The sequence below is a fragment of the Pseudomonas sp. zfem001 genome (genome assembly GCF_032621725.1).
GTDB classification, from domain to species: Bacteria; Pseudomonadota; Gammaproteobacteria; order Pseudomonadales; family Pseudomonadaceae; genus Aquipseudomonas; species Aquipseudomonas sediminis.
In genome coordinates this window covers 57,672-115,342 of sequence record NZ_JAVYJI010000009.1, presented here as the reverse complement: position 1 = coordinate 115,342, position 57,671 = coordinate 57,672, and the positions used below count along the sequence as shown (strand labels likewise).

45 protein-coding genes and 1 pseudogene (2 of these 46 cut by a window edge) are annotated in these 57,671 nt (G+C 62.6%); 17 read left to right on the top strand and 29 right to left on the bottom strand.

Going from position 1 to position 57,671, the window contains the following annotated elements:
- From RTH74_RS23305 to RTH74_RS23270, 8 genes are all read right to left on the bottom strand, one after another.
- Positions 1 to 520, bottom strand: partial view of a 5-guanidino-2-oxopentanoate decarboxylase gene (locus RTH74_RS23305; RefSeq protein WP_316916217.1) — the beginning only. The gene continues 1,082 nt to the left of window position 1, outside the view; the window shows 520 of its 1,602 coding nt (coding positions 1-520); it begins with the start codon at positions 518 to 520; the stop codon falls past the left edge of the window.
- A 21-nt stretch (positions 521 to 541) separates the two neighbouring features.
- Complete coding sequence (locus tag RTH74_RS23300) at positions 542 to 1,948, bottom strand: YjiH family protein (protein WP_316916216.1); 1,407 nt, start codon at positions 1,946 to 1,948, stop codon at positions 542 to 544.
- A gap of 76 nt (positions 1,949 to 2,024) precedes the next feature.
- The gene (gene speB / locus RTH74_RS23295; RefSeq protein ID WP_099525319.1) at positions 2,025 to 2,984 is read right to left on the bottom strand and encodes an agmatinase; all 960 of its coding nucleotides are present in this window, start codon (positions 2,982 to 2,984) and stop codon (positions 2,025 to 2,027) included.
- A 143-nt stretch (positions 2,985 to 3,127) separates the two neighbouring features.
- Positions 3,128 to 3,853 (bottom strand): class II aldolase/adducin family protein, encoded by a 726-nt coding sequence (locus RTH74_RS23290; protein WP_316916215.1) that lies wholly within the window; start codon positions 3,851 to 3,853, stop codon positions 3,128 to 3,130.
- Positions 3,850 to 5,364: an amino acid ABC transporter permease/ATP-binding protein gene (locus tag RTH74_RS23285; protein ID WP_316916214.1), complete on the bottom strand. Its 1,515-nt coding sequence runs from the start codon at positions 5,362 to 5,364 to the stop codon at positions 3,850 to 3,852. The genes RTH74_RS23290 and RTH74_RS23285 overlap by 4 nt, the downstream gene beginning before the upstream one ends.
- Before the next feature lie 124 nt (positions 5,365 to 5,488).
- A complete protein-coding gene (locus RTH74_RS23280; RefSeq protein WP_316916213.1) occupies positions 5,489 to 6,295 on the bottom strand; it encodes an ABC transporter substrate-binding protein in 807 nt (268 codons plus the stop codon).
- Between the two features lie 45 nt (positions 6,296 to 6,340).
- Positions 6,341 to 7,381: a 2-oxoglutarate and iron-dependent oxygenase domain-containing protein gene (locus tag RTH74_RS23275; protein ID WP_316916212.1), complete on the bottom strand. Its 1,041-nt coding sequence runs from the start codon at positions 7,379 to 7,381 to the stop codon at positions 6,341 to 6,343.
- Between the two features lie 9 nt (positions 7,382 to 7,390).
- Positions 7,391 to 8,233 carry a TIM barrel protein gene (locus tag RTH74_RS23270; RefSeq protein ID WP_316916211.1) on the bottom strand — a complete coding sequence of 281 codons (843 nt, stop codon included), beginning with the start codon at positions 8,231 to 8,233 and terminating at the stop codon, positions 7,391 to 7,393.
- A 312-nt stretch (positions 8,234 to 8,545) separates the two neighbouring features.
- Here RTH74_RS23270 and RTH74_RS23265 point away from each other — a divergent pair, with 312 nt between their 5' ends.
- From RTH74_RS23265 to RTH74_RS23255, 4 genes and pseudogenes are all read left to right on the top strand, one after another.
- Complete coding sequence (locus RTH74_RS23265) at positions 8,546 to 9,439, top strand: LysR family transcriptional regulator (protein WP_099525325.1); 894 nt, start codon at positions 8,546 to 8,548, stop codon at positions 9,437 to 9,439.
- A gap of 117 nt (positions 9,440 to 9,556) precedes the next feature.
- Positions 9,557 to 9,838, top strand: a pseudogene (locus RTH74_RS24300) (PAS domain-containing protein); the annotation flags it as partial.
- 243 nt (positions 9,839 to 10,081) lie between these two features.
- Positions 10,082 to 11,122: a methyl-accepting chemotaxis protein gene (locus tag RTH74_RS23260; protein ID WP_420713178.1), complete on the top strand. Its 1,041-nt coding sequence runs from the start codon at positions 10,082 to 10,084 to the stop codon at positions 11,120 to 11,122.
- 92 nt (positions 11,123 to 11,214) lie between these two features.
- Positions 11,215 to 11,808, top strand: coding sequence for a DTW domain-containing protein (locus RTH74_RS23255; RefSeq protein WP_316916209.1), 594 nt, complete (start codon positions 11,215 to 11,217; stop codon positions 11,806 to 11,808).
- 186 nt (positions 11,809 to 11,994) lie between these two features.
- Here RTH74_RS23255 and RTH74_RS23250 read toward each other — a convergent pair whose 3' ends face one another.
- The 3 genes from RTH74_RS23250 to RTH74_RS23240 all read right to left on the bottom strand — a co-directional run bounded on the left by RTH74_RS23250 (position 11,995) and on the right by RTH74_RS23240 (position 16,959).
- Positions 11,995 to 13,353: an HlyD family type I secretion periplasmic adaptor subunit gene (locus tag RTH74_RS23250; protein WP_106733954.1), complete on the bottom strand. Its 1,359-nt coding sequence runs from the start codon at positions 13,351 to 13,353 to the stop codon at positions 11,995 to 11,997.
- 12 nt (positions 13,354 to 13,365) lie between these two features.
- The gene (locus RTH74_RS23245) at positions 13,366 to 15,525 is read right to left on the bottom strand and encodes a type I secretion system permease/ATPase (RefSeq protein WP_179545159.1); all 2,160 of its coding nucleotides are present in this window, start codon (positions 15,523 to 15,525) and stop codon (positions 13,366 to 13,368) included.
- Between the two features lie 78 nt (positions 15,526 to 15,603).
- Complete coding sequence (locus RTH74_RS23240; protein WP_106733956.1) at positions 15,604 to 16,959, bottom strand: TolC family outer membrane protein; 1,356 nt, start codon at positions 16,957 to 16,959, stop codon at positions 15,604 to 15,606.
- 446 nt (positions 16,960 to 17,405) lie between these two features.
- On the opposite strand from RTH74_RS23240, the gene RTH74_RS23235 reads away from it, so the two are divergent.
- Together RTH74_RS23235 and RTH74_RS23230 are read left to right on the top strand one after the other, a co-directional pair.
- A complete protein-coding gene (locus tag RTH74_RS23235) occupies positions 17,406 to 28,472 on the top strand; it encodes a retention module-containing protein (RefSeq protein ID WP_316916208.1) in 11,067 nt (3,688 codons plus the stop codon).
- A 151-nt stretch (positions 28,473 to 28,623) separates the two neighbouring features.
- A complete protein-coding gene (locus RTH74_RS23230; protein ID WP_099525332.1) occupies positions 28,624 to 28,965 on the top strand; it encodes a tryptophan synthase subunit beta in 342 nt (113 codons plus the stop codon).
- 93 nt (positions 28,966 to 29,058) lie between these two features.
- Here RTH74_RS23230 and lapD read toward each other — a convergent pair whose 3' ends face one another.
- From lapD to RTH74_RS23210, 4 genes are all read right to left on the bottom strand, one after another.
- On the bottom strand, positions 29,059 to 31,005 hold the full coding sequence (gene lapD / locus RTH74_RS23225; RefSeq protein WP_316916207.1) for a cyclic di-GMP receptor LapD: 1,947 nt from the start codon (positions 31,003 to 31,005) through the stop codon (positions 29,059 to 29,061).
- A gap of 9 nt (positions 31,006 to 31,014) precedes the next feature.
- Positions 31,015 to 31,695, bottom strand: coding sequence for a cysteine protease LapG (gene lapG, locus RTH74_RS23220; RefSeq protein WP_316916206.1), 681 nt, complete (start codon positions 31,693 to 31,695; stop codon positions 31,015 to 31,017).
- A 152-nt stretch (positions 31,696 to 31,847) separates the two neighbouring features.
- Positions 31,848 to 32,246: a YbaN family protein gene (locus RTH74_RS23215; RefSeq protein ID WP_099525335.1), complete on the bottom strand. Its 399-nt coding sequence runs from the start codon at positions 32,244 to 32,246 to the stop codon at positions 31,848 to 31,850.
- Positions 32,247 to 32,290: 44 nt separating this feature from the next.
- Positions 32,291 to 32,875, bottom strand: a complete 585-nt coding sequence (locus tag RTH74_RS23210) for a YecA family protein (RefSeq protein ID WP_099525336.1) — start codon at positions 32,873 to 32,875, stop codon at positions 32,291 to 32,293.
- Between the two features lie 171 nt (positions 32,876 to 33,046).
- Here RTH74_RS23210 and recQ point away from each other — a divergent pair, with 171 nt between their 5' ends.
- From recQ to RTH74_RS23190, 4 genes are all read left to right on the top strand, one after another.
- A complete protein-coding gene (gene recQ / locus RTH74_RS23205; RefSeq protein ID WP_316916205.1) occupies positions 33,047 to 35,179 on the top strand; it encodes a DNA helicase RecQ in 2,133 nt (710 codons plus the stop codon).
- Between the two features lie 90 nt (positions 35,180 to 35,269).
- Positions 35,270 to 36,430, top strand: coding sequence for a GGDEF domain-containing protein (locus RTH74_RS23200; RefSeq protein WP_316916204.1), 1,161 nt, complete (start codon positions 35,270 to 35,272; stop codon positions 36,428 to 36,430).
- 131 nt (positions 36,431 to 36,561) lie between these two features.
- Positions 36,562 to 36,993, top strand: a complete 432-nt coding sequence (locus RTH74_RS23195) for a MarR family transcriptional regulator (protein ID WP_106733964.1) — start codon at positions 36,562 to 36,564, stop codon at positions 36,991 to 36,993.
- Positions 36,994 to 37,330: 337 nt separating this feature from the next.
- Positions 37,331 to 39,364, top strand: a complete 2,034-nt coding sequence (locus RTH74_RS23190) for a FimV/HubP family polar landmark protein (protein ID WP_316916203.1) — start codon at positions 37,331 to 37,333, stop codon at positions 39,362 to 39,364.
- Between the two features lie 55 nt (positions 39,365 to 39,419).
- Here RTH74_RS23190 and RTH74_RS23185 read toward each other — a convergent pair whose 3' ends face one another.
- Entirely contained in the window at positions 39,420 to 41,606 is a 2,187-nt protein-coding gene (locus RTH74_RS23185) for a patatin-like phospholipase family protein (RefSeq protein WP_316916202.1), read from the bottom strand.
- A gap of 71 nt (positions 41,607 to 41,677) precedes the next feature.
- Here RTH74_RS23185 and RTH74_RS23180 point away from each other — a divergent pair, with 71 nt between their 5' ends.
- Positions 41,678 to 41,959 (top strand): SelT/SelW/SelH family protein, encoded by a 282-nt coding sequence (locus RTH74_RS23180; RefSeq protein ID WP_316916201.1) that lies wholly within the window; start codon positions 41,678 to 41,680, stop codon positions 41,957 to 41,959.
- A 10-nt stretch (positions 41,960 to 41,969) separates the two neighbouring features.
- Here the strand turns inward: RTH74_RS23180 and RTH74_RS23175 are convergent, their stop codons facing one another.
- The 3 genes from RTH74_RS23175 to RTH74_RS23165 form a co-directional block, all read right to left on the bottom strand.
- A complete protein-coding gene (locus RTH74_RS23175; protein WP_316916200.1) occupies positions 41,970 to 42,821 on the bottom strand; it encodes a DMT family transporter in 852 nt (283 codons plus the stop codon).
- Positions 42,818 to 43,153 carry a tRNA-binding protein gene (locus RTH74_RS23170; RefSeq protein ID WP_316916199.1) on the bottom strand — a complete coding sequence of 112 codons (336 nt, stop codon included), beginning with the start codon at positions 43,151 to 43,153 and terminating at the stop codon, positions 42,818 to 42,820. Before RTH74_RS23170 ends, RTH74_RS23175 begins: the two co-directional genes overlap by 4 nt.
- Positions 43,154 to 43,305: 152 nt before the next feature.
- Positions 43,306 to 44,052: an AraC family transcriptional regulator gene (locus RTH74_RS23165; protein ID WP_316916198.1), complete on the bottom strand. Its 747-nt coding sequence runs from the start codon at positions 44,050 to 44,052 to the stop codon at positions 43,306 to 43,308.
- Between the two features lie 134 nt (positions 44,053 to 44,186).
- On the opposite strand from RTH74_RS23165, the gene RTH74_RS23160 reads away from it, so the two are divergent.
- Complete coding sequence (locus RTH74_RS23160) at positions 44,187 to 44,999, top strand: UDP-2,3-diacylglucosamine diphosphatase (RefSeq protein ID WP_316916197.1); 813 nt, start codon at positions 44,187 to 44,189, stop codon at positions 44,997 to 44,999.
- Entirely contained in the window at positions 44,996 to 46,036 is a 1,041-nt protein-coding gene (locus RTH74_RS23155; RefSeq protein ID WP_316916196.1) for a glycosyltransferase family 1 protein, read from the top strand. Before RTH74_RS23160 ends, RTH74_RS23155 begins: the two co-directional genes overlap by 4 nt.
- 63 nt (positions 46,037 to 46,099) lie before the next feature.
- Here the strand turns inward: RTH74_RS23155 and RTH74_RS23150 are convergent, their stop codons facing one another.
- The 3 genes from RTH74_RS23150 to RTH74_RS23140 all read right to left on the bottom strand — a co-directional run bounded on the left by RTH74_RS23150 (position 46,100) and on the right by RTH74_RS23140 (position 48,619).
- The gene (locus RTH74_RS23150; protein WP_099525348.1) at positions 46,100 to 47,488 is read right to left on the bottom strand and encodes an adenylate/guanylate cyclase domain-containing protein; all 1,389 of its coding nucleotides are present in this window, start codon (positions 47,486 to 47,488) and stop codon (positions 46,100 to 46,102) included.
- Positions 47,489 to 47,646: 158 nt separating this feature from the next.
- A complete protein-coding gene (locus RTH74_RS23145) occupies positions 47,647 to 48,234 on the bottom strand; it encodes an HD domain-containing protein (RefSeq protein ID WP_125835430.1) in 588 nt (195 codons plus the stop codon).
- 67 nt (positions 48,235 to 48,301) lie between these two features.
- Positions 48,302 to 48,619, bottom strand: a complete 318-nt coding sequence (locus RTH74_RS23140; RefSeq protein ID WP_106733975.1) for an Mpo1-like protein — start codon at positions 48,617 to 48,619, stop codon at positions 48,302 to 48,304.
- Positions 48,620 to 48,749: 130 nt separating this feature from the next.
- Between RTH74_RS23140 and RTH74_RS23135 the strand changes: the two genes are divergently transcribed.
- Positions 48,750 to 49,763: an AraC family transcriptional regulator gene (locus RTH74_RS23135; RefSeq protein WP_125835432.1), complete on the top strand. Its 1,014-nt coding sequence runs from the start codon at positions 48,750 to 48,752 to the stop codon at positions 49,761 to 49,763.
- A gap of 14 nt (positions 49,764 to 49,777) precedes the next feature.
- On the opposite strand, the gene RTH74_RS23130 is transcribed toward RTH74_RS23135, so the two are convergent.
- Positions 49,778 to 51,232, bottom strand: coding sequence for a TrkH family potassium uptake protein (locus RTH74_RS23130; RefSeq protein ID WP_106733976.1), 1,455 nt, complete (start codon positions 51,230 to 51,232; stop codon positions 49,778 to 49,780).
- A gap of 3 nt (positions 51,233 to 51,235) precedes the next feature.
- Positions 51,236 to 52,690, bottom strand: coding sequence for a TrkH family potassium uptake protein (locus RTH74_RS23125; protein ID WP_125835433.1), 1,455 nt, complete (start codon positions 52,688 to 52,690; stop codon positions 51,236 to 51,238).
- 150 nt (positions 52,691 to 52,840) lie between these two features.
- Between RTH74_RS23125 and RTH74_RS23120 the strand changes: the two genes are divergently transcribed.
- Entirely contained in the window at positions 52,841 to 53,212 is a 372-nt protein-coding gene (locus RTH74_RS23120; RefSeq protein ID WP_037002400.1) for a YkgJ family cysteine cluster protein, read from the top strand.
- Between the two features lie 171 nt (positions 53,213 to 53,383).
- Entirely contained in the window at positions 53,384 to 53,944 is a 561-nt protein-coding gene (locus RTH74_RS23115) for a nitroreductase family protein (RefSeq protein ID WP_143507250.1), read from the top strand.
- A 12-nt stretch (positions 53,945 to 53,956) separates the two neighbouring features.
- Here RTH74_RS23115 and RTH74_RS23110 read toward each other — a convergent pair whose 3' ends face one another.
- From RTH74_RS23110 to RTH74_RS23090, 5 genes are all read right to left on the bottom strand, one after another.
- On the bottom strand, positions 53,957 to 55,285 hold the full coding sequence (locus RTH74_RS23110; RefSeq protein WP_316916195.1) for a HAMP domain-containing sensor histidine kinase: 1,329 nt from the start codon (positions 55,283 to 55,285) through the stop codon (positions 53,957 to 53,959).
- Positions 55,286 to 55,348: 63 nt separating this feature from the next.
- Positions 55,349 to 55,762, bottom strand: a complete 414-nt coding sequence (locus tag RTH74_RS23105; RefSeq protein ID WP_316916194.1) for a Spy/CpxP family protein refolding chaperone — start codon at positions 55,760 to 55,762, stop codon at positions 55,349 to 55,351.
- Between the two features lie 277 nt (positions 55,763 to 56,039).
- Positions 56,040 to 56,717 (bottom strand): response regulator transcription factor, encoded by a 678-nt coding sequence (locus RTH74_RS23100; RefSeq protein WP_099525356.1) that lies wholly within the window; start codon positions 56,715 to 56,717, stop codon positions 56,040 to 56,042.
- A 3-nt stretch (positions 56,718 to 56,720) separates the two neighbouring features.
- A complete protein-coding gene (locus tag RTH74_RS23095) occupies positions 56,721 to 57,095 on the bottom strand; it encodes a translation initiation factor 2 (IF-2, GTPase) (protein ID WP_316916193.1) in 375 nt (124 codons plus the stop codon).
- A gap of 41 nt (positions 57,096 to 57,136) precedes the next feature.
- Complete coding sequence (locus RTH74_RS23090; RefSeq protein ID WP_074940120.1) at positions 57,137 to 57,436, bottom strand: YciI family protein; 300 nt, start codon at positions 57,434 to 57,436, stop codon at positions 57,137 to 57,139.
- Between the two features lie 120 nt (positions 57,437 to 57,556).
- Here RTH74_RS23090 and RTH74_RS23085 point away from each other — a divergent pair, with 120 nt between their 5' ends.
- On the top strand, positions 57,557 to 57,671 hold the start of the coding sequence (locus tag RTH74_RS23085) for a PHP domain-containing protein (protein ID WP_316916192.1). It continues 752 nt past the right edge of the window; only the first 115 of its 867 coding nucleotides appear in the window; it begins with the start codon at positions 57,557 to 57,559; its stop codon lies beyond the right edge, outside the window.

Here is a 57,671-nt window from a genome sequence, read left to right as displayed (position 1 = left end):
ACATGTGCGAGGCATCGGCGGTGATGATGTCCAGCGGCAGTTCGATGTGCACCGGGCGTGGCCGCTCGCCTTCGAACACGGTGAAGGCGCGAGACAGGATGGCAGGCAGCTCCTCGACGCTCATCAGGGTGTGGCTGAAGGCGGTGACGCCTGCGGTCATCGCCCGCTGGTTGGGCAGCTCGTGCAGATAGCCCTTGCCCAGGCCCAGGCGTTCGCGCTCGTTGACGCTGGAGATCACCAGCATCGGGATCGAGTCGGCGTAGGCCTGGCCCATGGCGGTGAGGATGTTGGTCATCCCCGGCCCGGTGATGATGAAGCACACTCCAGGCTTGCCCGAGACGCGCGCGTAGCCGTCGGCCATGAAGCCGGCGCCCTGTTCGTGGCGCGGGGTGACATGGCGGACGCCGCTGTGCGGCAGGCCACGGTAGAGCTCGACGGTGTGCACGCCGGGAATGCCGAACACGGTGTCGACGCCCCAGGCTTCGAGTTGCTTGACGAGAAATTCGCCGCAGGTGGTCATGGTCAGGTCCTTGTGTCGACGTCAGCCGACGATCCAGTGCGCCATCAGCGCGATGATCGGCAGGGTGATCAGGGTGCGGATGATGAAAATGACGAACAGCTCCAGCAGGTTCAGCGGCAGCTTGGCCTTGAGGATCAGCACGCCCACTTCGGACATGTAGATCAGCTGGGTCAGCGACACGCAGGCCACCACGAAACGGGTCAGCTCACTTTCGATGCCCTTGCCCAGTACTGCCGGCAGGAACATGTCGGCGAAACCCACCAGCATGGCCGGTGCCGCCTTGGCCGCTTCTGGCAACTGCAGGGCTTCGAGCAGTGGCACGAAGGGGTAGGACAGCCAGTTGAAGATCGGAGTGAACTCGGCAATCGCCAGGGACACGGTGCCGATAGCCATCACCAGCGGCAACAAACCGAGCCAGATATCGACCACGTTGTGTACGCCGATCTTCACCATCTGCACGGGAGAGGGATTGGCATTGGCGCGCTGGATCGCTTGGGTCAGGCCCCAGCGCAGCAGCGAGGTGCCAGCCGGCACGTCTTCCTGAATCTGCTTGCCGACGCCAGCGACGTACTCGTCCTTCTTCCACGACAACGGTGGGATGCGTGGGGTGATGATGGCGGCAGCGAGGCCAGCGACCACCACGGTCAGGTAGAAGGGCACGAACAGGTGGTCGAGCTTCATGAAGCTGGTGATCAGCAGGCTGAAGGCGATCGAGGCGATGGAGAAGTTGGTGGCGATCACCGCCGCCTCACGGGCGCTGTAGAAACCCTTCTGGTACTGCTGGGCGGTGATCAGCACGCCAACGGTGCCGGAGCCAAGCCAACTGGCGATGGCGTCGATGGCCGAGCGGCCCGGCAAGCCGAAGATCTTGCGGAATACGTTGCGCACCAGGGTGCCGCAGAACTCCATCAGACCGTAGTCGGTGAGCAGTGGCAGAATCAGGCCGGCGACCAGGAAGAAGGTGATCAGTACTGGCGCCAGGTCTTTCAGTACCACTCCGCCAGTGTTGGCGCTCCAGACCCATTCAGGGCCGAACTGCCAGAAGGTCATGGCTGCGAACAGCGCGCCGACCACACGCAGGCCGAGCCAGAGTGGATGCAGGTTGAACAGATCGTCCAGCGCGCGGCGCTCGGTGACCCAGCGCGGCTTGAGCAGGCTGCCGAATACGCCCAGCACTGCGGAGATGATCAGCAGCCCGGTGGCGATGGCTGGCAACTGTTCGCTTACAGCGGCCTTGAGTGCATCGGCCATGACGCCGAGGCCGATGGTCACCTTCTCTTCATAGACGATGGGGGTGAGAAACAGCAGCACGCCAAGCAGGGAAGGGATCAGGAAGATCAGAAACTGGCGCAGGTCGTAAGGTCGCGCGGCAGGGTCGTTGCTTGGCGGCTGCTTGTCCAGCGCCGGGGCAGTGTCTTCGCGATTCATCAGGTCACCTTGATTATTTTTGTTTGAATGTATCGGGTGTCGTCTAGGACACCCGAACGGGCATAAAAGCCATGGATCAGCGGCGCTGAACTCCCGGAAGCACGCAAAGCATTTCGTACAGCAGGTTGGCGCCGAGCAGCGAGGTGTTGCCGGTGGTGTCGTACGGAGGGGAGACCTCGACCAGGTCGCCGCCGATCAGGTCCAGGCCCTGGCAGCCGCGAATGATCTCGATGGCCTGAATAGTCGTCAGACCGCCGATCTCCGGGGTGCCGGTGCCGGGCGCCCAGGCCGGGTCGATGCCGTCGATATCGAAGGACAGGTACACCGGGCCGCCACCGACCTTCTCGCGCACTTCGGCCATCAGCGGCTCCAGAGACTTGTGCCAGCACTCCTCGGCCTGCACCACGCGAAAGCCCTGCTTACGGCTCCAGTTGAAGTCCTCGGCGGTATAACCCTGGGCGCGCAGGCCGATTTGCACCACGCGTTCGCTGTCGAGCAGACCTTCTTCCTGGGCGCGGCGGAAGGTGGTGCCGTGGGCGATCTTCTCGCCGAACATGTGGTCGTTCACATCCGCATGGGCGTCGATATGCACCAGGCCGATTTTGCCGTGTTTCTTGTGCAGGGCGCGCAGGATCGGCAGGGTAATGGTGTGGTCGCCGCCCAGGGTCAGCGGCTTGATGCCAAGTTCGACGATCTCGTCGTAGGCCTCTTCGATGATGCGCACGGCGTCAAGCAGGTTGAAGGTGTTGATCGCTACATCGCCGATGTCGGCCACGTTCAGTGAGTCGAACGGCGCGGCGCCCGTGGCCATGTTGTACGGGCGGATCATCACCGACTGGGCGCGAATCTCGCGCGGGCCGAAGCGGGTGCCGGAGCGCAGCGAGGTACCGATGTCCAGCGGCACGCCGACGAAGGCGGCGTCGAGCTGGCGTTTTTCCTCGGTGCTCTGGATGTGGGGCAGGCGCATCATGGTGGCGATGCCGCCGAAGCGGGGCATTTCATTGCCGCCCAGGGGCTGGTGGAAGGTCTTGTCCATGGGTAGGCCTCAGGCTCGTTCTGGTTGTGGCCGGAGTCTTGACCGGCCAGGCGCTGGGAAAAATCGGCTGGGGCAAAAACTTACTTCAGGATTGTTTGAAGTAAGGCTGTAAGCCCCGGTTCATAAGGGTTGGCGGCGTGTGCTCATAAGTCGCGGTAGCTGGAATCGAGGCGATCGAGCTTGCGTAGCCAGGCCTGCCAGATCAGCTGACGTTGCCATTCGGCGCCCTGTAACTGCTCGCAAGCGTGCTGCGCCAGGTGCGCGGGTATCTCGCTGCAGGGCTGGCCACCGCCGGTGGCGGCAAGCTGGATCTCGCAGGCGCGATTCAGGTAATGCATGACGTAGAAGGCGTCGGCGACGCTGGCGCCGACGCTGAGCAGGCCGTGGTGGCGCAGCAGCAGGGCGATGTTGTCGCCCAGCGAAGCCTGGATGCGCACGCGTTCGTCCAGATCCAGTGCCACACCCTCGTAGGCGTGGTAGCCCAGGCGCTGGTGGAACTCGGTGCTGATCTGGTTGAGCGGCAGCAGGCCGGCGTCCTGGGCTGCCACCGCCATGCCGGCCAGGGTATGGGTGTGGATCACGCAGTGAGCGTCGTCGCGGGCCATGTGCACGGCGCTGTGGATGGTGAAGCCGGCAACGTTGTAGTCGGCGTTGCCCTCGACCACCTTGCCGTGCATGTCCACCACGATCAGGTCGCTGGCGCGAATCTCCTCGAAGAACAGGCCGAACGGGTTGATCAGAAAGCGTGGCTCGCCATCGCTGGGCAGGCGCACGGAAAAGTGCGTGTAGAGGGTGTCGTCCCAGCCAAACAGAGCAGCCAGACGGTAGGCCGCGGCCAGGTCGCGGCGCAGGGTGGCGATGTCGTTCATGCGTTCTCCAGGCCGATGAAGCGGCGTACGCGTTCGTGATTGCCGGTGCGGATGGCGTCGGGTGAGGCGTCGAGCTGGACGTGACCGTTTTCCATGAACAGAACGCGGTCGGAAATCGACAGGGCGAAGTCCATCTCGTGGGTGACGATCAGCATGGTCATGCCTTCGCGGGCCAGGTCGCGGATCACCGCGAGCACGTCGCCGACCAGTTCCGGGTCAAGCGCGGAGGTGGGTTCATCGAACAGCATGATGTCCGGCTTCATCGCCAGGGCGCGGGCGATGGCCACGCGCTGCTGCTGGCCACCGGAGAGCTGATGCGGGTATTTGTCGGCATGGGCCAGCAGGCCGACCTTGTCCAGCAGCGCCAGAGCCTGCCGGCGCAGGTCGACGGTATCGCCCAGGCCGTGGTAGCGCGGCGCGAGCAGCACGTTGTCTGCGATGGTGCGGTGCGGGAACAGGTTGAAGCTCTGGAATACCATGCCGATGCGCCGCACGCCTTCGCGCTGGCGGCGGTTCTCGGGGCGGTCGCCGGCCTGGATGAAGCTCTCACCGAACAGTACGATTTCGCCCTGGTCGATGCTTTCCAGGCCGTTGATGGTGCGGATCAGCGAGGTCTTGCCGGAGCCGGACGGGCCGATGATGGAAATCACCTCGCCAGGCTGCACGCTCAGGTCGATGCCCTTGAGTACGTGGTGATCGCCGTAGTGCTTGTGGATATTGCTCAGGTACAGCGCCGCCGGAGTGCCTGGCTCACGAACCCGGGCGTTGCCGGTCGCGACCTGTGGCAGGTCGCTGCGCAGCTTGGTCACCTGGGCATCGCCGAGGGTGCTCGGCTTACGGCGGCTGAGGTCGAGATGACGCTCCAGATACTGCAGGCCCCAGCCGAACAGGCTGACGATCAGCACGTAGTACACCGCCACCGCGCCGAGGGTTTCCAGTACCAGAAAGTTCTGCGCGTAGAGGCGCTGGCCGACCAGCAGCAGCTCGCTGAGGGAGATCACCGAGACCAGCGAGGTCAGCTTGACGATGGTGACGTACTCGTTGGTCAGCGTTGGCAGGGCGATGCGAAACGCCTGCGGCACCACGATCAGCCGCTGCGCGCCGAGGCGGCCTATACCCAGGGCACGGGCGGCCTCGCGCTGACCTTTGGCCACCGAGAGCAGGCCGCCGCGGTGAATCTCCGCCATGTACGCCGCTTCGGTCAGCACCAGGGCGAACAGGCCGGCATAGAAGGGGTTGGACAACACCTTGCCGCTGGCCGGGATGAGTTGTGGCAGGTTGTAGACGAAGATCAGCAGTACCAGCAGCGGCACGCTGCGAAAGAACCACACGTAGATCGCGGCGGGCGCCCTGACCCAGCGGCTGCTGGCCTGTTTGGCGCTGGCCAGGCCGAAGCCCAGCATCAGGCCGAGCAGCCAGGCCAGGCTGCTGAGTTTGACCACCGTCCAGCACGCGGCCCAGAAGGCCGGCATGGAAAACAGGGAGAAGAAATAGCTCCATTCGAACGGCATATGGGGCACCTGTGACTCAAGCCGAAAAAGGCCGCTGATCGGAGGGAGTACCGGCCAGCGGGGTGAAGCTGTCCTGCCATGCAGTACCCGTGGGTGAGCCATAGGGCTCATCCACGGATTGGTTTCAGGCTTCTTCCAGGTTGTATTTCTTCAGCAGCTCGCTGTACTCGCCGCTGGCCTTGAACTCGTCCAGCGCGGCTTTCAGGGCGTCGAGCAACTGCTTGTTGCCCTTCTTCACGTAGATGCCCAGCACCTGCGGGTAGATCGAGCCCTTGGAACTGATGGCAATGCGGCCCCGGGATTTTTCGACGATCAGCAGCGAGGCAGCGTCTATCTCCAGGTGCGCCTGGATATGGCCGGAGAGCAGCGCCTGGGAGGTTTCCGAGGTGGTCGGGTACTGGTTGATGGTGATGGTGCCGGCGCCTTTTTCCTTGCAGTAGCCGTCGGAAACCTTCTGCAGCGCCGGAATCCACGAGGTGCCCTGTTGCAGGCCGACGGTCAGGCCGCAAAGCTCTTCGGGCGTCGCCGGTTTCTGCTCGGCGTCGCTGCGCACCATGATCGCCGCACCGGTTTTGGCGTAGGGAATGGCATCGGCTTTCTCCAGGCGCTCGGGGAGGATGTACATGCCGGAGATGATGGTGTCGAAACGGCCCGCGTCGAGGCCGAGGATCAGGTTCGGAAAGGTGATGTCGCTGAAGCTCGCCTCCAGGCCCAGACGCTTGGCCAGCGCCGCTGACACTTCCGGGTCGAAGCCTTTCACTTGGTCGCCTTCGTAGTATTCGAACGGTGGGTAGGTGATTTCCATGCCCACCTTCAGCTCGCCGCTGGAGAGGGTCTTAGGCGTTTCGGCGGCGTGGGCGGTGGCGAACAAGCCAGCGAGGGTGCAGGCGAGGGCCAGGGCGGTGGTGCGTAGCGGGGTACGGGTTGCCATTGTGCTTATCTCCGGATCAGTTTTTTGTGTTGGCAGTGGGGAAAGTCATAGCGCGCTTGGCTGGTGCTTCAGGTGGCCGAAGCTGGACGGTGCGCGGGCGCGTTCGGGCAGATGCAACTGGCCGTCCTCGACGCGCTTCTTGAGGTATTGATAGGTCTGCAGCGCCTGACTCCACATGTGCTCGCCGATGCTGATGGTTTCGTAGTTCTGGCCGGTGGCCTCGAACTGCGGCAGCGGGCGGATCTGCGTGTGGTAGTCGCAGGCATAGAAGAAGGGGAAGGAGTAGCGCTCCTGGCTGACCTTGCGCACGCGGTGCGAGGTGGCGACGAAGGTGCCGGCGCTCATCACCTCGAGCATGTCCCCGATGTTGACGACGAAGGTGCCTTCGCGCGGCGGTGCGTCGATCCACTGGCCGAGGTCGTTCATCACCTCCAGCCCCGGACGGTCGGCGAGCAGGATGGTGAAGCACTCATAGTCGGTGTGGGCGCCGATGCCGGGGGCATCCTGGGCTGCGCCGTCGAATGGGTAGTGGATCAGGCGCAGCTTCGATGGCGGGAAGTTGGCCATCTCGTCGAAGGTGTTTTCCGGCACGCCGAGGGCCAGGGCGAAGCCACGGAACAGCGTGCGACCAAGCTGGAAGATGCGAGCGTAGTAGGCCTGCACCGCTTCCTTGAAGTTGGGCAGAGTGGGCCAGTCGTTGGGCCCCAGCAGCGGCGTGCCGGCCAGCACCAGCGGGTTGTCGGCGGGGACTTCGAAACCGATGTCGAAGGCTTCCTTGTGGTCCGGTTTGCCGGCGCCGTAGCGCTCTTCGCCTTCGGGCACGAAGCCCTTGTGGCTGGCCGAGGTGCCGATGTAGTGGCGCATCTTGGCGTCCAGGGGCTGGGCGAAATAGTCCTCGGCGGCGCGGTGCAGGCCATCGATCAGCGTCTGCTCGATGCCATGGCCGCTGATGTAGAGAAAGCCCACCTCACGGGCGGCGCGGCCCAGGTTCTCGGCCACGGCCAGGCGCTCGGCCGGGTCGCTGCTGAACAGGCCGGCGATGTCGACCACGGGGATTTCGGTGAAATGCTTGGCGTTGTTGTTCATCACGGCTCCTCAGCGACTGGTGAAACGGTGGAAGTGCTGGCGCTCGCAGCGCGCCATCCACTGGTTGAGCTGCCACAGGTCGGCCACCGGCATGTCGGTGAAGGGCAGGTGGTGCAGGTAGCCGTCCGGGCCGAATTCGGGGGTCAGGGTGGTGGTCTGCAGGCCGCGTTTTTCCTGGCTGCTCCAGATGCTTTCCCAGTGGCGCTGATGGAAGGCCAGTACCTCGGCGTATTCCGGGGCGCCGGGGTGCGGCACCTGCGGGCCTTGGTCGTAGCCGACGCGGGCCTGGATGTGGTCGACCCGCTCGATGAAGGCGGAAAGGTCGTCGGCGGGATCGTCGAGCAGGCGCTCGCAGGTCACCAGCCAGTGGCTGATGTCGCTGGTGAAGCGCAGTTCGGGCACCTGGCGGATCACGTCGAGAGTGACCCAGGGGCTGTACAGCGAGCGGCCGCGGTGAATTTCGAAGCACACCTTCAGCCCACAGGCGGCGGCCAGTTCGACGGCACGGGCGAAGAAATCGACCTGCTCGCTCAGCGACCAGCGATCGTTGCCGGGCAGCACGTTGACCAGCCGTGGGCTGAGCTCGGCCGCCCAGTCGAGCTTGATGCGCAGGTCTTCGAGGTGCACCTGCGGGCTGTCGCTCTGGCGCGGCAGTACCGGTGTGGAGGTGAACAGGGTGGCGATATAGGGGACGTTCTGCTCGCGTAGCAGACGGGCATTGATGGCGCGCTGCGCGGCGGTCTCGGGGATGCGCGCTTCGAGGCCGTCGAAGCCGGCACCGAGCGCTTCGTCGAGCGCTTGCTGCCAACTGCCGCGATAACCCCAGAGGGTGCGGAAGATTTCCAGTCGCATGGCCGTCTCCTGGAGAGGGCGAAGGTCAGCGGCAGATTGGCAATGGGGCTAGTGCCCGATGGCGTCCGGTTCGAGCCGGCGCCTGGTTATGGCTGCATTGTTGGCGCAGCGTGTGAGCAGGTTAAATCGCGTTGAACAAATACTTAGTTCAGTGATTACTGAACTATTGTGGATGGGGGTAGTAGGAGCGGCTTTAGCCGCGATAATCGCGGATAAATCCGCTCCTACAAGAGCCCGAACTCCGTTTCCCTGGATGTCTGCGGGGCCTGCATGGCGCTACACTGGCGCTCTGTTAATCCGCCGTGCGCCCTCATGTCCTTCGCCTTGCCCGATCTGAAACTGCTGAAGATCTTCGTCGCCGTGGTGCGTCATCAGGGTTTCGCTGCTGCGCAGCAGGAACTGAACTTATCCACCTCGGCCATCAGCACCTACATGAGTCAACTGGAGAGCCAGCTCGGCATCGTGCTCTGCCATCGCGGCCGTGGCGGCTTCAGCCTGACCAGCAAGGGCGAGCTTTTCCACCAGGAAACCCTGCGTCTGCTCGGCGAGCTGGAAGGCTTCGAGCGTTACTCGGCGGCGCTCAAGGGCGAGCTGCGTGGCACGCTCAACCTCGGTGTGCTGGACTCCACCGTCAGCGACCCGGCCCTGCCTTTGGCCGAGGTGATCGGTGCCTACAGCCAGGAACACCCAGGCGTGCACATGCACCTGTCGGTGATGAGCCCCTATGAACTGCAACTGGCAGTGCTCGACAACCGCCTGGATCTGGCCATCGGTGCGTTCTCCACACGTATGAACGGCCTGGTCTATCAGCCGCTCTACCGTGAGCAGCACTGGCTGTATTGCAGCGAGCGACACCCCTTGTTCGAGCAGCGGCGGATACCTGAGGAGTTGATCACCCAGCAGCGCATGGTTGGCCGTGGCTACTGGAGCCAGGCCGAGCTGGCGCGCCATGGCTTCAAGCACAGCGCGGCCACCGTGGAGTCGATGGAGGCACAGCTGATTCTGGTGCTTTCCGGCGCCTACATAGGCTATCTGCCCGAGCATTACGCTCAGCCCTGGGTCGATCAGGGCAAGCTGCGTGTGCTGTTGCCCGCCACCTTCGGCTACCAGGCCCCGTTCTCGCTGATCCTGCGTCGCGGACGTACCCGCGAGCCGCTGATTCAGACCTTTCGCGACCTGCTCAAGGCGCAACTGAATCAGATCTGAAACAGGGTCGCCTTTCTCCTCCGAAAGGCTTAGAGCCTACGACTGGCGCCGTTATTAGGCTGTGCTAGTACTTATTCATACGTCTGTACCAACTTCAATTCGAACAGGGAAGCCTCGATGCGCCAGAACCTGCCCGTGACTCAGCGGGAAAGAACCTTCCCCGCTGATGAACGCCTGATTTCCACCACCGACCTCAACAGCAAGATCACCTACTGCAACGATGCCTTCGTCGAGATCAGCGGCTTCACCCGCGAGGAACTGATCGGCCAGCCGCACAACCTGGTGCGCCACCCGGACATGCCGCCTGCCGTATTCGGGCATATGTGGGACACCATCAAGCAGGGCAAGCCCTGGATGGGCATCGTCAAGAACCGCTCGAAGAACGGCGACTTCTACTGGGTCAGCGCCTACGTCACGCCCATCTATGAGAACGGCAGAATTTCCGGCTACGAGTCGGTGCGCTCATTGCCCACCGAGGCCCAGAAGCGTCGTGCCGAAGCACTCTATGCCCGGCTGCGGGCCGGAAAATCACCCGTGCCGAAGTTGGAATACTGGACCTATGACCTGGTGCGCTCCTGGCCGCTGATCGCCGCGTCGCTGCTGATTGTTGCGGCGCACTGGGTGGTTTCTGGCTGGGCGCTGATGGCTTTTATCGTGCTGACGCTGTTCGCGCTGGGCTCCTACCAGCTGTATCGGACCCGGCAACTGATTCGCCGCACGCTGGCGGAGCATCCGAAAGCCTTTACCAGCGGCCTGGTGGCGCTGACCTACAGCGATAATCGCGGTGCCCAGGCCTTGCTGGACATGGCAATGATCAGCGAAGAGGCGCGACTGCAGACGGCACTGACGCGGCTGGAAGATGCAGGCGAGAACGTCAAGAAGCGTGCGACGCAATCGGCCGAACTGTCGCAATCCAGCGCACAGATGCTCGATCAACAGCGCGCCGAGACAGACCAGTCGGCCACCGCCATCAACGAGATGGCGGCGACCATTCAGGAAGTCGCACACAACGTACAGAACACCTCGCATGCCGCCGAAGAGGCGGATCGCCTGGCGCGTGAGGGACGCGATCTGGCTGTCGGCAGCTTGGATTCGATGCGACAGATGGCCAAGGCGGTCAACGATATTGGTCAGGCGGTCAACGAACTGGCCAACTCCACGCAGTCGATCGGCAGCGTTGCCGACGTGATCACGTCGATTGCCGAGCAGACCAACCTGCTGGCGCTCAACGCTGCCATCGAGGCGGCCAGGGCAGGGGAGCAGGGGCGCGGTTTCGCTGTGGTCGCCGATGAAGTGCGCTCGCTGGCATCGCGTACCCGTCAGTCCACCGAGCAGATTCACCAGATCATCGCTGACCTGCGTGCTGGAGCCGAGCGCGCCGTGGTGACGGCGGGCAAGGGCGAGGAAATTTCCCGTGGCAGCGTGCAGAGCGTGGAGTCGGTGCGCGATGCACTGGAGGGCATCAGCTCGGCGGTAACGCGTATCACCGGTATGAGCCAGCAGATGGCGGCCGCCTCCGAGGAGCAGAGCCACGTGGCCGAGGACATCAGCCGGCAGATCACCCGTATCGCCCAGCTTTCCGATCACAGTGCCGGCCAGGCGCATCAGGGCGCGGCGATCAGCCGCGAGCTGGAGGAAATGGCCGATTACCTGCACAGCCTGGCGGAGCGTTTCAATCGCTGACCCGTAGCCGGATGTAATCCGAGGACTGCTTCGATGTGCCCGGAGTGCATCCGGGCTACGCGAGTTCGAGGTGTTCTGGCACACTGCGCGGCATGCCTCGTCCGACCTGCTCCCGCTGCCAGCGCCCGCTCAGCCATTGCCTCTGCCCGCTGATTCCCGACCTCGAGAGTCGCACTCGGTTGCTCATCCTGCAGCATCCGAGCGAGGTCGGTCATGCCCTCAATACCGCTCGCCTGGCTGCGCTGGGTTTGCGCAACGCCGAGTTGCGCGTGGGGGAGGTGTTCGATGATCTGCCGCAATTGCTCGCGCAGCCTGACTATCGAGCCTGTCTGCTGTTTCCCGGCGAAGAGTCCGTCGCCTTGAGCGCTTATGCGCCCGACGAGAAGCCATTGTTGCTGGTGGTGCCCGATGGCACCTGGCGCAAGGCGCGCAAGCTGCTGCATCTCAACCCGTCGCTGGCGGCACTGCCGCGTGTGAGCCTGGGGGCAGTGGCTCCGTCGCGTTACCGTCTGCGCAAGGCACCGGAAGAGGGGGCGCTGTCGACCATCGAGGCGGTTGTTGCGGCCCTGGATACGCTCGAGGCGCCAAAGGGCTTCGAGGCGTTGTTGCGGCCATTCGATGCCTTGATCGAGGGGCAGATTGCGGCGATGGGCGAAGCAGTGTTTGTCCGCAACCACCAGCGTTGAAGCGGTGCGCACGGCGCACCCTACGAGCGTAGCCGTGGCAGATCTATAAGGGCGAAGGCATGTAGGGTGCGCCGCGCGCACCGGCTTTTGATGAATGCTACGGTTCGGGCTCGGTACGTATGGCGCATCTGGCGATGTCGCGTAGCCCGGATGAAATCCGGGCTACGCAGCATGCACGGCAGGTATTCAGCGTTCGCGCATGGCTTCCGAGCGGGCCTTGAGCACGGGCTTGAGCAGGTAGGCCAGCACGCTCTTTTCACCAGTAATGATGTCAACCGTGGCGACCATGCCGGGGATGATCAGCAACGGGTGTTCGTCGCTGCCGAGATGGCTTTTATCCGTGCGTACCTGGATCAGGTAGAAGCTGTTGCCTTCCTCGTCGGTGATGGTGTCGGCGCTGATCAGCTCGAGGTTGGCCTTGAGGCCGCCGTAGATGGTGTAGTCGTAGGCGGTGAACTTGACCATGGCTTTCTGCCCTGGATGTAGGAAGGCCACATCCTGCGGGCGCACTTTGGCCTCGATCAACAGACTGTCGTCCAGCGGTACGATCTCCAGCATGTCGCTACCCGGCTGCACCACGCCACCGATGGTATTGACCTTAAGCTGCTTGATCACCCCACGCACCGGCGAGGTCACGGTGGTACGGGTTACCTTGTCCTGGATGGCGACACTGGTGGCGGTGATCTTCTGCAGTTCGGTACGTAATTCGTTGAGCTCCTTGAAGGCCTCGGCGCGGAAGGCCAGCTCGGATTCGTCCATCTTGCTCTTGATCTCGCTCATCGCCGCTTCTGCGCGGGGAATGGCCAGGTTGGTGGCTTCCAGTGATCCTCGAACTTCCACCACGCTACGGCGCAGGCGTAGCACTTCGACTTGGGAAATCGCCCCCGAGGCCACCAGCGGTTGCGACATGTTCAGCTCTTGCTGCAAAAGGCCGAGGCTGGAACGGTATTGCTGGGACTTGGAGCGAAATTCGGCAAGCTCTTGCTCCTTCTGCCGCAGTTGTTCGCCCAGGGTGCGTTGCTCACTGCGCAGGCGTTGTTGGCGTGAGCGGTACAGTGCCAATTGGTCTTCTGCCAGTTGTGGCGCGTCGCGGGTGATTTCTTCGGGCAGTTGCGGTTCTCGTCCTTCGGCCTCGGCGCTCAGTCGTTCGAGACGGGCGATCAGTGCCAGTCGATCCGCTTCGGTTTCCCCACGATTGGATAGAAAGCGCGTGTCATCAAGCCGCAGCAAGGTGTCACCCTTTTCCACCACCTGGCCTTCACGCACGAATATCTCGCTGACGATGCCGCCTTCGAGGTTCTGGATCACCTGCACCTTGCTCGACGGGATGGCCTTGCCTTCACCCGTGGTCACCTCCTCGAGCACAGCGAAATGCGCCCAGACCAGTGCGCTGAGCAGGCAGGCACTGACCGCCCACACGGTGATGCGGCTCAGCCAGGGCGAGTCTTCCAGAATGGCGCCTTCGACTTCCGGCATGAACTCGGTGTCCTGGCGTTTCTCGCGCAAGCTTCCGAAGTAGTTGCCGAGGTTCTGGGTCGCTTGCATCGCTCGTCGCTCCTACAGGCTGGCTGGGCCGACGCGGCCCTTGCGCAAGGCTTCGATCACCGCTTCCTTCGGCCCGTCTGCCACCACACGACCGTTGTCCAGCACGGCCAGGCGATCTACCAGGCTGAGCATGGAGGCGCGGTGGGTGATGAGGATCAGGGTCTTGCCCTGCACCCAGCTGTGCAGACGCTGGCGCAGCAGGTCTTCGCTGGTGTTGTCCATGGCGCTGGTGGGCTCGTCGAGCACCAGGATCGGTGGGTCGAGCAGTAGCGCCCGGGCCAGCAGCACGGCTTGGCGCTGGCCGCCGGAAAGCAGTTGGCCGCGCTCGCCCACCGGACGGTCGAAGCCCTGCGGGTGCTGTCGCGCCAGATCGACGACGCCAGTCAGCTCGGCCACTTCGAGCATGCGCGCATCGCTGATGTAACGCGCACCGAGGGTGAGGTTGTCGCGCAAGCTGCCGGCCAGCAGCGGCAGGTCGTGGGCAACGTAGCCGATCTGGTGGCGCAGGTCGGCAACATCGAGCTGACGCAGGTCGAGGTTGTCGAGCAGGATCTGCCCTTCGTCGGCGCTGTAGAACGCCATCATCAGACGCGCCAGGGTGCTTTTGCCCGAGCCGCTGCGACCGATGATGCCGAGCCGCTCACCGGCGCCGAGGCGCAGGCTGACGTTGTGCAGCGCCGGGGCGTTCTGGCCGGGGTAGGTGAAGCTGATCTGGCGGATGTCCAGTGCCCCCTTGAGCTGGGTGCGATCCAGCGGGCGCTGCTTGTCCTGACGCTCCTGTGGCAATGCCATCAGTGCGTCGGTGCTGGTCATGGTCAGACGCGCCTGTTGGTAGCGGGTGATCAGTCCGGCGATCTGGCCCAGTGGCGCAAGAATCCGGCTGCCCAGCATGTAGCAGGCCACCAGCGCGCCGACGCTAAGGTGGCCGGCGATGATCAGGTAGACCCCAGCGACGATGGTGGCCATGCCGGCGAATTGCTGCAGGAACAGGGTGCCGTTGGTGGCCAGTGAGGCGAGGAATTTTGCATGGCCGTCCAGGCGGGTGAGGGCACCGTGGGTTTGCTCCCACTGATGTTGGCGCTCGCTTTCCGCGCCGCATGCTTTGAGGGTTTCCAGGCCTCCAAGGGTTTCGATCAACAATGCCTGGCGCTGCGAGCCAAGTTGCAGGCTCTTCTGCACTGTGTCGCGCAGGCGCACCTGGATGATGTAGGCAAACAGTGCGGTAATAGGGAAGGCCAGCAGGGGGATGAACACCAGCGGGCCACCGATCAGGCCGATCACCAGCAGCATCAGCAGGGAGAAGGGCAGGTCGATCAGGCTGGTCAGGGTCACGGCCGTGAGAAAATCGCGCAGTCCCTGGAAGTCGTGAATGCTCTGTGCGAAACCGCCGATGGTGGCCGGTCGCGCTTTCATCGACATGCCAGTGATGCGTTCGAACAAGGTGGCTGACAGCACCACATCGGTCTTCTTGCCGGCGGTGTCCAGCAGGTGCGCGCGCAATACCTTGAGCAGCAGTTCGAAACCGGTGCCGACAAACAGGCCAATCGCCAACACCCAGAGCGTCGAGGTCGCCTGATTGGGCACCACGCGATCGTAGGTTTGCATCACGAACAGCGGCACCATCAAACCCAGCAGGTTGATCAGCAAGCTGGCCAGCACGGCATCGGTATAGAGCCAGCGCGACAGCTTCAAGGTGTCGCGAAACCAGGCTTCGATGCGCGGCACCAGCGGTGTGCGGGCTTCTTCAAGCTCATGCCGCGGGCGAGCGAAGAAGGCCCGGCCGCTGTACTCGGTGGCCAGTTGTTCGCGGCTGACCCATTGCTCGCCGCCATCCGTTTCGCAGGGCAGAATCTGCGCCTGCTGCTTTGGTCCCCACTGGCGCAGCACGGCGCTGCGGCCGTCCTTGAGCAGCAGCAGTACCGGTAGGTTGAGTGCTGAGATACTGGCTAGGTCGCGTTGCAGCAAGCGTCCTTGCAACCCCGCTCGTGCTGCGGCGCGGGCCAGCAGGTCGGGGCTCAGGCGCTGCTCTGGCAGAGGCAGCCCAGCGCTCAGGCTGCCGCGACTGGCGGAACAGCCGTGCAGCCTGCACAGGATCAACAGACCATCCAACAACGGATCGTCGTGACTGAGCCGCGGATCACTGGTCGGCCCTGGCCGTTCCATGGTGGTCAATTTCTACTACTCCTCAGGCCCGTTCAGACCTTTGCCGCACGTTGGCCCCGTGTGTTCACACAGGGTCTCGAGTCGGTACTACTTCATCTCCGGCAAGCGTGCTTCGCTCTTCACTTCGGTGAGGGCTACAGCTTCCGCCGGGACTACGACCTGTTGCTGGCGCAGCAGATCACCCATGGCCGCGACGACGCGGTACATCGAGAACTCTTCGCCGTAGCGAACCTCGGTATAGCGGCGGTTGGCAGTGAACAGTTCGTTTTCGCTGTCGAGCAGGTCGAGCAGGGTGCGTTGCCCCAGGCTGAACTGCTGCTGGTAGGCCTCGCGAACCCGTGAGGTGTAGTCCGCGTAGTCACGGGCTTTGGGGGTTTGCAGGCGCGCGTTCTCCATGGCGTTCCAGGCCAGCGAGAGGTTTTCGTTAAGCACGCGCAGCGCGTTGTTGCGGATGTCCATCGACTCGTTGATCTGGTGCGCGGCCGATTGCAGGCGGGCCTTGTCGCGCATGCCGTTGAACAGGTTGTAGTTCATCACCACGGCGGCTCGCCAGGTGTTGTAGTGCCCCTCGTCACCCTGCACGTTGTCGTTGGCATTGGTGGCCAACTCCAGGTCGAAGCGCGGGTAGAAGGGCGACTTGGCCACTTCGTACTGTTTCTCGGCGGCATTGACGTCCGACTGTGCCGACTTCAGGAACGGGTTGTTGTCCATCACGGTCTGGCGGGCGGCGAGCAAATCGGCCGGCATATTGCCCTTGACCGAGGAGGGTGTCTCCAGCTGATCCGGCAAACGCCCCACGGCGCTGAAGAAGTTGGCTTCGGCATCGGCCAGGTTGACCTCTTCGGTGTAGAGGTTGTTCTGCGCCAGGGCCAGACGGGCCTCGGATTGGTCGAGGTCGGCGGTGCTGCCAACGCCCTGGCGGCTGCGCAAGCCGATCTGATCGTTGATGCGTTGGTGTGCCTGCAGGTTGTTGCGCGCCAGAGTGACCATCTCGCGACGCATCAGCACATCGAGGTACACCTCTACGGTGCGTAGCGCCAGGCTTTCAGAGGTGCCGAGCAGACGGTAGGCGCGGGAGTTGACCACGGCCTGGGTGCGCGCCACTTCGTTGGGGGTGTTGAAACCATCGAACAGCATCTGCCGCAAACGCAGCTCGGCATCGCGGTAGTTCAGGGTCTCTGTGTTGTGATTGCCCAGCGCCCTCGTGCTGGGGCTGTCCGTACGTTCCCGGCCGTAACCGACCAGCAGATCGACGGTGGGCAGGTAGCCGCCCTTGGCGAATTTCACATCCTCATCCGATGAGAGTCGGCTATTGGCGGCAGCGTGGATTTCCGGGTGATTGTCCAGCGTGCTCTGAATCGCTTCCGACAGATTCATGGCTTGCGCCTGACTGCAAACAGTCGCCAAAAGCATGGCGCTCCACAGCGGGGTTAAGGTGCGCATTGGCGTTTCTCCTGACTGAAGTTCTTATCCTGTCGCCATAAAAATGGCGTTTTTGCCTGTAAAACCGTTTCAGGCTTGTAACATCACAGCTAAGAACAACTTTTGGAGAACCTAAGATGTTTTTTTCACAACCTATATTCAGAAAAAATCTTATGAACTCTGAGAAAAGCAGCACATTGTTTGAACCTGTGAGCTGTGCAAGTCCTCGTTTTTCGTGGGCTGCACAGCTGAAATGGGTTGTCAGGCATCAAAGGGCGGGGATTCAACTGATGGAGTAGTTCGACGCATGCTGTGGTGACATTTTTTTGTCGGTAGCGTTTTTTGGATTTTGCGCCGTTCCATTTCAGTCAGCTGTCTAGGTTCTTTCCTCGGCTTCGAAAAGGTGTTCTGACCCTTTCGGTAGGTACGTGTCGGCGGTGGTCGGCAGCTGTAGTGAGGATGGAATCATGGCTACTCTTATTGGTGTCGTCAGTCAGGTTGTCGGCGAAGTGTTCGCGGTAGCGAGCGACGGATCGCGCCGGCCAATCAGCGAAGGTGATCGGGTCTACGCGGGCGAGCAGCTAGTCACCGGTGTTTCCGGTGCGGTTGCGGTGGCCATGACCAACGGGCAGCAACTGACCCTGGGTCGGGACAGCAGCATCACCCTCGATACGCAAATGATCGCGGATCGCGGCGAGTCCCAGGCTCCGGTCGTCGAAACTCCACCGACTACCCCCAGCGATGACGACCTCACCGATGTCGAGCGCCTGCAGGCTGCCATCGAAGCGGGTGACGACCCGACCCAGCAAGGTGAGGCTACGGCGGCTGGCCCCGGTGCTGGTACGGGTGGCGCCGGCGGCGTAGGCGGTGGCCACTCGTTCGTGTTGCTCAGTGAAGTAGGTGGAGCACTCGACCCGGTGATCGGCTTCCCCACTGCCGGGTTGCCAGGTGGGCCGGAATTCCCAGACGCTCTGCCAATCGCTACCGCCGACCCTGAAGTGGATGGCATTCCCACGGGCGGCACCGCCTCGAACGCGGTCGACGAAGATGGCCTGCCCGACGGTATCGTCGGTGGGGTGAACGATCTGGATGGCGAGGCGACGCTGGTCACCGGCGTTCTGGGCTACAGCTTCGGGCCAGACGGTCCGGGCACTTTTACCTGGTCGACCGCCGGGCTGGCGGAAATGGGCGTCAGCTCGAGTGGGACGCCCCTGACCTATCAGGTGAGCCCGAATGGGCTGACCCTGACCGCCTATGCCGGGGAAACGGTAGTGTTCGTCGCTCAGGTCACCAATCTGGCGACCGGCGCCTATCAGTTCGAGCTGTTCGCGCCGCTCGATCATGCCGCTCCACCGCTAGGTGGCAGCGACGAAAACGACATTCTCTACCTGTTCAACTACACCATCACCGACGGCAACGGTACGCCAGCCAGTGGCAGCCTGAGCATTCTGGTGGACGATGACAGCCCTGCACTGGCAGGTGGTGAGGAGCGTCCGCTCATCAGGGAAGTGGTCAACGAGGATGCCCTGGGCAGTGGCAATGCCGAGCCTGGCAGCATTCCTGGGCAGAAGACCCAGATCATCGGCGATCCCAGCACTCTGGACGCGCTAGTCAACTTCGGTGCTGACGGCCGTGGTGGTTTCCAACTGAGCACGAGTCCTGACGCGTTGGCAGATTTGCAGGCGCTGGGGCTGACCTCGGGTAAGGAGCCGTTGCTCTATTCCGTCGAGGTCTCGGACGACGGCAGCACCAGCACCCTGACAGCGACTGCAGGTGGCGTGCAGGTATTCACGCTGGTAGTGACCAGCGATGGTGGGTATGTCTTCACCCTGCTGGGGCCGATTGATCATCCTCGTGCCGACGGCGATGATTCCGAGCGCCTGGGCGACGCTAGCCTGGCGCTGGACTTCTCCAAACTGCTGATCGCTACTGACTACGATGGTGACGCGGTGCCGGGCGGTTTCAACGCCGGCAGTTTCGTGATCGACGTCGAGGATGACGTGCCGGTACTGGTCGACGATGGCATCGACAATTGTCTGACCCTGACCTACCAGGGCGGTGATGCCGGCTACAGCAACAGCTATGGCTACTACATCAAGGGTGCAGATGGTGAGCCCGTCAGTGGTCAGATCATCTGGAGCAATACCAGCGCCCTGAGTAACGGGGATTCGGTGACCTTGCACGGGCTCGACCCCAGCGAAGTCGGTTTCTTCATCATTCCCAATGGCGCCGCCAATGAGATTGCCAGCGGCGCCGAAGTGACCTTTCAACTGGTCGATGGCCAGTGGCAAGCGTTCATTGGTGACACGGCGTTGGTGGGCGATGGCGGTGCCAACATCGTGTTCGACAACCCGGCGCTCAACCCCGGAAGCAAGTCCCATGTCGAGGACAACGCCGCGCCCGGCAACCAGAATTGGGAGGACGTCAACGTTGGTGGTGACAACGACTACAACGACGTCAACATTCAAGCCACTTGGACGACCAAGGCACCGGTCGGCGGCACCGTGCATGAAGACCAACTGGAAGCGCCGCATCAAGGCAATCCGGAGGCTGGTCAGCGTTTGGTGATCAGTACCGATGGTGGTGCCGGCAGCCTTATGGCGCTGGTGAAGTTCGGCGCTGATGGCCCCGGCGCCTTCGGCCTGGCAAGCAGCGCAGCTGTGAGCACTGAGCTTGCCGCGCAGGGCGTCAAGTCGGGTGGCCAGGCGCTGGTCTATACGGTCAGCGAAAGTTTCGATGGCGACGGCAACCTTGTAAGTACCACTCTTACTGCTACGGCTGCCGAAGGGGTGGGCGGCTACCCGGTATTCACTCTGGTGGTGAATGCCGATGGCAGTTTCAGTTTCACGTTGCAGGGGCCGATCGATCATCCGCGCGCCGATGGCGACGACAGCGAGCTGTGGGCGTCGAAGGGCGGTATCGGAATCGATTTCACCCAGCTGTTCACCGCGACCGATGGCGACGGCGATCCGCTGCAACTGCCCGAAGGCGCGAAAGGCCTGTTCGTCATCAATATTCAGGATGACGTCCCGCTGCCGGCTCAGCCCACCCCGCAGCAGCCGGTGGTCGGTGGCCTAGTGCACGAAGATGCGTTGGGTAGCGGCAATGCCGAGCCCGGCAGCGAACCACAGCAAATCTTGACCGCCGAAGGCGGGCCGCGCACGCTGGATGTGCTGGTCAACTTCGGTGCAGATGGTCGCGGTGGTTTCCACCTGAGCCAGGAGCCCGGCGCGCTGTCCGGTTTGCAGGCGCTCGGCTTGACCTCCGGTGGCGTGGCGCTGTTCTACGCCGTGTCGGCGGACGGCACGACATTGACTGCTACTGCGGGTGACGGTGGTAGTCCGGTATTCACTCTGCAAGTAGGTACCGATGGTAGCTACCTGTTCACGCTCAATGGTGCGTTGGATCATCAGGAGGCGGATGGTGTCGACTCGGAAACCTTGGGTGACAACAGCCAGGCGTTGGATTTCTCTGAAGTGCTGGTAGCCACTGATGGCGATGGCGACCCCATCGCCGCAGGTTTCCCGTCTGGCAGCTTCGTCATCGACGTAGAAGATGATGTGCCGATTCTCAAGACCCTAGACCCGCAGCAGCCTGCTCTGGGCGGTACGGTACACGAGGATCTGTTGACCAGCCCGAACACGGGCAACCCGGATGGCGGTACGCAAACGCTGGTTGTCAGCACCGAGGGTGGTGCCGGCAATCTGAGCTCGCTGGTTTCCTTCGGCGCCGACGGTCCGGGGGCCTTTGGGCTGGTCGACAGCGGTACCGCGACGGGACTGCTCGATGCTCAGGGGCTTACCTCGGGCGGGGAAAGCTTGGTTTATGAGGTGGTTGAAACCCGCGTCGACGGCAAGCTGGTCAGCACCACGCTGACTGCGGTTTCCGCTGACAGTCTGGGCAATTACCCAGTGTTCACCCTGACGGTCAATGCCGATGGCAGCTTCCGCTTCGAGCTGCAGGGGCCGATCGACCATCCGGTTGCCGATGGCAATGATGGTGAACTGTGGGCCAACGATGGGGCGTTCGGCATCGACTTCACCCAGCTATTCACCGCCACCGATGGCGATGGCGACCACCTGCAGTTGCCGGAGGGCACCACGGGGCTATTCGTCATCAATATCGAAGATGATGTGCCGGAGCTAGTAGTGAGCGAGCCGGAGTATTGCCTGACCCTGACCTACGAGGGCGGTGATGCGTCTTATGCCAACAGCTATGGCTACTACATCAAGGGTGCCGATGGCGTGCCGGTCAGCGGTGCGCTGATCTGGGCTGATACCACGTCGCTCAGCATCGGTAGCAGTGCCACGCTGGAAGGTCTTGATCCGTCCAGTGTCGGCTTCTTCATCATTCCCAATGGCGGTGCCAATGGTGTCGCCAATGGCGCCGAAGTCACCTTCGAACTGGTCGATGGCCAGTGGCAGGCCTTTGTCGGCGGTAGCGCACTCAATGGTGGCGGTGGTGCTGCGGTTGTCTTCGACAACCCGGTGCTGAACCCCAATGGAAAATCCCATGTTGAGGACAACGCCGCGCCCGGCAACCAGAACTGGGAAGACGTCAACAACGGCAACAGCGACAACGACTACAACGACGTCAATATCCAGGCCACCTGGACGGCCAAGACGCCGCCTGCCATCGGTGGCACGGTGCATGAAGACAAGCTGACGACCCCCAATGTCGGGAATCAGGAGGCTGGACAGACGCTTGTTGTAAGCACGGCTGGCGGTGCTGGCACGCTGGCCTCGCTAGTGGCCTTCGGTGCCGACGGCCCTGGCAGCTTCGGCCTGGTGGACAGCGCCACGGCCACTTCGCAGCTGAACGAGCAAGGGCTGACTTCCGGCGATAAGCCGCTGGTCTATACGGTCAGCGAAAGCTTCGATGACGACGGCAATCTGCTCAGCGCCACGCTGACCGCTACGGCTGCCGCGGACGTTGGTGGCTATCCGGTGTTCACCCTGGTGATCAATGCCGATGGCAGCTTCACCTTCACCCTGCAAGGGCCGATCGACCATCCGCAGGCCGATGGCAACGACAGTGAGCTGTGGTCGAGCGCTGGCCAGATCGGCATCGACTTCACCCATCTGTTGGCCATCACCGACGGTGATGGCGATCCGCTGAACATCCCCGAAGGGGTTGGCGGCCTGTTCGTGATCAATATCGAGGACGATGTGCCGACCCTGAGCCTCGGGGTCAACGCTCAGGCATTGGCTCAGCTGGAAGTGGCGTTGGACGAAACCCGTGGCAATCAGGATCGTTACGCCGCGAACGACGACCAGAGCCAGGGCTACGTGAACGACGACAATGGCGCGTTGGCCAAGGTCACCACCCAACTTGCCGGTGGCCTGACCTCGCTGTTCACCATCGGTGGGGCAGCCGGGGCTGATGGCCAGGCTTCGCTGAGCGGCACGCTGAGCTTCTCCGGGGTGCCGGCCCAGGGGCTGGCCACCACACTTTCGGCCACCAATGGCGGTGCCATCCGCCTGTTCGTCGACCCGGCCAACAGCCAGGTCATCAAGGGTGTCGATGCCACTGGCGATACGGTCTTCACCATTGCCATCGTCACTGTCGATGGTCAGCCGCAACTGCAGACCACGCTGTTCGAAGCGATCCGCCATCCGCACAACGATCAGCGTTTCGACGAGGCGGTCGATCTGCTGATCAAACACCAGGGCTCGTTGCAGCTGCAGTATCAGGTCACCCGTGTCGACGGTGATGGTGACGCGGTGACCCGTACCGCGAAGGTCGAGCTTGCTGGCGGCAATTCGTCCTATTTCTCCTTCCAGGACGACGGCCCGAAAATCATCAAGTTCGAACTGGGCCACAGCGTCAAGCTATACGTCGACGAATCCGTTGGCAAAGGTGGTTCCAGCCAGAACGAACCCGGTCAGGCTGCGCCGAATGACGAGCAGGGCCACGGCAATGTGCTGGGTTACGCCCGGATCGACGGCGACAAACTGTTCAAGTTGACCGCCGATGGTGGTTCGGATGGCCTGGACAGCGGCCGTACCCGCTTCTCCCTGAGCCTTGCCAGTAATGGCGTGGACTCCGGGCTGAATGCCACGGCCGGCGGCGACATCCTGCTGTACAAGGAAGCCGATGGCAGCATCCTGGGTAAAGCCAATGGCGTTACGGTATTCAAGATCAGCGTCAATGCCGCTGACGGTAGCGTGACCCTGGTGCAGTACAAGGCCATCGCCCATGGCGACACCAGCAGCCATGACGAGTTGGCGCTGCTCAAGGATGGCGTGCTGAAACTGAACGTTACGGTCTATGACAAGGACGGCGACTCGCAGAGCGCCAGCCTGGATCTGGGCAAGGTGGTCGGCTTTGAGGACGACGGCCCGAAAATCACCAAGTTCGAGCTGCAGCATGGCACCAAGCTGTACGTCGACGAATCGGTGGGCACCACAGGTTCCAGCCAGAACGAGAACGGCCATGTCGCGCCGAACGACGAGCAAGGCCATGGCGATGTGCTTGGCTATGCCAGCATCGACGGCAAGGATCTGTTCAAGCTCACGGTGGATGCCGGTTCGGATGGCCAAGACACGTCGCGTACCCGCTTCGAGTTGAACCTGAGCCAGGACGGCGTGGACTCCGAGCTGGATGCTACCGCAGGCGGCGATATTCGCCTGTACAAGGATGCAGACGGCAACGTGCTGGGTGTGGCCAATGGCGTCACGGTATTCAAGGTCAGCGTCAATGCCGGCAGTGGCAGCGTGACCCTCGTGCAGTACGAGGCCATCGCCCATGGCAATACCAGCAATCATGACGAGCTGGCGCTGATTCGCGCTGGCGTGCTGAAGCTCGGCGTGACCGTCTATGACAAGGATGGCGACTCTCACAGTGCCAGTCTGGATCTGGGCAAGGTAGTCGGCTTCGAGGACGATGGCCCCTCCGCGGGCATCACCAATGCCGCCTACGCGCTGGACGATGAAGGTCTGCCCAATGGCATCAACGGTGGTGAGGGCGACGTGACAGGGGCGAACACCACGGTCTCTGGCACGCTGGTATTCGACGCCGGCTCTGATGGTCTGCGTGGCATCTCCCTGTCCGGGCCGAGCGTGTTGGGCACCGAGAACGTCACCTCGACCTGGAACGACGGCAGCAAAACGCTGACCATCAGCAGTGCCGAGCGCGGCACGCTGGTGACCGTGGTGCTGACCGATCCGGCGCTCGGCAAGTACGAGCTGGAGTTGCATCAGCCCCTGATGCATCCGGCTGGCCAGGATGAAAACGACATCAAACTGCAGATCGGCTACACCGTGACCGACGGTGATGGTGATACCGCCGTGGGCAAGCTGGTGGTCACGGTCAACGACGATACCCCGACCATCCAGGCCATGCAGCCGGGCTTCGAGTCGCAGGCCACCTTCCTCGGCACCGATGCCGGCTATCACAACAGCTACGGCTATTACTCGCGAGATGCCGAGGGCAATCCATCCGTGGGCAAGGTGATCTGGGCTGATGTGAAAGCGCAGGCGGCGGGAACCACCTTCGATCTGGATGGGCTCGACCCGAGTGAGGTGGGTTTCTTCATCATCCCCAATGGTGCGGCCAACGTCGCGCTCAGCAATGGCGCCGAACTGACCTTCCAGCAGGATGCTGATGGCAACTGGCAGGCCTTGCTGGGTGGCGTGCCACTGACCGGCGCTGGCGGTGCCAACGTGCTGTTCGATCGCGCCGAGTTCAACCCAGGCGGCTCGCACCTGCAGGACAACGCCGAACCAGGCAACCAGAATTGGGAGGATCTCACCGACGCTCCTGATTATGACTACAACGACGTCAACACCAACGTGACCTGGGGCATGCCGCTGCAGGTGGACGAGACTTATCTGGGTACGCCGGATGCGACGGTCAGCCGCAACTTCAGCTCGGCCTTCAACGCCGAATATGGTGCCGACGGCCCTGGTTCTCTGGTCTACGAACTGGTGATCAAATCGCCGAACTCCGGGCTGGTCGATACCGCGAGCGATGAAGCGGTCAAGCTGGTGTTCAACGGCTCGGTGCTCGAAGGTCGCACCGAAACCAGTAACGAGCTGGTCTTTACCCTGAGCGTCGACGCCGCAGGGCTGGTGAGCCTGACGCAACTGCGGGCTGTGGTTCATCCCACTGCCCAGCCGGATGAGTTGCACTTGCTGGGCAGTGACAAGGTCGGCCTGCAGGCCACCATCACCGACGCCGACGGCGATCAGGCTTCGGCCAGCATCGACCTGGGCCAGGTACTGGGCTTCCGTGATGACGCACCGATGGCGGTCAGCGATGAGATTGTCGGTGAAGTCTCACGCACAGCAGTTGATCAGGTCGTCGGCAACATCAACGACCTCACCGGCAATGACAGCTTTGGCAACGATGGCAAGGCAAGCGTCTCGCCGGTGCAGATCATCGGCCAGGGCAGTCAGGGCGGTACGCTGGTCATCGATCCCAGCGGTAATCTGGTTTACAGCGCCGGCAGTGGGGCCAGCGCCGGTACGGAGGTGTTCACCTATCAGATCACCGACGGCGATGGCGACGTTTCCACGGCCACCGTGACCCTCACGCTCGGTGGCAATGACCCGGTCGGTGGTCAGGCCTCTGGCAGCGTCGACGAGGATGGCTTGACCCATGGTCTGGCCGGAGGCCCCAACGACCAGGCTGGTGAAGCCACTACGGCTGGTGGGCCACTGGGTTATCAGGTAGACAACTTCGGTGGTTTTGCCTGGGATGCCAGTGGTCTTGGCAGCCTGTCTTCAGGCGGCTCGCCACTCAACTATCAGCTCAGTGCTGATGGCAAGACGCTGAGCGCGTTCGATGCTGGTGGCAATCCGGTCTTCACTCTCAGTCTGACCAACTCGGATACCGGGCAATACAGCTTCAAGCTGTTCAAACCGCTCGATCATCCGGCGCCGGACGTTGCCGGTACGGCAGACGAGAATGACCTGAACCTGGCCTTCTCCTACAAGGTTTGGGACTCCGCTGCGCCTTCGGCTCCGGCCACGGGTAGCTTGACGATCACGGTAGATGACGACTCGCCGGCCACGCCCGACGACATCGCCAAGTCTGCCAGCGAACCGCAAGGCATCCAAACCAACCTCATGGTGGTGCTGGATCTGTCCGGCAGCATGGATGACGCCCCGTCGGGTGTCAGCGGTTTCAGCAGCAAGCTGGCGCTGGCCAAGGATGCCGTGCAACGTCTGATCGACAGCTACGACAACCTCGGTGACGTGATGGTACGCATCGTCACCTTCGCCAATACGGCCAGTGCTGTGGGCAATGTCTGGATGAGCGCCGTCGATGCCAAGGCCTGGCTCACCGACCTGGCCAACAATGCCGGCAACGGTTCGACCAACTATGACGATGCGCTGATCAAGGCGATGAATGCCTACGATTCGTCCGGCAAGCTCACCGGCGCAGGGGTACAGAACGTTTCCTACTTCCTCTCCGACGGCCAGCCGACGCTGTCCAACGCCAACCCGGGCAGCAACAACAGTGGCAGCCAGTACAACCCGGAACTGGGCGATGGCATCGGCGCCAGCGAGGAGGCGGACTGGATCGCCTTCCTCACGGCCAAGGACATCAAGTCCTATGCGCTGGGTATGGGGCTGGGCAGCGACCTCGACAAGACCCTGCTCAACCCCATCGCCTATGACGGCCAGACGGGCGTCAACACCGATGGCATCCTGGTTTCCAACCTCAACCAGCTCAACGACACCCTGCAGGGTACGGTGACGGGTACGGTGATCTCCGGCAACCTGATCAGCGAAGGCAGTAATGGTTTCGGTGCCGATGGCCCGGGTCTGCAGCCGATCGCCGCGATCATCCACAACGGTGTCACGTATACCAGCGAGTCGGCTGCCTACGATCCCGCGAGTCATACGCTGACCTTCACCACCGTGGGTGGCGGCTCGTTCAGCGTCAACCTGGTCACCGGTGCTTACACCTACAACTTCAACGGCGATGTCGCCGAGGATGTGACGGACACCATCCGCTACACCCTGATCGATCGCGATGGCGATGCGGTGTCTGCCGACCTGAAGTTGACCATCACCGACAGCAGCGAGGTCTATGCCTACGACAACTACAACCAGGCCATCGTCGGGCAGAAATGGGTCACGCCCGACCCGGTAACCAAGGTGCTGGCGGACTTTTCCAGTACCAGCAATCCAGCCTCGTCTGGGCCCAACTACAACCCCTGGATATTCGATACCACCGACAACGGCAACGTGAGTGGCAATGAAACCACGGTGATCACGCAAGCCAGTGTTCTGGATGTGTCGGGTAGCAAATGGGGCGTCACCGCGATCAGTTCGTCCAATGGCGTCAGTGTGCAGAGTGGTGCGCTTCAGCTCATCGATAGCGATCGTAACGCTGGAGTCAGTACCAAGGCTGCAACACCGACCTTCGAGGTGACCGAGGGCAGCACGGCCAAGGTCTCCTTCGACCTGGGCAGCATCAGCAACTTCAGCAGCAGCGGCTCGGGCGATCAGTTCACCTGGACCTTGTACAAGCAGAACGGCAGCGCCTGGACGCTGGTGCAGAGTGGCACCCACGCGTCCAGTAATTCGACTACCGTCACCAGCAACAGCGTGGGCGAGGGTATTTATCGCCTCTACTTCGAGGTCAATGATCGTACCAACAACAGCAACAGCTTCCGTGTCCGGGTGGACAACATCACCCTGATCACCGTGGCTGCCGCGATGCTGGTCGACACGGCCACGGCGGTGGCGGGCAATGTGCTGACCGATGCCAACAACTATCTCTACAGCGACCATCCATGGGGCGCGGTGGACAGTAAGGGCAGTGAAGGGGCGACGCTCAGCGTGCTGGACAACGGCAGCTTCGTGACCGTGGGTACCTCGAAGACCATCGCGGGGCAGTGGGGCAGCCTGGTGCTGCACAGCGACGGGGCCTACACCTACACGCCGGACCCCGACTACGCCAACCTGGGCAAGGAAGATGTCTTCACCTACCAGTTGACTCAGCCGGACGGCGACGTCAGCACGGCGCGCCTGGTGGTCGGTATCGGCTCCAGCGCTGCAGTGCAGCCCAACGTGGTAATGGGGAATGAGGCGCTCAACGACACCCTGCTAGGTAGCGACGGCAGTGATGTGCTGCTGGGCTTGGGCGGCAACGATACGCTCCATGGGCTGGGTGGTAATGATCGTCTGGAGGGCGGTGATGGCAACGACACCCTGATCGGCGGCAAGGGCAACGACATCCTCATTGGCGGTGCCGGCAACGACACCTTCGTGTGGAACGCCGATGATCGTGGTGGCAACTATCACGACATCGTCAAGGACTTCGGCAATGGCGAGGACAAGCTGGATCTGTCGCAACTGTTGCAGGGCGTCACTGACCCAGGGAGCGCCGATGTGTTGACCCAGTACCTCAGCTTCGACTTCGTCAGCGAGCCGGGCAGTACGGTGATCAACATCGCCAGTGCAGGCAGTGGTGCACCGGTGGATCAGACCATCACCCTGGAAAACACCATTCTGTCCGGAGGTAATGCTGCGGAGGTCATCCAGGGCATGCTGGATCATAATCAGCTGGTCGCTTGAGGCGCGTACAGGGGGCGTTGCGCCGCTGCGGCGGCCCCTCAGGCAAAAGGAAATGCTTATCAGAGTTTCCTTAGCTGAAGCACTCAACTAGAGTAAGCCCGCTACCCGTTTCGGGTGGTGGGCTTTTTTATGGCGTTTGCTGGAGGCATCGATGGTTTACGTACAGCGCGACGCTGCCGGGCGTTTGTTGCGGGTTGAACATGAACCCTTCGAAGGGATGACGGAAAACCTGGCAGTCGAAAGCGAGGAGTTGCATACCTGGCTGGCTGCCAAGGAAGAGGTCAAGGCGCGCCTGGACAGCCTGAAGCAATCCGACCTGGAGCTGGTGCGCGTGTTGGAAGACGTGGTCAGCGTGCTTGTAGAGCGCGGTGTGATCCGCTACACCGACCTGCCCGAGGCCGCTCGGCAGAAGCTCGACCAGCGTGCCATCGCCCGCGCCGAAATCGAGGGCCTCAGCGGCCTGCTTGGCGACGACGAGCACGATCTGGTTTAAAGCCACGCCTTTGTAGGCTATGCGCCGCGTGGCGAAGCGGCCGGTGCGCCATCCGTAATTTTCAGAAACTACCCCCGGTAGGGGCTCCTGCAGCTATTGCTTGCCCCACGGCGCCGGTGCGCCGATCAGACGGCCCATGGCGCCGTGGATGCCCAGTTCGGTCAGCACTGCGAGTTCCTCTTCGGTTTCCACCATCTCGGCGATCAACGGCAGGTCGATGCTGTTGGTGGCGCGGAAGATCGCTTCGATGAACATCCGCTTGTCGCCCTCCTGGTCGATGGCGCGGATGTAGGTACCGTCGATCTTCAGGTACGCCAGGCCCAGGTGGGTGAGGTTGCCAATCAGGCTGAAGCGCCCACCGAAATGCTGCAGGCCCAGGTTGAAACCTGCCTCACGAATCGCCTGGCTCAGCGCTTCCAGCTCGGCGGGTGGCGGTAGGTGGCGTTCATCGATTTCCAGCGTCATCAGATGCGCTACGTCTATATGCGTGTTCAGCGCATCCAGCAGGCGCGCTTTGTCCTGTTGATTACGCAGGGTCGCGGCAGACAGGCTCAATGCCAGGGGGCGAGGATGTTGCGTCAGGTGCTCCAGGCTATGTTCGAGCATCGCCAGATCGAAGCGCGCGGCCCAGCCCAGGCGCTCGATCCAGGGCAGGAAGCGCCCGGCCGTGATGGCTTCTCCAGCTGGATCAAGCAGGCGTGCCAGGACCTTGTGCTGCATGAGCCTGCCCGTCGCGCATTCGGCGACAGGCTGGAAATACAACTGCAGTTTGCCCTGGGTCAGCGCATCGTCGATCCAGCTGCGCCAGTCATGCAAGCCCTGAGTGGTCCGGGCGGTGAAGTCGTCGAGGCGTTCCCAACACTTGTCGGTGTTGCTCTGTGCCTGAGCTAACGCCTGGTCCGCGCGACTCAGCACCACCTCGCTCTGTTCGCCGGGACGAAAGGCGGCAATCCCGATGTGGGCAACGGGATCGCAGTCGCTGGCTCCGGTCTGTTTCAGGCTGTTCAGCGCTTCGCTGAGCTCACTGGCCAGGCGCTCTGCGTCCTCGCTATTGAGACCGGGCGCCAGCAGCGTGAACTCGCCGCCGCGGTTGCGCGATGCCAGCCATTGGCTGCGCCCTGGTAGCGCCAGCAGTTGTCTGAGTTGGTCGCCCAATGCGGCGATCAACGCGTCGGTGCGCTGGCCACCGAGACGCTGGTTGAGGCCGCCCAGGTCGTTGAGGCGCAGCAGCAACAGATAGCCATCTGGATGCTGCTCGTTGATCACCAACTGGTTGCTCAGGCGTATGTCGAACTGACGGCGGTTGGCCAGGCCAGTGAGACTGTCCTGATAGGCTTCTTCGCGCAATTTCTCGCTGCGCGTGGCCTCTTCGGCGAACAGCGCCTTTAGCTTGTCGACCATCTGGTTCATCGCCAGCACCACACGTTTGAGTTCCGGTGTGCGTGGCACGCGGGGCAGGGTGAGAAATTCACGGCGGGTAATGGCCTGCGCCTGCTGCACCATGTTGTCCAATGGTCGCAGTTGGGTACGCAGCAGCCAGCCGCCGAGCACGGCACTGACCAGGCCGCAGAGCAATAGCCAGAGCAAGCTGCCGATGGCGCTTTCCCACAGGCGGGCGAGGGCGAACTGCGGGTGGCTTAACACTTCGACCCGTGCTGCCTGCTCCCAGCCGCGCATGATCAACGCATCGCCACCCTGGGGCCGCAGATCGACCAGGTCAACGAACCAGCCGGGTACGTTCTCAGGTTTGATCTCGGTGCTGCGCTCGACGATCACGCTGTCTTCGGCGATGCGCACCACGCGAATGCTGGCGAAGTAGCCACTGTCGAAGATCGAACTGACCATCAGCTCGATCATCGCCGGATCGTCCACGTGCGGGGTCAGCGACAGGCCCAGTGCCGTGGCGGCATCCTGAGCATGCGAGCGCAGTTGACTGATCGACTGTTCGCGCGAGCTTTCGACACTGGCGATGAAACTGCCGGTGAAGGCAACCACTAGGAACAGGCAGATGGCGAGGAACAGTTGTTTGAGCAGGGACATGGTTTCCTCCTAGCCTTCGCCCACGGCGAAACCTTCGGCATGCATTTTTTTCAGGATGTCCTGCCAGCGCGAGAGCTTCTTGGAGTCGCTTTTGCGCGTGTTCGAACCTGGCAGGTAGAGGCCTTCGGCATTGAAGGCGTATACCGGCAGCAGGTCCTTGCGTTGTGAGGCAGGGCGGATGTCGTTGATCAGGTTGTCCAGTACCAACGGCTCGGCAGTGGGGCTGGCGTAGTAGGTCAGCACCATGTGCGCCTGGTTGTAATTCAGCGCCTTGACGTAGGTGATGCGCAGCTTCTCGCTGGGGATGCCGAGGCGGCGCAGGGTGAAGTACTTGGCGATGGAGTAGTCCTCGCAATCGCCTGCGCCCTTGACCAGCATTTCTACTGGCGTGGCCCAGTAGTCGTTCTCGCGCCAGAGCTGGATGTCATCGACGAAGCGGATGGTGCGGTTGAAGAAGCGATTGACCTCGTTGAGCTTGTCCGCCTCGTTCAGGCTGGCGCTGCTCTTGATCAACTCTTCCCAGTCGAGAATACGTTTGCGAGCCGGGCCGAGGTTGCCGTAGCGGGTTTCCGCGTTCTTCACGATCACGGCAAAGTCCCAGTCGGCGACTGCCAACGCGGCCAGCAGCGCGCCGCCAATCCACAGGATCAGCAGCCGCCACCGCCATCCCTGAACGTGCAGCCGTCGCATGGTGTCGTCGTCTCCAGGCTCGATTGACAGAGTCTAGGCGAGGTGTCGGCTTTTTGCCGGCCGCTTCGTTAGAACAAGGAAGTAGCGTCAAAAGCTTGTCGAATAGGTGACTGGTAGCCTTAGCCGAATGCAATCCGGGGTGCGTTTAGCGCTCAGGGATTGGGCAGGGTTTTCTGCTTGAGGATGTACAGGCTGACCAGCACCGCACTGCTCAGCATGAACACGCGCGCCCAGGGCATGGGCACCAGATAGCAGGAAAAGCTGATGCTGGCCCACATCAGCACCAGGGCGTAGATCTTGCCCTTGAGCGGGATGCCCTGGCCTTCCAGGTAATCGCGAATCCATGGACCCAGGTGCGGGTGGGTGACCAGCCAGAGGTAGAAACGCCGTGAGCTGCGTACGAAGCAGGCCGCCGCCAGCAGCAGGAACGGCGTGGTCGGCAGTACGGGCAGGAAGATGCCGATGACCCCGAGGGCCACGCTCAGCCAGCCGATGCTCAGCAGCAGGTAGCGGACACTGCGGTGGCGGCTTGGCTGGATATCACGCGGCATGTGTGGGTCTTGGCGGCAGCCGGGCCTGGGCCCGGCTGGCACTGTCAGTGGCGGGGTTTGAGCAGCGCAGGTTTTTCTTCCGGAGCCTGGCACAGCAGGAAGAGGGCGGTCAGCAGCTCGGGAATCTGGTCGATCATGCTGTCCACCAGGTCGCGGTCGCGAGCGATCTCGGCAAATTCCTGCTGCTCGTCGAACAGACCCGAGCCGACCATGATCGGCAGCAGCAGCTCGCTGACTTCGTCTTCGGCATCTTCGAACCACACGGCTTCACGCAGGAACACGCCTTCCATGAAACCGATGCACCAGCCGCGCAGGTCGGAGTCGTCGGGCTCTTCGCCGAGGTCCAGGTCGCAGGGCAGTTCAGGCTCTTCTTCGCCAGCCAGCTGACGGGAGATATGCGCCTTCAGGTGGATCAGCGTGCTTTCGATCTCTTCGCGTTCGGCGTCGCTGCGGTAGTGCGGCGGCTCAGCGAACAGCGCGTCGATCCACTCGCGGTCTGGCACCTGATCGGGGCAGATCGCCAGGGCTGTCAGGTAGCCATGGGCGGCCACGTAGTCCAACGCCTCTTCGTGCAGCTCATCGGCATCGAGAAAGGCTTGCAGGCGGGACAGTTGCTCAGCGAAGGACATCGTGGGGTTACCTTGAGGCTTAGGGGATAAACGAGGAAGGATTCTAGTTCACCGCTGCCTCTGCGACCAGCGCGGGTGCTCTACTGACGGCGATTCAACGGCTTCGGACGGGTAGGCGCCCTGTTACCTGCGATCCTGCGGCATAATGCGCGGCTAGATTTGGAGGCCTTCATGCTCGACCACGCCATGCGCATTCTCAAAGACGTTTTCGGCTACGACGCCTTTCGCGGCAATCAGGCCGCGATCATCGAGCGTGTGGCTGGCGGCGGCGATGCCTTGGTGTTGATGCCTACCGGCGGCGGCAAGTCGCTATGCTTCCAGGTGCCGGCACTGATGCGCGAGGGTCTGGCGGTGGTGGTCTCGCCGCTGATCGCCTTGATGGACGATCAGGTGGCCACCCTCGACGAGTTGGGTGTGGCAGCTGTGGCGCTGAATTCCACTTTGAGCCCCGACGAGCAGCGCGAGATCGCCGACCGTATTCGTCGCGGGCAGATCAAGATGCTCTACCTGGCGCCCGAGCGCCTGGTGCAGCCGCGCATGTTGAGCTTCCTGCAGGGCCTGGATATCGCCCTGTTCGCCATCGACGAAGCGCATTGCGTGTCGCAGTGGGGGCATGATTTCCGGCCTGAGTACCTGCAACTCGGCCAGCTTGCTGAGCTGTTTCCCAATGTGCCGCGCATCGCCCTGACCGCCACCGCGGACAAACGTACCCGTGAGGAAATCGTCCAGCGCCTGCATCTGGACAACGCTGAGCGCTTTCTGTCGAGCTTCGATCGGCCGAACATCTTCTATCGCATTCAGCCCAAGGATCAGCCGCGTAAGCAACTGCTCGGTTTTCTCGCAGCGCGCAAGGGCGATGCCGGCATCGTCTATTGCCTGTCGCGCAAAAAGGTCGAGGAGGTTGCCGACTTTCTCAGCAGCCAGGGTTTCCCTGCCTTGCCTTATCACGCCGGCCTGCCCAACGAATTGCGTGCCTTCAATCAAAAGCGCTTTCTCAATGAGGAAGGCCTGATCATGGTGGCCACCATCGCTTTCGGCATGGGCATCGACAAGCCCAACGTGCGCTTCGTCTGCCATCTGGATCTGCCCAAATCGCTGGAAGCCTACTACCAGGAGACCGGACGTGCCGGTCGTGACGGCTTGCCGGCTGATGCCTGGATGGCTTACGGTCTGCAGGACGTGATCTTCCTCAAGCAGATGCTCAACAATTCCGAAGGCGACGAGCGCCACAAACGTATCGAGCAGCACAAGCTCGATGCCATGCTCGCACTGTGCGAGGAGACACGCTGCCGCCGTCAGGCGCTGCTGGCCTACTTCGACGAAGAGTTGCCCAACCCCTGCGGGCATTGCGATAACTGCATCGACGGCGTCGAGACCTGGGATGCCACCGAGCCGGCGCGTCAGGCGTTGTCGGCGGTCTATCGTAGTGGCCAGCGCTACGGCGTCGGCCATCTGGTGGACATTCTGCTGGGCCGCGACAACGAGAAGATTCGCGCCGCCGGTCATCAGCACCTGGCAGTGTTCGGCGTTGGCAAGGGTTTTTCCGAAGTCGAGTGGCGAACCCTGTTCCGCCAGTTGGTCGCCCGCGGCTTGGCCGATGTCGATCTGGACGGTTTCGGCGGTTTGCGCCTGACTGAGTCCTGCCGGCCGCTGCTGCGTGGTGAGGTCAGCCTGCAACTGCGTCGTGAGCCCAAGCCGGCGCAGGCGGCCAAGGCCTCCAGTAGCGCCGCCAGCCAACTGGTGCGCGGCCATGAGCGGGACATGTGGGAGGCGCTACGTAGTCTGCGCCGTAAGCTGGCCGAGGAGCACAGCGTACCGCCGTACGTGATCTTCCCTGATGCCACGTTGCTGGAAATGTTGCGCAGCCAGCCCAACTCGCTGAGTGAAATGGCCGAGGTCAGCGGCGTCGGTGCGCGCAAGCTGGAACGCTACGGCCAGGCCTTCCTGGAAGTACTCAATGGCAGCGGCGCGGATGACACGCCACCGCCGGTGGCCGATCTGCGTCATGAGCTGGTCAGCCTGGCTCGCGCCGGTATGACCCCGACGCAAATCGCCGGCCAGTTGGGTTGCAGCGAGAAGAACGTCTACAGCCTGCTGGCCGAGGCAATCGCCCAGCAGCAACTGACTTTGGAGCAGGCGCTGGATCTTCCTGAGGAACTGTTGGGCGAGATTCAGGAGACCTTCCTCGATGGCGAGGGCGAATTACCGGCGGTCAGCGAGATTGCCCCGCTATTCGCCGGGCGGGTCGACGAAGCGGTGCTCTACTGCGTGCGTGCGGCGCTGCAGGCCGAGTTCGAGATCTAAGCGTCCTCGGTGAAACTTGGCTGCCTGATTCTGGCGGCATTTCGCTCGCAGGGCTAAGGTGTGGGCAGGCCGCCAGATAACGAGGTGAGGGTGCCTGACTATCACGCCTGGTACGACGAGGTTCGTCCGAGCCCTTATGCCGAGCAGTTGAGCCTGGGGTTTCGGCGGTTGCGTTTTTCCCGCGCTCTCGAGCGTGAATATCGTGCGCATATGCTTGAGGACGGCTTCGAACTCAAACGTATCGCGCTCTGCGTCGCCACGGTCATCTGGCTGGCCCTGACGGTGCTGGACATGTTGGTGGTGCCTGCATCGCACCTGGGCTGGGTGATCGCAGTGCGCCTGGTGGCGCTGGTCATCCTGCTGGTTTGCGCGACCCTGATCCTGCGGCGGCGCCACAGCCATCTTCTGTTGCCGCTGAGCATGATCTGTATCCTCGTGCTCGGCGTGGGGGCAACGGTGATTGTCGGTATCGCTCATCGCGCCGACCCTGGCTACCCCTATGAAGGTCTGCTGCTGGTGAGCATGGCGGCGTACTTTCTGGTTGGCCTGCGTTTGAGCGAGGCCCTTGCCTGTTCTCTGGTGGTGTTGCTCGCCTATGTGCTGGCGGAATTGGCTGCAGGGCTGCCGGCTCCACGATTGATCAACAACCTGTTGTTCCTGGGGTTCGGTAATCTTATCGGCGCCGTCGGTTGCTACCTCCTGGAATACAAATCACGCGAGCATTTTCTGATCAGCCGCCTGATGCATCTGCTTGCCCACCACGACAGCCTGACCGGGCTGCACAATCGTCGCAGTTTCAACCGACAGTTCGAGCGCCTCTGGCGCCAGGCACAGCGTGAGGGTATATCGCTGGCACTGCTGCTCTGCGACATAGACCATTTCAAGGCATACAACGATTGCTACGGCCACCAGGCTGGCGACGCGGCTTTGCAGCGTGTCGGAGCACTGATCGACCAGGCTGCGCGGCGACCACTGGATATGGGCGTACGGCTTGGCGGTGAGGAGTTCGCGCTGTTGTTGTTCGACATCAGCGCCGATGAAGCCAAGCTACGCGCCGAGGCTTTGCGCCATTCGCTGGAGGAAGCGGGCATTGCTCACCGCGGCTCCGGGAGCGCCGATGTACTGACCATGTCCATCGGCATCGCTTGCCTGAGCCCCGATAGCCAACCTGAATTGAGCCAGCTGTACGAACAGGCTGACCGAGCGCTATACGAGGCAAAGGCTTTCGGGCGTAACAGGGTCGCGGTCTGAATTGGAGTGGTGGGCAAGGTGTCGGTCGCATTCTGCAATGCACGTGGCGCAATCTGCGCTTGCCCTGTGCATCGGGTTATGGCTAGCTGGCTAATAATTAGTTTTTGACCTTTGTATGAGTCCGCTTGCCCATGTCTTATCCCGATCAACATCGCTTTGCCATGCAGGTTGCCCAGCTTTCCCGTGCCTGGCGTTCCGAACTCGATAGGCGCCTGGTGGGCCTTGGCTTGTCCCAGGCTCGCTGGCTGGTGCTGCTGCACCTGGCGCGTTTCAGCGAAATGCCGACCCAGCGTGAATTGGCGCAGAGCGTCGGCGTAGAAGGGCCGACTCTGGCGCGTCTACTCGACAGCCTCGAAAGCCAGGGGCTGGTGATTCGTGTGGCGGTACCCGAAGACCGCCGTGCCAAGAAGATTGCGTTGCAACCGAATGCGCAGCCTCTGATCGAGAAGATCGAAGCGATTTCTACCCAACTGCGCCATGAAGTCTTCGCCGGTATCGACGAGGATGATCTTCGCCGCTGTCAGCAGGTGCATGCTCGAGTGCTCGGCAACCTGATGAAGTGACCGCCTGCACCGTCAAAAATCCGATCACTGTTTGAGCAGATCTTTTTTGCGCCTAGTTTTTGACTGATTCAACTTGATGGCACCGTGCTTTCGTCGGCAAACTGGCGTCCAAGCCGCTACTTTGTGAATTAGTAGCCATAATGCAATTCGAGGCGGTCTCGACAAGGACCTTGTCGCCCGTTCTCGGAATTATCAAGGGCGCCAGCCTCCCGGCCAAGGGAAGCTCAGACAGGAAGTCGAGGAGGTGGCGTTCGAGCCGGATAAGCCTGGAGGTCACATGGCTCGGGTGCGTCAGTTAATGTTGGGTTTGGCGTCGGGGTCCGCTCTCTATTCGGGAATGGCCCCAGCGCTCGGTTTGGGTGAAATCACGCTGCATTCGGCGCTGAATCAGCCTTTCGAGGCGGAAATTGAGCTGCTCGAGTTGGGCGACCTGGGCGCGCAGGATCTGCGTGTCGGGCTGGCCTCGGCCGAGGTGTTCAGCCGTTCGGGTGTCGAGCGCTTCTACTTTCTCAACGACCTGCGTTTCACACCGCTTCTGCAGGGTTCGCGTAGCGTAATCCGCGTAGTGTCCAGCCGCCCGGTGCGTGAGCCATACCTGAACTTCATCGTCGAAGTGGCGCGTCCCAACGGTCAGCTACTGCGCGAGTACACGGTTCTGCTCGATCCACCTGGCTCTTCGGCTTATTCCGCTGTAGCCGCGCCAAGCGCTGCTGCCGTATCGCAACCCTCTAGCCGCACCGCTGCACCAGCCTCGTCAGTCAGAGCGGTTACGCCGCCGAGTGCATCTGCTGGGCACCGCCATCAGGTCAGCCGTGGCGACAGTCTTTGGTCCATCGCCGCGCGTCTGCGTGAGCAGGGCAGCACGTTGTCTCAACAGGCGTTGATGGAAGGCATTCTTGCTCTCAACCCGAATGCCTTTGCTGGCGGCGATCCAAGTCGTCTACAGGCCGGCGCTGACCTGCTGCTGCCGGATGCCGCCCGTGCGGAGGCTGTCCAGCCGACCGCTGCTCCGGTCGCTGCCGAGGCCGCACCTGCGCTCGCTGAAAACACTGCCGAAGGGCCTGTAAGCGCACCTCTGGCTGCCCTCGAACCTGCACCGCAACAAACCGAAAGCCTGGAACTGTTGGCCGAGAAACAGCGCCAGGTCGATCTGGAACTGGCCAACCAGGCTGCGGAAAACCTGCAGCTGCAACAAGGGCTGGCGCAACTGCAAGTGCAACTGCAGCAGTTGCAGGAGCAATTGGCGCAGAAGGATGCTCAGTTGGCTGAGCTGGCAGCGCGTGCGCCGGCCGGGCCGGTCACCCAGCCCATTGCCGCCGCGCCGGTCAGTATCGAGCAGGTGCCCGCTGAGCGCGGTTGGTGGTCGACATTGTTGGCCGGTGGCATTGGGCTTTTGCTGTTGCTCGGTGCGCTGTTCTGGGCTGTGCGGCGCCGTGGCGAGAAAACCAAACCGGTGGTGCAGGTCCAGCCAAAGGCGCAGCCACCTCAGCAACCGCCTCGTCCGCAACTCGCGGCGGTTGTCGTTCCCGTTGATGCTGCTCCGGTGGCCAAGGCTGTCCCGACGCCAGCCCCGGCACGTGCTCAAGGGCCGGTCGACCCGCTCGAGGCGGCCAATGTCTACATTGCCTACGGTCGTGTCAGCGAGGCGCGTGGTGAGCTGAGCAAGGCACTGGCTCAGGACCCGCAGCGCAGCGATCTGCGCTTCCGTTTACTCGAGGTGCTGGCGCTGTTGGGCGATGGGGCGGGTTTTGCGCGTGAAGAGGCCGTGCTGCGTGCCGAAGAGTTCGACACCGTACGCATCGATGCGCTGAAGGCGCGTCATCCTGATCTGCTGGCGACTCAGCAGGCGCCGACCGAGCCTGTGGCTGCGCTGCAGCCGGCGGCAGCGCATGCGACTGAACCTGATTTCCAGCTCAACCTCGACGACCTGTCGCTGGATGCCGACTGGGATCTGGTCAGCCCTTTCCCTGCTGCCGCCAAGGCCAAACCCAAGGCTGCTGCAGAACCGGAGTTCGACCCGTCGTTCGCCAGCAACCTGCAGGAGCTGCCGGAGGTGTTCGAACTGCATCATGAAGACGAGCAGTTGAGCGCCTTCGGTGAGATGGAAATGGTGCTGAGCGATGACGCGCCGGGGCTGGATGACAACTTCCTCGACGTTTTTGCCGGCGATGCTGATGCCACTGCCGCGCTGCAGGGCGATATCGATCACCTGGCAGGCAACCCGGAGCATATGGCCCAGCTCAACCAGGCGCTGGCTTATATCAAGCAAGGCGATATCGCTACCGCCTGCGACATTCTCAACGAGGTGATCGACCACGGCGATGACGAGCAGAGGAAGGCCGCGCGCCAGTTGCTGGCGGAAATCGCCTGACAGACTTGTGCTGCTAAACCTGACGAGGCCGCGCATATGTCGCGGCCTCGTCGTTTCAGAAACTCTTGCCCAGATTGAGATACAGAGCCTTTTCCCGCTCGTCGTTGAAGCCGTAGCTGAAGTTCAGCGGGCCTAGCGGGGTGTCCAGGCCGAGGAAGATGCTGGCCGCATTGATATAGCCACTGTCGAAGGCGTTGTCGTTGTTCCAGGCGCGGCCGCGCTCCAGCGACATGCCCAGGTACAGCGGGAAGTTCAGCGGCAGCATCGAGGTTTGCGTCATGCGCCGGTAGTAGATCATCCGTGCCAAGGCCATGTTCTGGCCGCTCAGCGAGTCCTGGCGAAAGCCTGACAATTCCTGGGCACCGCCGAGAATGAAGCCCGAGGTGACCACCTCCGCCTGATCCAGGGTGCGCCCGTAGCGCCCACCGAACAGCCAGGTATTGGGGCCGTGGCTATAGGCCTTGTCCAGTTTCAGCTGCCATTGGCGATATTCCTCGTCCGAGCCCAGGCCGCGATCATATTTGCGCAGCATCAGACCGATGTCCTCACCTGTGCGCGGGAAGTCGAGGTTGTCCAGGGTGTCGAAGGAGTACAGCAGCTCGTAGTACCCCTCGCTGAAGCTGAAGCTGGGCAGATCGCGCTCGCCGACGCGCACATCCGCCTCGCCCCAGGCCTGGGCGATACCGAAGCGAATTTCGCCATTGTTGGCGATCTGCCGACCGAGGTTGAGACCATAGCCGTAGCGCTCCAGGCGGTATTCGGCGATCGGGTCGTTGTCCAGAATCGCTTCGACGTTCTGCGCCTCGCCGAACAGATAGGGCGCGACGAAGTAACGTGAGCCGGCGTCCAGCGGCTGATAAAACTCGCTGTAGAGCTCCTGGCGGTCACCCAACTGCAAGCGAGTCAGCCATTCGGCGCCGAGCTCGTTGATGCCATTGATGCGGTAACTGGCGCCGATATTGAAGGCGCTGTCGCCGCGCATGTCGTCGGACAGGTTCAGCCCCAGGCGCAGATAGTCGGTGCCGGTGCGCTTGCCGCGGGCATCGATCACCAGGGCGCTACCGCGCTCGTCCAGTGGCTCTACGCGGTATTGCACGCGCTCGAAGTAGTCCAGACCGTAAAGGGTGCCCATGTCTTTTTGCAGGCGATCCATGTCCAGTGGCTCGCCGAGCGGTTGGCGAATGTGCCGGCGAATCACCGCGTCGCCGACTTTCGAGTCGTTCTCCACATGGATCTCGCGAATCACCGGTGTGCGCTGTTCGCGCGAGCGCGCCATGGCCAGTGCCGGGTTGCCGGCACTGCCGGTGCGCAAGCGAGCCAAACGCTCTGCCTGAATCTGTGTGGCGCGATAGCCGGCCTCCATCATCTGTTCGCCCCGATTGAAGTCGGCGACGCCAAAGCCAGCCAGAGGTGGCAGGATCAATACGTCGTCCGCTTCCAGCGTTTCGAGTTGCGCCTCGGAGTTCTTGCGCATCATCAGGTTGATCGACTGGTTCATCACGTCGACGACGGTGAGCAGCTCCTTGGCCGGTTTCAGTGGCATGCCCAGGTCGACGACGATGACGTGATCGACGCCCATCTGTCGCGCCACGTCGATGGGCACGTTGTTGACCATGCCGCCGTCGACCAGCAGGCGGCCGTCCACTTCCACCGGGGCGAACACCGCAGGGATCGACATGCTGGCGCGCATCACCTGCGGCAGGTGACCGCTGCCCATGATCACCTGTTCGCCCGTGACTACATCGGTGGCCACGGCGCGATAAGGGATCGGTAGATGATCGAAGTCGCGAGTGGCACTGCGGTGTACCAGCAGACTTTCCAGCAGCAGCGCCAGGTTCTGGCCCTGGATCACGCCCAGCGGCAGGCCAAGGCTGCCGTCGTCGCGAAAGCTGAGTTTCTGCTTGATCAGGAAATCGCGGTCGTCCTGCTTGCGCCGGAAAGGTACGTCCTCACGTGGCGGTGAGTCGGACAGTGCCTGTTGCCAGTCCAGTTCCAGCGCCAGACGCTCAAGTTCCGCCACCGAATAGCCGGACGCGTACAGCCCGCCGACGATGGCTCCCATGCTGGTGCCGGCGATGGCATCTATGCGAATACCTTGTTCCTCCAGCGCCTTGAGCACTCCAATGTGCGCCAGGCCACGGGCGGCGCCGCCGGACAACACCAGACCGACACGGTCGGCGGCGATGACGGGCAGGCTGGAGAGGGCGAACAGGTAGAGCAACGAAAAGAGCAGGCGGCGCATGGTGGATTCCGGCAGGAGCAGAGACAAAGGCCGTTATTATAGGCATCAAGCCCCACAGTAGAGCCGCTGCCATGCCCGATCAGAAGCCCGAAATCGTCATCACCTATTGCACCCAGTGTCAGTGGCTGCTGCGCGCCGCCTGGCTGGCTCAGGAGCTGCTGAGCACCTTTGCCGACGAGTTGGGCCGGGTCAGCCTGGAGCCAGGTACCGGCGGCGTGTTCCGCATCCTCTGTGATGGCCAGCAGATCTGGGAGCGCAAGGCCGATGGTGGCTTCCCAGAGGCCAAGGTGCTCAAGCAGAGAGTGCGTGACCAGATCGACCCAGGGCGCGATCTGGGTCACAACGACCGTTAGAGTTTCAGGATCAACGCGCCATCCGCGCTGAAACGAAGATCGCGCTGACGATCAGTAAGCCGCCGGCCAGCATGCGCAGGGTCGGTTGCTCGCTGAACAGCCACCAGGCGAACAGAATTCCGTAGACCGGCTCCAGGGCGAAGATCACTGCCGTGGTACGCGCCTTGAGCACGCGCAGGCTGGCGACGAACAGGCTGTGCGCCAGGCCCGTGCAAAAGATGCCGAGCATCGCCAGCCACAGCCAGTCCACCGGTCGCACGCTGGGCAGCAGTGGCCAGGCCAAGGGCAGAAAGCAGATCAGCACCGTGATGTTCTGGTACAGCGCGGCCTTTACCGGATCTAAGCCACGGGTGCTGGCGCGGTTGAGCAGCGACAGCAGGGCGAACAGAAAGCCCGACAACACCGCCCACAGCAGCCCGACGGTGGCGCCGCTGTTCAGGCTGAATTCGGGCGTGACCAGAATCAGTCCCAGGCATACCACGCCGACCATGGCGAACTCGCCGGTGCGGGTGCGCTCGCGAAACAGCAGGCCCTCCAGCAGGACGGTGAAGGCCGGGAAGCTGGCGAAGCCCAGGGTGGCGATGGCCACGCCGGAAACTTTCACCGCTTCGAAGAAGGTGACCCAATGCGTGCCCAGCAGCAGGCCGCCGAGTGCCAGAAGGGCCATCTGCCGCAGGCTCGGGCGAACTGCGTGGCGGCTGCGCCAGAGCGTGGCAGCCAGGCCCAGGGCGAGCACGGCAAAGAGTGCGCGGCCGCCTGCAATCATGTTCGGCGTGGTCGCCGCGAGTTTGCCGAAAATGCCCGACAGGCCGAACAGCAGGGCACCCAGGTGAATCGCCAGCAGGGCGTTACGCTGCGTCATGCCAGGCGCGCACCGTTGGGCAGTGGCTGGTCGAAACCTGCCAGGACGACGCGGTTCTCGCTGTCATAGACACCGGTGACCAGCACCTCCGAGCGCACCCCGGCGATTCGTTTAGGGGCGAAGTTGCAGACGCACAGCACCTGACGACCAATCAGCGCGTCACAATCGTAATGCGCGGTGATCTGGGCGCTGGAGGTCTTGATGCCCAGTTCGCCGAGATCGACTTCCAGCACGTAGGCCGGCTTCAGCGCTTTTTCGTTGGGACGAGCGCTGCGAATGGTGCCGACGCGCAGCTCCACCTTCTCGAAATCCTGCCATTCGATGGTTTGCATAAGGTACTCCTTCGATGATGCGGCGCAGTCTAGGGCCGCGCGCGATAGCTGTCTGTCGCGGGAGTGCTGAGTTTTGTCGCCAGGCTATCGAGGAAACGTGCGGGCATCGTTAACGGCCGGGTGCCCGGTGCACCCTACGGTTCGTGTGCTTGTTAACGCGTGCGGCGCAATTGCCGTGGCGTTATGCCCAGATGGCGGGAGAGGGCGGCGGTGAAGGCGCTCTGCGAGTTGTAGCCGACCCGTGCGGCGATTTCGCCAACCGCCAGGTCGCTGCCACGCAACAGCTGTTCGGCGAGTTGCAGGCGCCGTTGGCGAATATGTTCCATCGGCGTGCGCCCGGTCTCGGCGAGGAAACGCGCATGGAAGCGCGCTACCGACAGACCGGCCAGGCGTGCCAGATCTGCCACCTGCAGCGGATGCGCTGCGTGCTGTTCGATATAGCGATCCAGGGCTGTCAGCGGCAAGCCGGTCGTCTCGGCATGCTGGCGGCTGCAGGCCAGGCTGCCGAGCAGCAAGGCCGCACCCTGGCCAGCGATGATTGGATCATTGATCGGGCTGCTGGCCAGCCAGTTGAGTAGCTGCCCCTGCGAGGGATCGAGTTGCAGTGCGTTGGGTTTGTCCAGCAGACGCTGGATGTCGCTCGCATGGTGGCCAAGCTGGCGCTCCAGCCAGTCATTGGCCGGCAGGTCCAGCACCAGGCATTGGCTGCCACGTGGGCTGCCGCAGGTGTGGCGCGCTTCGGCTGGCACTACGGCCAGGTGATGACGTAGCACTCGGCTGCCCTGGCCGTCCACTTCGAACTGCAGCTCACCTGCCAGGCCGAAAACCAGTTGCGCATGCTCATGGCTATGGCTGAGCACTTCGTGGCTGTAGTGACGCAGGGACATGATCGGGAGCATGGCGGTTTCCTCGGCAACTGCCGGAGTGTAACGCCTGGGCCGGGGCGCTGCTGCGTCATCGAACGGTCTTTTTCCTGTCATATGTCTTTCACCGCGACCCCTCAAGCTCGTCTAAACCCAGCCGGAGGTCGCCCATGACCAGCGCCCAGCTCGCCAAGCCCAGCCGCAAGCAACGTGTCCGCACCCTGTGGATTTCCGACGTACACCTCGGCACGCGCGATTGCCAGGCCGAGCATCTGGCAGCGTTTCTCAAGCGTTACCACGCCGACCGTATCTACCTGGTAGGCGACATCATCGATGGTTGGAAGCTGCGTGGCGGCATCTACTGGCCGCAGGCGCACACCAACGTGATCCGCCGCCTGCTGACCATGAGCAAGCGCGGCACCGAGGTGATCTACGTCACCGGCAACCACGACGAATTCCTGCGTCGCTACTCCAGCCTGCTGCTGGGCAATATCCAGCTGGTCGACGAGGCCGTGCACGTCACGGCCGATGGTCGGCAACTGCTGGTCATCCATGGCGACCAGTTCGACGTGATCACCCGCTATCACCGCTGGCTGGCCTTTCTCGGCGACTCGGCCTACGAGTTCACCCTGACCCTCAATCGCTGGCTCAATCACTGGCGCAGCCGCTGGGGCTATGGCTACTGGTCGCTGTCAGCGTACCTCAAGCACAAGGTCAAGACGGCGGTGAACTTCATCAGCGACTTCGAGGAGGCCATCGCTCATGAGTGCGTCAAGCGCGGCCTGCAGGGCGTGGTCTGCGGCCATATTCACCATGCCGAGATTCGCCATGTGAGTGGCGTGGAATACATGAACTGCGGCGACTGGGTGGAATCCTGCACGGCGCTGATCGAGCACTGGGATGGGCAGATCGAGCTTTATCGTCTGGCCGAGGCGCAACTGGCCAGCGAGGAGCAGGCTGTCGCCCTCGAGACCAGCGCATGAGGATACTCATCGTCACCGACGCCTGGGTGCCTCAGGTCAATGGCGTGGTCACCAGTCTGGCTGCGCTGGTCAGCGAATTGCGTGGGCTTGGGCATCAGGTCAAGCTGCTCTCGCCCGCCGATTTCCGCGCCGTGCCGTGCCCCACTTATCCGGAGATTCCGCTGGTGTGGGATCTGTGGCGCGTCGGTGCGGCGATTCGCGACTTTCGTCCTGACTGCGTACATCTCGCTACTGAGGGGCCGCTGGGGTGGGCAGCGCGGCGTTGGCTGGTCAAGCGCGGGCTGGCGTTTTCCACGGCGATCCATACGCGCTTCCCGGAGTACGTCAGTACACGCTGGCCTTGGATTGCGCCGCGTTGGGGGTATGCCTTCCTACGCTTTTTTCATCGCCCTAGCCAAGCCGTGCTGGTGACCACCGAGCGTTTGCGTGAAGAGTTCGCCGGCTGGGCTCTGCAACGGCTGCAATTGTGGCGCAAAGGTGTGGACACCCGACTGTTTCGGCCGGACGAGACGCGCCTCCGACCTGGGCAACCGGTGTTTCTCTACGTCGGACGCATCGCCCCCGAAAAGAACCTGCAGGCTTTTCTCGATCTGGACCTGCCCGGCGAGAAACGCGTGGTCGGTGACGGACCGCAGCGCGAGGCGTTGCAGCAGCAATATCCGTTGGTGCGTTTTCTCGGCTACCGCCATGGCCAGGCGTTGGCCGAAATCTATCAGCAGGCCTCGGTGCTGGTCTTTCCTTCGCGTACCGATACCTATGGCCTGGTGATGCTGGAAGCACTGGCATGCGGTACGCCCGTGGCCGCGTTTCCGGTGGCCGGGCCGCTGGACGTGCTGCAGCAGGGGCTCAGTGGCGTGATGGACGAGGATCTGCGCGTCGCCTGCCTGGCGGCGCTGGAGCTGGATCGAGGGCGTTGCGCCGAGCTGGCGGCGGCTCAGTCCTGGCGGGCTTCTGCACTGGAGTTTCTGGCCTTGCAGCCGCTGATCGATGGTGAGCCGGTAGGGTTGGATGAGGCGTTACCGGATACCGCGTTGTAAGCGGCTTTTATCGCGGCTGAAGCCGCTCCTACGCCCCAGTGGGAGCGGCTTCAAGCGGCGAATTCAGAGAATGACCTTGTCGCGCAGCTTTTCGGCCGCCTGGTTGAGCGCCTGGATCACTCGCTCCTTGTCGAAGTTCTGAATACCGTTGGTGTCCAGGTACATGGAGAAGCCCGGCAGCTCGTGCTCGACGTAGCTGGAGGTGGCGCCCAGGTCGCGGCGGAAATCCACCACCTGGTAGATCTGCACCGGGCGGGTGAAGCCCTTGACGGTGATCTGGCCCTTGTCGCGGCACATGATCACGTCCTTGACCAGCGAATAGGTCTCGTGGGAAATCAGGATCTCGCCGGATTCAGCGGCACTTTCCAGACGGCTGGCGAGGTTCACGTCGCGGCCGATGATGGTGTAGTCCATGCGCGTGTCGGCGCCGAAGTTGCCCACCGTGCAGTAGCCGGTATTGAGGCCCATGCGAATTTCCAGAGGCTTGGTGATGCCCTGGGCACGCCACTGCTGGCGCAGCACCTTCATGTGCTTGCGCATGGCAATGGCCATGGAAACCGCTGCGACCGCATCCTTCTTGGCGCCATTGCTGCTGGGGTCACCGAAGAACACCATGACGCAGTCACCGATGAACTTGTCGATGGTGCCGCCGTATTTCAGGGTGATCTTCGACATTTCATTGAGGTAGGTGTTGAGCAGGTCGGTCAGCGCCTCGGCTTCCAGCTCTTCCGACAGTTCGGTGAAGCCCTTGATGTCGGAGAAAAACACCGTGAGCTTCTTGCGCTGGGTTTCCAGGCGCACGCTTTTCTTGCCGGTGAAGATCGACTCCCACACCTGCGGTGACAGGTATTTCGCCAGGTTGCGCGCCAGGCGTGCGGCCTTCTCCTGCTCGCGCTTGATCTCGCTGCGCACTTGGGCCAGGCGCAGGCCTTGCTGGTTGACGAAATAAGCGGTGATGCAGATGTACAGGGTGGCGAAGAGTATGCTGACCAGCGCCACCAGCGTTGGAGTGTCGGTATTGGGATGGACGCCCACCAGCGCGGCGCACAATGCCATGCCGCTGGCGGCCACCAGCAGCCCCAGGCCCAGGTAGCGCATGCCGCCGATGACCAAAGCGCTGAAGCAGAGAATCAGCAGGAACATGAGGCTGGGCACGGCGGAGAAGCCGAGCAGCACGCAGGCTGCGCCAGCATGCAGGGCGTCGAAGAACAGCAGGGCAAGATCGGTCTGCGCGGGGTAGTCGCGTTTGAAGCGGCGGCTCAGGTTGTGCGCCAGATGGGGATAGAGCAGGGCGTAGGGCACCATCCACAGGATGTCGTAGCCGAAGTGCCCCACGTAGGTGCCGGCGGCAATGCTGGCAGCCGTGGCGATATAGGCCAGTACGCGCGAATAGTATTCGCGCAACGGCGGCGTCGGCAGCCCGTTGGCACGGCTGGGGGTTGCTGGCTTCATCTGCTGGAACTGTCCCTGCTGGATTTCTGGCGTCTCTACTGGACGCCTGGCTGGTCTGCAAGACCTGAGCCAGAGGCTCGCTGGGCGGGGATCATAACCAAGGGGGTAGCGGCCAGCCAAGCACGGCCGCCGAACGGTGGCGCAGCAGAGGCCAGCGGTCAGGTGCTGGTGCTGTCCATGGCGGCCAGGTAAATGGAGTTCTTCGGCCGGGCGAACACGCGCTGCAGCATGGGTTCGAAGAAGCTCAGTGGCAAGCTTTCGTAGTCGGGGTCGAAGGCAGCCGCATCGTACTTGGCACAGAAGTCGATGGTCGCTTGGTACTGCGGGTGGTCCTTGAATTGCTCGCGCAGGTGGCGATCCATGCCCAGGTGGTGGAAGAAGTAATAGCCCTGGAAGATGCCGTGTTTCTCCACCATCCAGTGGTTCTCGGCACTGACGAAAGGTTTGAGGATAGCCGCGGCGATGTCTGGGTGGTTGTAGCTGCCGAGCGTATCGCCAATATCGTGCAGCAGCGCGCAGATCACGTACTCCTCGTCACGGCCGTCGCGATGGGCGCGGCTGGCGGTCTGCAGCGAGTGGGTCAGGCGGTCGACCGGAAAACCACCGAAATCGCCGTCGAGCAGGCGCAGGTGGGCGAGGATGCGAGCGGGTAGTTCGGCGGCGTAGGCGGCGAAGTCCTGGGCGATGATGGCCCAATCCTCGGCCTGGCCGTCTTGCATATGGGTGAAGCGGGCTCGGCTATTCATGGCATTTCTCGTTCTTGTTGTTCTGTGGCATGACGGTCAACCTTGCTGCGGTACGTGTGGCTGCGGGCTAGAAGCGGATACGGCCGGTAAAGGCATCCTTGAGCATCACCCAGTCGCCCATCAGGCTATACAGCGGGTAATCGAAGGTCGCCGGGCGGTTCTTCTCGAAGATGAAGTGGCCGATCCAGGCGAAGCCGTAACCGGCCAACGGCATGGCCAGCAGCCACAGCCATTGTTGGGTAAGCAGGGCATAGGCGAGGATCGTCAGCACCAGCAGGCTGCCGACGTAGTGCAGGCGGCGGCACACGGGGTTGCTGTGCTCCTGCAGGTAGTAGGGATAGAACTCGGCGAAGCTCTGGTAGCGCTCGGTAGTCTGGGCGGTCATGGCGCACCTCCTGTTATTGTCACGGTCGAGTGTAGGGTGGCTGTCTCCATCGGCCACTGACTTAAAGTGCCAGTCTAGTATCCTTGCGCCGCCAACCATGGCCTTGCTGATTGATCATAAGAACAAGACGATGAGTGAAAGAACCACCTCTTCCAACTGGGCATTGGCCATCGTGCAGGCGCTGGAGCTGGGCGGCGTCGACTGCGTCAGCCTGTTCGCCGAGCTGGGTATGGAGTACGCCGCGCTGAACGATCCGGATGCACGTTTCCCGCAGGACGGTATGACCCGCCTGTGGCAGCGCGCCGTGGCGCTGTCGGGCAACCCGGCGATCGGCCTGAACATGGCGCAGGTGGTACGTCCGGCGTCCTTCCATGTGGTGGGATATGCGCTGATGTCCAGCCGCAACCTGCGTGATGGCTTCACTCGTCTGGTGCGCTATCAGCGCATCATTGGTGAAGGGGCGGACCTGAACTTCCTGCCGCAACCCGACGGCTACGCGCTGACCCTGGCCATTCATGGCGACCGTTTGCCGCCGGCGCGGCAGAGCGCGGAGGCTTCGATGGCCTACTGCCTGGCGTTCTGCCGCTGGATGACCGGCAAGTTGATCCGGCCGCGTGAAATTCGTCTGCAAGGCCCGGCCCCCGCTGATCTGGCGCCTTATCAGCAGGTGTTCCAGGCGCCGCTCAAGTTCAACGCCGAGCACTATGGGCTGATCTTCGAACGTGCTGATCTGGAGGCGCCGTTGCCCAGTGCCAATGAGGCGCTGGCGCAACTGCATGATCGTTTTGCTGGCGAATACCTGGCGCGTTTCTGCAGCAGTCGTGTCACCCATCAGGCGCGCCAGGTGCTGTGCCGCCTGTTGCCGCAGGGCGAGCCACGCCGTGAGGTGGTGGCGCAGGCGCTGCATCTGTCTCAGCGCACCTTGCAGCGACGCCTGCAGGAGGAGGGCACCAGCTATCAGCAACTGCTCGACGACACGCGCCGAGAGTTGGCTGAGCAGTATCTTGGCCAGGTCGACCTGACGTTGCTGGAGGTTGCCTATCTGCTGGGCTTTGCCGACCCGAGCAACTTCTTCAGGGCGTTTCGCCGCTGGTTCGGAGAAACGCCCGGTGAGTATCGCAGTCGCCGTGGACTGGCCGGTTAAGGTCCATCTACCGCTCAATGGCGCCAGAAGGCGGGGAACAACAGCACCAGCACCGTGAGGATTTCCAGGCGCCCGAGCAGCATACCCAGGCTCAGTAGCCACTTGGCCGTATCGGGAATGGTGGCGTAGTTGCCGGCCGGTCCGACCATCTCGCCCATGCCCGGGCCAACACCGGAGACCATTGCGGCAGCGCCGGTCAGGGCGGTGATCCAGTCCACGCCGCACATCGCTACTGCCAGGGCCAGCGTGGCGATGGTGATGGTGTAGAAGAAGGCGAAGGCCAGGATCGAACGAACGATGTCTTCATCCAGCCGGTGATGGTTGTACTGCTGCTTGATCACGGCGCGCGGGTGGATGAGCTGCTTGAGGTTGGCCTTGAGCAGGATGTAGGCGACCTGGAAACGGAAGATCTTCAGGCCGCCCGCGGTTGAGCCGGAGCACCCGCCAACGAAGCCCAGGTAGAAGAACATCATGCTGGCGAAGGGGCCCCACAGGTGGTAATCACCCACGGCGAAGCCGGTGGTGCTCATGATCGAGGTAATGTTCACCGCCACCAAGCGCAGTGCATCGAGCCAATACAGATCGGTGGTGAACCATTTCCAGCCAGCCAGCACGAACCAGCTACCCACCAGCAACAGCAGAAAGCCACGCACTTGCGCATCGCGAATCAGTGCGCGGTAGTTGCCACGTAATGTGCTGACGTAGAGCACGAACGGCAGGCTGCCGAGCACCATCACCACGATGGCGACCCAGTGAACCGCAGGCTGTTGCCATTTACCCAGCGACGCGTCCGAGGTGGAGAAACCACCGGTGGCGATCGCCGACATGGCGTGGTTGATCGCATCGAACACGCCCATGCCTGCCAACCAGAAGGCCAGTACGGCGAAGGTGCTGAGGCCGACGTAGGCCAGCACCATGTACTTGGCGACCATGTGTGAGCGCGGCATGACCTTTTCCGAGCGATCCGAGGACTCGGTCTGGAACAGGCGCATGCCACCGATACGCAGGATCGGCAAGATCGCCACGGCCATGCCGATGAAGCCGATGCCACCCAGCCAGTGCAGCAGCGAGCGCCAGATCAGCGTGCCGGGCGACATGTCGTCGAGGCCGCTGAATACGGTGGCGCCGGTGGCGGTAATGCCGGACATGCTCTCGAAGTACGCGTCGGTAATGCTTGCGCGTTCGGCGAACATGAATGGCAGCGCAGCGAAGATCGATACCATCACCCAGCTCGACACCGTCAGCATGTACATGTCGCGTGGGCGCAGTTGCGTTTGTTTGGGTCTGCCCTGGGCGATCATGGCGATGCCGACGAGTGCGGTGATCAGGCTCGACCAGAGGAAGGCATTGATCTTCTGGGGCTGCTCGAAGATCAACAGGGTGACCACCGGCACCAGCATGCTAAGTGCCAGGGTGATGAGGAAAATGCCGTTGATGAAGGCGAGGATGCGCAGGCTGGCTAAAGGCATCGGTCAGTGTTTCCAGAAGCTGCGGGTGATCAGCACCAGCACGGTCAGAATTTCCAGGCGGCCCAGCAGCATGCCGGCACTGAGCAGCCACTTGGCTGAATCCGGCAGGCTGGCGAAGTTGCCGGCCGGGCCGATGATCGGGCCGAGGCCCGGGCCGACGTTGCACACCGCGGTGGCAGCGCCGGTCAGCGCGGTGACCCAATCCAGGCCGGTAAGGGTCAGGGCCAGGGCCAGCACGCCGATGGTGATCGTGAAGAAGAAGGAGAAGGTGATCATCGAGCGCACGATCTCTTCATCGAGATTGTGGTTGTTGTACTGCTGCTTGATCACCGCACGCGGGTGCACCAGCTGCATCAGGTTGGCCTTGAGCAGCACGTAGGCGACCTGGAAGCGGAAGATCTTCAGGCCGCCTGCGGTGGAGCCGGAGCAGCCGCCGACGAAGGTCAGGTAGAAGAACAGCAGCACGGCGAAGCTGCCCCAGGTGGTGTAGTCGCCGAGGGCGAAGCCGGTGGTGGTGACCACCGAGGTGACGTTCACCGCGACGATGCGAAAGGCGTCGAGCCAGGCGTAGTCCGAGTTGATCCACAGCCAGGTGCCGAAGACCAGCCAGGTCAGCAGCAGAAAACCGATGAAGCCGCGAACCTGATGGTCTTTGAACAGGGCGTTGCGATTGCCACGAATAAAGGCGACGTAAAGCATGAACGGCATGCCGCCGAGCAGCATCAGTACCACCGCCGTCCAATGCACGGCAGGCTGTGGCCAGTGTGCCAGTGACGAATCGGAAGTCGAGAAACCACCCGTGGAGATCGACGCCATGGAGTGATTGATGGCCTCGAAGGGAGTCATGCCCGCCGCCCAGAACGCCAGGAAACCCAGCAGGGTGAGGGCCAGATAGATCAGCAACAGGTACTTGGCCGCCATGTGCGAGCGGGGCATCACCTTCTCGCCCCAGTCCGAGGATTCCGTCTGGAACAGGCGCATGCCACCGACGCGCAGCAGCGGCAGAATCGCCACGGCCATGCCGATGAAGCCGATCCCGCCGAGCCAATGCAGCATCGAGCGCCAGATCAGGATGCCGGGTGACATGCTGTCCAGGCCAACCAGTACGGTGGAGCCGGTGGTGGTGATGCCGGACATGGTTTCGAAGATGGCGTCGGTGTAGCTGATATGGGCGATCAGCATCAGTGGCAGAGCGGCGAAGGCGCACACCACGGTCCAGCTGCCGGTGGTCAGCAGGTACATGTCACGCGGGCGCAGCTGGGCACTCTCCGGTCGGCCGGGTATCACCAGGGCCAGGCCGGCGATCAGGGTGATCAGGCTGGACCAGAGGAAAGCGTTGAGATCTTCCGGGTGCTCGAAGATCAGCAGCGTCAGCATCGGAATGGCCATGCTGATCGCCAGGGTAATCAGGAATATGCCGATGATGAAACCGATGGTACGTAGCGTCGGCAAGGCCATTTAGGGGGCTCTGGCGGGTTGTAAAAGTGCGCCATTCTACCCGTGGACGGGCGGCTGTAAACCGCTGCACCAAGGGGCTTTACAAGCGCATCGCCAAGCATAGAATAGCCGCCAGTTGCCGACGTCCGTCGGTTTCCGAGTCCTCCCCAAATGTCCGAAGCTAATCCCTGCCTTACGTGCGGCGCCTGCTGCGCGTTTTTTCGTGTGTCCTTCTTCTGGGGCGAGTGCCAATCCGCGGGCGGTAGCGTGCCGGATGAGCAGGTCATCCAGATCAGCCCTCACTACGTCGCCATGCGTGGCACGGAGAGCAAACCGGCACGTTGCACGCAACTGTTGGGCGATGTCGGTTGTGGGGTGCGTTGCACCATGTATGAACAGCGTTCGAGTAGCTGCCGCGAGTTCGAAGCGTCATGGGCGAACGGTGAGCACAACCCGCGTTGCGACGATGCGCGCAAGGCTTACGGTCTGCCACCGCTCACTCCGCCGGTGCAGCCGGTGATATCGCCTGACCGCGTCGCCTGACGGCAGCTGCAGACTAGCGTGTCGCCTGGATGCAGTCCGGAGTCCAGCGTTCCCAGGGGCATCCGGGCTACGGTTCGACCGTCGTCTGTTATCCGCTCCGTGCATTGGTCAGCTTGCAGCTTGCAGCTTGCAGCATTGAGAATGCGCCATCTTTGTTTTTGGAGGTGGCCGATGGAAGCTCTCGACGCTCTGCTCAACCGTGTTTCTGTTCCTCGCCTGGTCGAACCAGCCCCGGATGCCGCGCAGCGTGACCTGATGTTTCGTGCCGCCCTGCGCGCCCCGGATCATGGCCAACTGCGTCCCTGGCGTTTTCTGACGATCGAAGGGGCGGCGCGTGAGCGCATGGGCGAACTGTTCGCCGAAGCCTTGCAGGTCGCCGATGCGCAGGCCGCGCCGGAGGCGCTGAACAAAGCGCGTGGCATGCCGCTGCGCGCGCCATTGCTGGTGGTGGTGATCGCTCGCGTGCAGGCTCATCCCAAGGTGCCGGCCTCCGAGCAGGTGATCGCGGCTGGCTGTGCGGCTCACGGCATGCTGCTGGCGGCTCATGCTCAGGGCATCGGCGCGGTGTGGCGCACCGGCGACATGGCCTACAACGCCCACGTGGGCAAAGGTCTGGGCCTGGCGGCGGACGAACAGATCATCGCCTATCTCTACCTCGGCACACCGGAGCGTGAGCTGCGCCGCGCCCCGGAAATGGTCGTCGAGGATTTCGTCAGCGCCTGGCAGGGCTGATCGACACGCGCTTCAGTTTGCCTGCTGCCTGGCCGGCAGGCTGAGCGTGGCAACGAAGCCGCCTTCTGGATGGTTGGCCAGCAGCAGCTCGCCGCCATGGCGCTGCGCGGCCCGGCGTGCGATGGCCAGCCCGAGGCCGTGGCCGGCGCTGCTCTGACCGGGTGCGCGAAAGAAAGGTTTGCCCAACTGCTGCAGGTGCTCGCTGGCCACGCCAGGGCCATGGTCGCGTACGCTCAGCGTGACGCTTGCCGCCTGGCGCTGCATGCTGATGACGACAGGCTGAGCCGCTGGGCTGAAGCGCAAGGCATTACGTAGCAGGTTGTCCAGCGCGCGTTCCAGCATATCTGGCCAGCCTTCCAGGTGTGCCGCGGGGTCGAGATCGATCTGCAACTGTTGCCGCGGGGCGGTCAGGCGAGCGTCTTCCTGCAGTTTGCCGAGCAGGGCTACCAGATCGACGGGGTGCGCATCGCCCGGGTCTGCATCCAGGCGCGCCAAGGCAAGAATTTCGCTGATCAGCGCTTCCAGCCGGTCACACTCCTGACTCAGGCGTGGCCACAGCCTTTCTCGTTCTGCCGCGTCTGCGCGCTCTGCCAGGGCCAGGGCGATGCGCAGGCGCGCCAGGGGGGAACGTAACTCGTGGGAGACATCGCGCAGCAACTGGCGCTGGCTACCGATCAACCCTTGCAGGCGCTCGCCCATGCGGTTGAAGTCCTTGGCCAGCAGGCCCAGCTCGTCGCGGCGTGTGGCTAGGCGTGCCAAGCTGTTCTGCTGGTAGGCGGTCTGGCCGAGGTCATGCACGGCGCCGCGCAAACGGTCCAGTGGGCGGGTAATCGACAGCGTCAGCATCAGGCTGAACAGCGTCAGCACCACCAGGGCAATAGCGATGGCACTAAGCGGCCAGAACAGGCTGCCGCGGTGCCAGGCTGCCAGTTCCGGGTGTGGAATTCGGTAGATGAACAGGTAGCTTTCGCCGCTTTCCGGGCTGGTGTATTCGGTGGTCAGACGCCGCCAGGGCAGACGACGGTCGTCGCCTTGACGCGCCTCGAAGGCTGCGGCACGGGACGGAAAGGTGCCTTTGACCAGTTGCTGGCCGCTCTCGCCAAGCACTTGCGTGTCTATGCGGTATTCGCGTTTGCGCCGTTCGAGAAAGTCCTGGGCGGCTGCTGGCCCCTTCTGTTCGTAGCGCTTGACCCATTTGCTGTCGAGGCCATCCAGGCCTGGGTGCAGGCTCAGAATCCAGGCGTCCTGATTGAGGGCGCGACCCAGCAGCAGCGATAGGCCGGCGACCAGTGCGATGCCCAACCAGAAGGTCGCCAGAATGCGCCAGAACAGTGAACGCACGGGAGTTCCTCATGCAAAAGCCGCCGGGCTCTGGGAGCGCGGCGGCGGGTTTAGGGGCGTCGATCAGTTGCTCTTGCTGTCCTTCTCGGCTTTCCAGGCCTTGAATTCGGCCATCTCGGCGCGACGGGCTTCCATTTTTTTCTGGTGCTCGTCGAAGGCCTTCTGCTGCTCGGGGTTGAGCAGGTCACGCAGGGCCTTGTGCTGGTCGGCGCGGGCCTTGTCCAGTTCCTTCTTCATGGCCTGCTTTTCTGCTTCCGGCAGCTTGTCCAGGTAGCGCTTGGTGATGTCGCGATGGGTTTTCATCTGATCGCCCATAAGTTTACGAAATTCCTGGCGCTGTTCCTTGCTCAGGTTCAGCTCCTTGAACATGCCGGGGCCGCGGTCGTGGTGGCAAGGGCCACCGTCTTGCATGGGCATGGCGAAAGCCAGGGTCGGCAGGGTGGCAGCGAGCAGCAGGGCGGTGAGGGTCTTACGCATGGTGATTCTCCTTGTCTTGAGAACCTGTTTTACGATCTAGCGAGCTAGAGTCATGCAAGGCGAAAACAGACGAGGAAGCGGAGTGTACTGTTGTACATGAGCATTCCGAGTCTGTTTTCAACGCAGCAGGGCCGACGCGCAGCAGGTCGTAAACAGGTTCCGAGGCCGGTAAGTACCGGATGGGCTCATTATGCGGCGGTCAAGGTCAAGGGCAGTCAGGTGTGGGTAAAGCTTGGGTAAAGGCGATGTTGCGGGTTATTTACGCTGCGCCAGGCAGTCACTGCGCGTAGTAATAACCGCGACTGCGCAAGGCGAGAATGCGTGGGCGGCCATCCGGGTGCGGGCCGAGCTTCTTGCGCAGGTTGCTGACGTGCATGTCCAGGCTACGGTCATACAGTGTCAATTTGCGGCCCAGGGCAAGTTGCGCCAGGGCCTGTTTGTCCACTGGCTCGCCCGGCTGCTGCAGCAGGGCCTCCAGCAGGCGGCTTTCGGAAAGCGTCAGGGGAACGTCATGCTCGCCAATGCTGACCACTCCGCGATTGGGGCTGAAGCGGAGGTCTCCCAGCTCCAACTGGCTGCTTGCCGGTGCGGGCACAGTACGGCGCAGCACAGCGCGCAGGCGTGCGGTCAGCTCGCGAGGGTCACAAGGCTTGGCCAGGTAGTCATCGGCGCCTAGCTCCAGGCCAAGGATGCGATCCAGTGGTTCGCCCCTGGCCGAGAGCATCAGCACTGGCAGTTCCGGATGCTCGCCACGCAATTGCTTGAGCAGCTCCAGGCCGCTGCCGTCCGGCAGCATGACGTCCAGTACCACGGCCTCAGGCGCATGTGTAACGAGGGCCTGGCGGGCGCCGCCGGCATCATGGCAAGCCGTGACCTGAAAGCCTTCCTGGGTCAGCCAGCGGGTAAGCAGCTCGCAGAGTTCCTGATCATCATCGATCAGCAGCAGTCGGTTCATGGGTTAGTTGATCCACTCACGACGGGTCTTGCGAGAGCCGCGCAACAGTGCGCCGAATACCATCGAGATCAGGCTCAGGGCAGCGCCCACGGCGAACCAGGTCTGTTCTTCGCTGAGCAGGCGAGGTTGAGCCTGGGCCTGGCTTTCCTTGAGTTGCATGCGCAGGCGCTGGTTTTCCTGGCGCAGGCGTTGTAGTTGCACGGCGCTGCTCGCTTCCTGCTCATTGCGCAGTTGCTCGCTTTGCGCCAGGCGCTGCTCCAGCGCCTGAGTGTTGGGCGGCGCTTCAGGAGCAGATGACTCAGCGGGTTGTTCTTCTGCCTGTACCGAAGCACAAGTCAGCATCACGGTGACCAGCAGGGACAGCGGGATCGAGCGCATCGCGATTCCTTGTGTGCGAGAACAGCGTTGGTAGAACTCTTTCAGGGCAGCACTTTCTTGAAGGGTTTGACCAGAACGTTGGCATACACACCGGCGGTTCGATATGGGTCGGCGTCGGCCCATTTCTGCGCAGCTTCGAGGGAGTCGAACTCGGCAACCACCAGACTGCCACTGAACCCCGCTGGGCCCGGGTCGTTGCTGTCGACGGCCGGATGCGGGCCGGCCAGCAGCAGGCGACCTTCCTGTTTCAGTTGCTCCAGACGAGCGAGGTGAGCAGGGCGGGTGGCCAGGCGATTTTCCAGGGAGTTTTCGACGTCGGTGGCGATGATGGCGTAGAGCATCTCAATCCTTATTTGGGGTCGAAGCGGGGAGGGATGAAGCGTTTGCGCCACACGACAAAAGCCTGCTTGCGGCGGATGTGGGGCATAATAACAAACATCAATCTCAACGAAAGCGCCGCCATGATTGTCGATTTGCACTGCCACAGCACCGCCTCCGATGGCGCCCTGGCCCCCGCCGTACTGGTGGCCCGAGCGTATGAGCGGGGTGTGCGGCTACTGGCGTTGACCGATCATG

What these genes read in the sequence shown, in the direction of transcription:
- RTH74_RS23300 (WP_316916216.1), bottom strand. Translation starts at nt 1,948, where the DNA reads ATGAATCGCGAAGACACTGCCCCGGCGCTGGACAAGCAGCCGCCAAGC.
- speB (WP_099525319.1), bottom strand. Translation starts at nt 2,984, where the DNA reads ATGGACAAGACCTTCCACCAGCCCCTGGGCGGCAATGAAATGCCCCGC.
- RTH74_RS23290 (WP_316916215.1), bottom strand. Translation starts at nt 3,853, where the DNA reads ATGAACGACATCGCCACCCTGCGCCGCGACCTGGCCGCGGCCTACCGT.
- RTH74_RS23285 (WP_316916214.1), bottom strand. Translation starts at nt 5,364, where the DNA reads ATGCCGTTCGAATGGAGCTATTTCTTCTCCCTGTTTTCCATGCCGGCC.
- RTH74_RS23280 (WP_316916213.1), bottom strand. Translation starts at nt 6,295, where the DNA reads ATGGCAACCCGTACCCCGCTACGCACCACCGCCCTGGCCCTCGCCTGC.
- RTH74_RS23275 (WP_316916212.1), bottom strand. Translation starts at nt 7,381, where the DNA reads ATGAACAACAACGCCAAGCATTTCACCGAAATCCCCGTGGTCGACATC.
- RTH74_RS23270 (WP_316916211.1), bottom strand. Translation starts at nt 8,233, where the DNA reads ATGCGACTGGAAATCTTCCGCACCCTCTGGGGTTATCGCGGCAGTTGG.
- RTH74_RS23265 (WP_099525325.1), top strand. Translation starts at nt 8,546, where the DNA reads ATGTCCTTCGCCTTGCCCGATCTGAAACTGCTGAAGATCTTCGTCGCC.
- RTH74_RS23260 (WP_420713178.1), top strand. Translation starts at nt 10,082, where the DNA reads ATGGCTTTTATCGTGCTGACGCTGTTCGCGCTGGGCTCCTACCAGCTG.
- RTH74_RS23255 (WP_316916209.1), top strand. Translation starts at nt 11,215, where the DNA reads ATGCCTCGTCCGACCTGCTCCCGCTGCCAGCGCCCGCTCAGCCATTGC.
- RTH74_RS23250 (WP_106733954.1), bottom strand. Translation starts at nt 13,353, where the DNA reads ATGCAAGCGACCCAGAACCTCGGCAACTACTTCGGAAGCTTGCGCGAG.
- RTH74_RS23240 (WP_106733956.1), bottom strand. Translation starts at nt 16,959, where the DNA reads ATGCGCACCTTAACCCCGCTGTGGAGCGCCATGCTTTTGGCGACTGTT.
- RTH74_RS23235 (WP_316916208.1), top strand. Translation starts at nt 17,406, where the DNA reads ATGGCTACTCTTATTGGTGTCGTCAGTCAGGTTGTCGGCGAAGTGTTC.
- RTH74_RS23230 (WP_099525332.1), top strand. Translation starts at nt 28,624, where the DNA reads ATGGTTTACGTACAGCGCGACGCTGCCGGGCGTTTGTTGCGGGTTGAA.
- lapD (WP_316916207.1), bottom strand. Translation starts at nt 31,005, where the DNA reads ATGTCCCTGCTCAAACAACTGTTCCTCGCCATCTGCCTGTTCCTAGTG.
- lapG (WP_316916206.1), bottom strand. Translation starts at nt 31,695, where the DNA reads ATGCGACGGCTGCACGTTCAGGGATGGCGGTGGCGGCTGCTGATCCTG.
- RTH74_RS23215 (WP_099525335.1), bottom strand. Translation starts at nt 32,246, where the DNA reads ATGCCGCGTGATATCCAGCCAAGCCGCCACCGCAGTGTCCGCTACCTG.
- RTH74_RS23210 (WP_099525336.1), bottom strand. Translation starts at nt 32,875, where the DNA reads ATGTCCTTCGCTGAGCAACTGTCCCGCCTGCAAGCCTTTCTCGATGCC.
- recQ (WP_316916205.1), top strand. Translation starts at nt 33,047, where the DNA reads ATGCTCGACCACGCCATGCGCATTCTCAAAGACGTTTTCGGCTACGAC.
- RTH74_RS23195 (WP_106733964.1), top strand. Translation starts at nt 36,562, where the DNA reads ATGTCTTATCCCGATCAACATCGCTTTGCCATGCAGGTTGCCCAGCTT.
- RTH74_RS23190 (WP_316916203.1), top strand. Translation starts at nt 37,331, where the DNA reads ATGGCCCCAGCGCTCGGTTTGGGTGAAATCACGCTGCATTCGGCGCTG.
- RTH74_RS23185 (WP_316916202.1), bottom strand. Translation starts at nt 41,606, where the DNA reads ATGCGCCGCCTGCTCTTTTCGTTGCTCTACCTGTTCGCCCTCTCCAGC.
- RTH74_RS23180 (WP_316916201.1), top strand. Translation starts at nt 41,678, where the DNA reads ATGCCCGATCAGAAGCCCGAAATCGTCATCACCTATTGCACCCAGTGT.
- RTH74_RS23175 (WP_316916200.1), bottom strand. Translation starts at nt 42,821, where the DNA reads ATGACGCAGCGTAACGCCCTGCTGGCGATTCACCTGGGTGCCCTGCTG.
- RTH74_RS23170 (WP_316916199.1), bottom strand. Translation starts at nt 43,153, where the DNA reads ATGCAAACCATCGAATGGCAGGATTTCGAGAAGGTGGAGCTGCGCGTC.
- RTH74_RS23165 (WP_316916198.1), bottom strand. Translation starts at nt 44,052, where the DNA reads ATGCTCCCGATCATGTCCCTGCGTCACTACAGCCACGAAGTGCTCAGC.
- RTH74_RS23160 (WP_316916197.1), top strand. Translation starts at nt 44,187, where the DNA reads ATGACCAGCGCCCAGCTCGCCAAGCCCAGCCGCAAGCAACGTGTCCGC.
- RTH74_RS23155 (WP_316916196.1), top strand. Translation starts at nt 44,996, where the DNA reads ATGAGGATACTCATCGTCACCGACGCCTGGGTGCCTCAGGTCAATGGC.
- RTH74_RS23150 (WP_099525348.1), bottom strand. Translation starts at nt 47,488, where the DNA reads ATGAAGCCAGCAACCCCCAGCCGTGCCAACGGGCTGCCGACGCCGCCG.
- RTH74_RS23145 (WP_125835430.1), bottom strand. Translation starts at nt 48,234, where the DNA reads ATGAATAGCCGAGCCCGCTTCACCCATATGCAAGACGGCCAGGCCGAG.
- RTH74_RS23140 (WP_106733975.1), bottom strand. Translation starts at nt 48,619, where the DNA reads ATGACCGCCCAGACTACCGAGCGCTACCAGAGCTTCGCCGAGTTCTAT.
- RTH74_RS23135 (WP_125835432.1), top strand. Translation starts at nt 48,750, where the DNA reads ATGAGTGAAAGAACCACCTCTTCCAACTGGGCATTGGCCATCGTGCAG.
- RTH74_RS23130 (WP_106733976.1), bottom strand. Translation starts at nt 51,232, where the DNA reads ATGCCTTTAGCCAGCCTGCGCATCCTCGCCTTCATCAACGGCATTTTC.
- RTH74_RS23125 (WP_125835433.1), bottom strand. Translation starts at nt 52,690, where the DNA reads ATGGCCTTGCCGACGCTACGTACCATCGGTTTCATCATCGGCATATTC.
- RTH74_RS23120 (WP_037002400.1), top strand. Translation starts at nt 52,841, where the DNA reads ATGTCCGAAGCTAATCCCTGCCTTACGTGCGGCGCCTGCTGCGCGTTT.
- RTH74_RS23115 (WP_143507250.1), top strand. Translation starts at nt 53,384, where the DNA reads ATGGAAGCTCTCGACGCTCTGCTCAACCGTGTTTCTGTTCCTCGCCTG.
- RTH74_RS23105 (WP_316916194.1), bottom strand. Translation starts at nt 55,762, where the DNA reads ATGCGTAAGACCCTCACCGCCCTGCTGCTCGCTGCCACCCTGCCGACC.
- RTH74_RS23100 (WP_099525356.1), bottom strand. Translation starts at nt 56,717, where the DNA reads ATGAACCGACTGCTGCTGATCGATGATGATCAGGAACTCTGCGAGCTG.
- RTH74_RS23095 (WP_316916193.1), bottom strand. Translation starts at nt 57,095, where the DNA reads ATGCGCTCGATCCCGCTGTCCCTGCTGGTCACCGTGATGCTGACTTGT.
- RTH74_RS23090 (WP_074940120.1), bottom strand. Translation starts at nt 57,436, where the DNA reads ATGCTCTACGCCATCATCGCCACCGACGTCGAAAACTCCCTGGAAAAT.